The sequence below is a fragment of the Hyunsoonleella ulvae genome, from assembly GCF_016827605.1.
GTDB classification, from domain to species: domain Bacteria; phylum Bacteroidota; class Bacteroidia; order Flavobacteriales; family Flavobacteriaceae; genus Jejuia; species Jejuia ulvae.
In genome coordinates this window covers 230,686-288,356 of the sequence record NZ_JAEPJQ010000004.1, presented here as the reverse complement: position 1 = coordinate 288,356, position 57,671 = coordinate 230,686, and the positions used below count along the sequence as shown (strand labels likewise).

Sequence of the window (57,671 nt, the reverse complement as noted above, 5' to 3'; positions counted from 1 at the left end):
CGCCATAGTTTTAGGGATGCATGCTAAAGAAGACAATCCAGAACTATTAAAGGCTCAAGAATTAGGTGTGAAAATTTACAGCTATCCAGAGTTTTTATACGAACAATCTAAACATAAAACCCGAGTAGTAATTGGTGGAAGCCACGGAAAAACTACTATTACTTCTATGATTTTACATGTAATGCATTATCATGACAGGGATGTAGATTATATGGTAGGAGCCCAGTTGGAAGGGTTTGATGTCATGGTAAAACTTACCGAGGATAACGATTTTATAGTTTTAGAAGGCGATGAATATTTAAGTTCTCCCATTGATAGACGTCCAAAATTTCATTTATACAAACCAAATATTGCGTTGCTAAGTGGTATAGCTTGGGATCATATTAATGTGTTTCCAACTTACGAAAATTACGTAGAGCAGTTTAGCATTTTTGTGGATTCTATAGTGTCTGGAGGTAGTATAAATTATAACGAAGAAGATCCTGAGGTAAAACATGTAGTGGAGGCTAGCGAGAACACCATTAGGAAATTACCATACCAAACCCCCGCATATACCGTTGAAAATGGACAAACACTCCTAGAAACTCCAGAAGGCAATTTGCCCATTGAAGTATTTGGTAAGCACAACCTTAACAATTTGGCTGGAGCCAAATGGATTTGCCAACACATGGGTATAGATGAAGATGATTTCTACGAAGCTATATCAACTTTTAAAGGTGCAAGTAAACGCCTTGAAAAAATAGCAGAAAGCCCAAAGAGTGTGGCTTATAAAGATTTTGCGCATTCTCCAAGTAAAGTAGAAGCTACTACAAAAGCCGTAAAAGAACAATACCAAAACCGAACTTTGGTAGCTTGCCTAGAATTACACACCTACAGCAGTTTAAATGCTGAATTTTTAAAAGAATACAAAGGTGCACTAGATACAGCAGATGTTGCTGTTGTGTTTTATTCCCCACATGCTGTAGAAATAAAGAAATTGGAAGAAGTCACACATGAGCAAATTGCTAAAGCTTTTCAACGAGACGATTTAATTATTTATACCCATCCAGACGATTTTAAAAACTTTTTGTTCTCACAAAACTTTGATGATAAAGCGTTATTGCTAATGAGCTCTGGTAATTATGGAGGTTTGGATTTTGAGGAGGTTAAGGAATTGATAGAATAGCTTTTATCCTGAATCAAGTTCAGTATCTCATAATTTGTGCTTTTGTTGTGGATTCCGCATCAAGTGCGGAAAGACAAGCACCTTGATTTTTTGGGGGTAGTGAATTTATTTTGGTTAATTTCGTTTACCGGCTCTGTATAAATTTTGTTGCGTGTTTTCAAGCTAAAAATAAGCAAATTATTACTGATTAGAAGTCCGCGAGGGTTTTCGCAAGTAATCTAAAAGCTAGCAATAAAATTTATACTTCTTTGTTGTGTGTAGTGTTTTTTAGATATTATTCTCAATTTGTTCAATGAGTTTATCTTTATTAAGTCCGACACTTGTATAAATTATTTTTCCTTTTTTATCAATTAAAAAGAATGTAGGCGCAGCGTAAACCCCATAGTTTTTGGAAATATCTTTCCCGTTATATAATGTAGGTATTTCTACATTTTGTTTCTCCGAATATTCTATTAAAGCTTTAGTTGGTGTATTAGTAAATTCAATACCATAAATTGATAGCCCTTTGTCTTTATATTTTTTTTGAATTTCATTTAAAACAGGAGTTGCTTGAACACAACCTCCACAGTAAGGAAACCAAAATTCAAGTAAAACCAGATTCTTATCTTTGTCTGAAAGCTTGACGGGGCTATCTTTCAAGTCGGATAATTCCCAATCAGGTGCTTTTGTGCCAATCCAGTTTTTATTTTTCTTTTTTAGTCCATCAAAATAATCTTTATATGTAGACCTTAAATACCCTTTTGGAAATCTAGAATAATTCCAAATCGAATCATTTTTAGTATTGGGCGTTTTATAATTTGAAAATGTTGAATAATTATGACCATTATTTTCAGGCTGTATGTTTCCAAAGCGAATAGGTAGATAATCCTCTTTTGATATAAATAAGACATAATTTATAGGCCTAGTTACTTTTTCTTGTATTGTTGTAATCTCTCCTCCAAGACCAATGAATTTTCCTTTCATGTATATATTGAACTTATAACATTCCCTATTTTCAAGTATAGTATCTTTTGTTTGTATTATACTAACTGTAGAATCCGTAACAATTTCCGGAAGTATTTTACGAAGGGTGAAAAACGAATTTTGCATAAAAATCGAGCTGATTACTTGTCTTTTTATGGGCTTCTCATTATACAACAAAACTTCTTCTTTAGGTTGACTGCTAAACTCTAGCTTTCCATTAAAAACTTTTTCTCCATGATTTGATATGAAATGATATTTAGCACCGATTAGAGTGTCTTTACTAGAGAAGTCAAAATAACAAGTGGCACTATCTTTTCTATTTTGATTATATGATTTGTTAACATTTTCACTAATTACATCATATTCTATATTCTTTAAAGAAGTAAGTAGAAAAATCGTTTCATTCAGAATTTCTTTGTCAGTTTTTTTGCAACTAAAGAAAATAAATAGGCTTAATGCTAGAATGACATATTTTTTCATATTGTGGTTTTTAATTAAAATTTTCTTTTAGGTTGTTGTCTTGCCTTAGGTCAGTATTACACACAACGTGTTCACGGATATGTGCCGTTATTAATGGCTTATATCCGCCGGTAAACGAAGGTAGTTGAAAATTTTTACAAAGTCAAGGTTTTATGTACTCCCAAAATCCATCAAAAGCCCCTCATAAATCCACTTAGCCATAGCCTCTCTATTATTATAATTAAGAATACGTTTTTGGTCTTTTTTGTTTTTAATATTGCCTAACTCAATATATACCATAGCGGGTAAGGTGTTTTTTATGACATACAGTTTTCTTGAACTTACAGTCCCAGAATAGATGCGATTAGGTTGGTGTTTAGCGTACTTCTTTTTGAATGTATTATGAATATTTAAGGCCAATGTTTTACCACTTTTACTTTTGTGATGATGGTAAAAGAATACATCAATATTTTTACCCTTGCTTCTGCTATCAACATGTGTAACAATTAATCTTTGGTAGGCACCTTTATGCTTTAGGTATAGTTTATTTACTGCTTTGGTACGTTCATAAAGTCGTAGTTTTTGACTTAACGAAATTTGATTATTGGGATAACACACTTCATCATAATCTACCTCTAAAACGCGTTTGTCTCTAATACCATCGTTTTTATCTTTAATAATAATGTAAACCTTAGCGCCATTAGCGAGAAGCTTTCTAGCAAGTCTTAAGGTAACATCATAAGCATATTCATCTTCAGCAATTAATTTGCCGTTATAAGTTTCAATAGCACCGGGGTCTGGTCCACCATGACCAGAAATTAAATAATATACGGCGCCTTTTAGTGTTTTGCTTTCTCTTGGGAATACCTCGTGCTTTTTGCCAAAAAGGGTATTGGTAACGGTCTTACTTTTAGTAACGGTAATTGTATCTTTAAGCTTTGCTATAGAAGCTAATGGAACACTGTCCTTTGTTGTAATATCTTTAGGAATAACAATAGTGTCCTGTTTAACAATTGGTAATACATAAGTTTTGCCAATTAACAATTCATTATTTTTTAATCTGTCTTTATTAAGCGCTATAAATGCTTTAAAATATGTAGTAGGTTCTAAGCCATTTTTCCTTAATAAAGTATAAATGCCATCTCCCTTTTTAGCAGTAACTTCTTTTCCTGTGGTTTGAGCCACTAGGGTAATATTTGTTAAGAGAAAAAAGACAAGTAACGTTTTGGTCATAATGACATTTTAAGCTAATAATTACTTGAATGCAAACGGCGTAAAGTTATATTTATTATTAAATATCTTAAAGAGATACATCAAACAATAAATTTTTCTAATTGCTTTCGTTTTCGTTCTGGTAAAACATCTAAGTCTACTGCGATTTTTAGGAACTCTTGATTTTTGTCTTTGGAAAACAGCAAGCTATATAGCTCTGCTACGCTTAAGCTTTTTTCAGGACGACTTATAAGCGTTATGGTATCGTTTGTAGCTACTACTCCTTCTTCTAAAATACATACATAAGTACCAGGAAAACCATGTGCTATAAATTGTTTTAAAACCTTTTGCGTACCGAATTTTACCCCAAACTTAAAACAGGGCTCCCTAGGTTGGGTAACTTGTACTAGAGCATTGCCAATTTTATATATGTCGCCTACCATAATTTGCATTTCATTTAAGCCATTAACAGTGAGGTTTTCTCCAAACATACCCCATTTCCATTCAAGATTAGGATATAGTTTTTTCCAATACGGATAATGGTCTGCGGAAAATAAATAACATGCTTTATAATACCCACCATGCACTCTGGTGTCGGCAACATAATCCTCCTTAACACCTTCTTTCCCTAAAAAAATAGGCTTTGATGTAGGGGTTTTAAAAATACCAGTAGTAATGTCTTGATTTTGCCATAAAATAGTACGAGGCTCTGCTATGTTAGTGGATTGTATATGCATGGGTATTTGTTGAAAAGTTAATTAAAAGTACACTTTTTTTACATCAAATTTATGGGGATAGGGATTAACTTTTTCAAAATAAAACATTAAAAATTTTAATGTATAAACGAACTGTAATTTAGTAATAAAAACTTAAAAACATGTTGTTTTTTCTTATTGAAATAAAAGTTAAATTCTTAAAAATACGACAAAACGTTTGAAAAACACGATAAAATACATATATTTACAATATAAATGCCAACCCATGAAAACGAATCAGTTATCTTTAACCGAAGATAATTGGCACACGCGTATTGAAGATATATGCATAAATGCCAATTTATTTCTGCTATTTATATCTCCAGAGTTTAATCAACGAGATAAAGTTTTAAAAGCATTGAGCTTAAAATTTCCTGAAGCCATTATTACTGGATGTTCTACAGCAGGGGAAATAAGTGATGTTACAGTAAAGGACAACACAATTTCTTTAACCGCAATTGAATTAGAAAAAACAACGTTAAAAAAAGTTGCATTTAAAATTGAGGATAAAAACTGTAGCGAAAAAGCAGGAGCAGATATAGCCAAAGATTTATTGGCTAAAGATTTAAGTCATGTTTTAGTTTTAAGTGATGGCTTAAATGTAAATGGTGCCGAATTGGTTACCGGGTTAAAAAGTAAAGCACCAAAAGTAACTATTACCGGTGGTCTTGCAGCCGATGGCGCAAGTTTTAATAAAACTTTTGTAGTTGATGGGGCAAAAGCGGTAGACAAAACTATAATTGGTCTAGGTTTTTACGGAGATAGCTTAAAAGTAGGATGTAGCTCTAAAGGAGGTTGGGATAGTTTTGGAATTGAACGTTTGGTAACAAAGTCTGATAAAAATGTGCTCTACGAACTAGATGGTAAACCAGCTTTAGAAATTTATAAGTCATTCCTAGGTAATGAGGCTAATAATCTTCCAAGTTCAGGTTTGTTGTTTCCCTTAAGTTTAAGGACAACAGAAACGAATGCTCCGGTTGTAAGAACAATTTTGGCCGTATCTGAAGAAGACCAAAGTTTAACCTTTGCAGGAAATATTCCAGAAGGGTCGTATGTTAGACTCATGAAAGCCAATATTGATAGGCTTATTTTGGGAGCAGAAGATTCCGCAATTCTTGCCAATAAAGAACTTAAGGAAGACTCTGAATTAGCAATTTTAATTAGTTGTGTAGGAAGAAGGTTGGTACTAAAACAACTTGTAGAAGAAGAAATAGAGGTAGTAAGGGATGTAGTTGGAGAAAACCCAAACATTACAGGGTTTTATTCCTATGGGGAAATTGCCCCATTTGGCGAATTTTCCCCCTGCGAACTCCATAACCAAACAATGACCATAACAACCCTGGCAGAATGTTAAATAAAGAGCATCATAGATTATTAAGACGCCAGCTTAAACGGGTAGATAAGGAATTATTGGAGAATCCTAAGTTTACCGAGTTTCTTAATGTTGTGAATGATTCCTACAGGAGTTTTGATAAGGATATACTTCATATAGAAAACATATTAGAGTTAAGTTCTAAAGAATTATACACACTTAATCAGAAATTGATTAGAGAAAGGGATCATACCAAGAGTAGACTAAAAAACTTGGTCAATAACATTGGTGGTATCATTTTCGAAACAGATGTAGATGGTAATTTTACATTTTTAAATAACGCTTGGGCTGTATATTCAGGCTATAGTATCGAGGAATCCATAGGTAAAAATTATAAAGATTTCTTGATAAAAGAGCACATAGAGAGTAGTGTTAAAGTTGATAAGCTTTTTTCAAGAGAAAATAAATACATTAAGTTTATTTTTCATCATAAAAATAAAGATGATTTAAGATGGTTTGAATTAAAGTCTAAAGCGTTAAATGACGAGAATAACACCACCATAGGATTCATAGGAACCATAACAGATATTACAAATTTAAAGGAAACCCAAATTGAATTACAAAAGGCAAGTAAATCTAAGGATGAATTCCTATCTACAATGTCTCATGAAATAAGAACACCTTTAAATGCTGTAACAGGTTTAGCTAACATTCTTTTAATGGAAGATTATTTGCCAGAGCAAGCAGATCATCTTAAGGCATTAAAATATTCAGGAGAGCATTTACTGGGTTTAATTAATGATTTGTTGGATTTTAACAAAATAAAGTCTGGAAAGCTAAAACTTGTTGAAAAAGATTTTAGTTTAAGTTACTTGCTTGAGAATTTAAAGTCACATTTTGGTTTACGCACCGAGAAAAAAGGCATAGTATTTAACGTTGTAAAGGCTAACGATATTCCCAACAATATTATAGGTGATAAATTAAAACTAACCCAGGTTATAAAAAACCTTTTAAGCAATTCATTAAAGTTTACAGAAAAAGGAAGTATTATATTAAGTGTTAAAAACCTTGGTATAATTCGCAACAAGGTGCTATTGGAGTTTAAAGTAAAAGATACAGGAATTGGTATCTCAAAAGATAGGCAAGAATCTATATTTGAAAGTTTTATGCAAGCCACTACTGATACGTCAATAAAATACGGAGGTACAGGACTTGGATTATCAATTAGTAAGAAGTTATTAGAGCTGCAAAACAGTGACTTAATTGTTGAAAGTGAAGAAGGTAAAGGCTCTACATTCTCTTTTCAAGTATCATATAGGGTAAGTAATAGGTTAAATACATTTGAACCAGACATGATTAAGATGCAGCCTGTTTACAAACCATTAGATGTTAATGTGTTAGTTGCTGAAGATAATAAGATGAACGTACTAATTTTAAAACGTTTTTTCTTAAAATGGCAAGTAAATTATGTTATAGCAGAACATGGAGAACAAGTACTGGATTATTTTAAAGCCCCCGATTTTAATTTTGATTTGGTACTTATGGATTTACAAATGCCCATTTTAGATGGCTACAAAACAACCCGAATCATTAGAAATATGGAAGATACCGTTAAAGCCAATGTGCCAATAATAGCTTTAACTGCCTTTGCGCAAACTGATATTAAAGAAAAAACACAACGCTACGGTATGAGTGGCTTTATGAGTAAGCCCTTTAATCCAGAGAAGTTATATAAAACGCTACAATCCTACAGTAAAACAAACTTTAAAAAGAATATAGGATAATTTAATTCTACATTTTTAATAGAAATTAAATTAAAAAAAATGTAGCTTTAACCAATGCAAGAAAAACCTACATCTTTTCCAATTAAAGATTGGAATCAGGACGATCAACCTCGAGAAAAATTATCACAAAAAGGAAAGTTAGCTTTAAGTGATGCAGAATTAGTAGCCATTTTAATAGGTTCAGGTAATAAAGACGAAAGTGCCGTTGCGCTATGCAAACGTATTTTGGCAAGTGTTAATAATAATTTAAGTGCATTGGGGAGGCTTACCGTAAAACAACTTATGCAATTTAAAGGCATTGGAGAGGCTAAAGCTGTTACGATTGCAGCTGCCTTAGAGTTGGGAAGACGACGAAGAGGAGAGGAAGCTTTAGAAAAGAAAAAAATCACATCAAGTACATCTGTTTTTGAATTGATGCAGCCCATAATTGGAGAGTTGGAGCATGAAGAGTTTTGGGTTATTTATTTGAACAATTCTAACAAAGTCATTCAAAAAAATCAAATAAGCAAAGGTGGTATAACAGGTACTTTAGTTGATGTGCGCTTGGTAATGAAAAACGCATTAGAAGTAGGAGCTACAGGGTTAATATTATCCCATAATCATCCTTCAGGAACATTAAAACCTAGTGAAGCCGACAAGAAGATTACACAAAAATTAAAGTCTGCAGCCCTAGATTTAGATATACGCGTTTTAGACCATTTGATAATCACTGAAAAAGCATATTTTAGTTTTGCAGATAAAAATATTTTATAAGAACTCTTACTGATGACACTTTAATGTTACTCGTTTATACCCATAAAATATCGCCACGATTAAAATATGTATTTAAGCACATTTGTACACGTGTATTGGGTGTTAAAGTAGACTTTACTACTAGAATAGAAGAGTTTATTGCCCATGATAGTTTAAAAATGTCGTACACGAAACAGCAATTAGGAAGTGAGTTTTTTATAAAAAGTAATGAAATTTTGTTTGAGCAAGGACTATCGGATATAGATATTAACGTTCAAAAATGGGAAAACACAAAATGCTTCTTCTTTAATGGCGATAAAAGTGCATTACCATTTGATATTTTCGCTGCATCCTTTTACATGCTTTCTCGTTATGAGGAGTATTTACCCCACAGAAAAGACCAGTATGGTAGGTTTTTAGCAACAGAAAGTTTAGGATATAAGTATGAGTTTTTGCAGCAACCCGTTGTAGATGTTTGGGCATATAAATTCAAGGCTGCACTACAAGAGCAGTTTCCAAGTTTTAAATTTCCAGAAAGGACATATCGTATAAAACCAATCATAGACGTCCCTAGTCCATATAACTATAAGTTAAAAGGGGTTATGAGAACTTTGGGAGGTACAGTAAAGGATTTTTTTAGATTTAGATTTAAGGATTTATATGTAAGATATGCAGTGCTTTTTGGGCTAAAGCATGATCCGTTTGATACATTTAAATACATCATAAATAAACAAAAACAAACCCAATTTAAATTTTTAGTGTTCTTTTTTATTGGGTCTTACTCAACCTTTGATAAGGGTATCAATATTAACAAACGTAAGTATGTGTCTCTCATAAAACATGTTGCCGATTATTGTAAGGTGGGATTAAAGGCTTCGTATTTTTCGGTAAATAATATTGAAATGTTAAAACAGGAAAAGCGGCAAATGGAAGAGGTTTTAAATATAGATTTAAGGGAATCTCGGTTTTCGTTTTCTAAATTAAACTTACCAGAGTCTTACAGAAACCTAGTGCAGTTAGAAGTAAACCAAGATTACACAATGGGGTACACCGACCAAATAGGGTTTAGGGCAGGTACTTGTACACCATTTTTATTTTATGATTTAGATTATGAAGTGCAAACACCATTAAGAATATGTCCGTTCCATCTCATGGATTTTACGCTGTTGAAAACACTGTCATTATTAGATAAAAAGAAGGAGTTAGGTTTCATTATAAACCAAGTAAAGCAGGTAAATGGAGAGTTTGTACCAGTATTTCACAACTACACATTTTCTAGTACGGAAAGATGGAAGGGATTTAAAGAACTGTTTAATATTATTTTGGCTTCTGTGGATGAAAAAGCGTAACAGTATTACCGATGTTTTTTTTGATTTAGATCATACCCTTTGGAATTTTGAAAAAAATTCTGCACTAACTTTTAAAAAGATTTTTGAGATAAATAATATTGAAGTTGCTTTGAATGACTTTCTAGAGCATTATATCCCCATTAACTTTAAATATTGGAAATTATACAGAGAAGAACGCATACAAAAAGATGAATTACGATTGGCGCGCTTGAATGAAACATTTAAGTTGTTAAATGTCTCAGTGGAAGAAAAGATGATTCATCAATTATCTGAAGACTATATAAAACACCTATCAACGTTTAATTTTTTAATAGAAGATACTATAAACATACTGGAGTATCTAAAACCTAACTACAGGTTGCATATTATTACCAATGGGTTTAGTGAAGTACAGCATAAAAAGATGGATAGGTCAAAAATCATACACTATTTTGAGACGATTACAAACTCAGAAATTGCAGGCGTAAAGAAGCCAAACCCTAAAATATTCAATTTCGCATTGAATTTAGCTAAGACAGAATCTGGACGTAGTATAATGATTGGAGATAATTTAGAAGCTGATGTTGAAGGTGCTTTAAATATGGGAATGGATGCCATTTTTTTTAACCCAAATAAAACCCATGATAGCGAAGGCGTAAAGGATATATCAAAGTTAATAGAACTTAAACGGTTTTTATAAAGCAATACTTAACCAAAATAAAACGTTTTTATATTAATGATGAAAACTAAAATAAAATACTTGTGTTTAATAGTTATGGTGTTTTTAGTCCATAATTGTACAAAGCCAGTTGATTTTGATCAGGCTAGTGATTTGGTTATACAACCTGTTTTAGAATCCAGTCTCATATTTTACAAAGCTTCAGTAGGTGACTTTTTTATTGGAGGAAGTGAACAGGCCTCAGCAGAGGATTTTGTGGAAATAGATCTGTTTAGCGGTAGCTTTGTTCAAGATAATCTTGTTAAAATAGAATTTGTTTTCGAGATCGAAAACTCTATAAACAGGGCATACGAATTACGTATTAACTTTTTTGATGATACGGGGCAAGCCTTGGAAGGATTTACTATAAATACAGAAGCTTCTCCTAATAATGAAAATTTAATGTCGATGCATACAGAGGTTTTTGAAGGAGAAGCACTAGAGCGAATAAAACAATCAAGCATTCTAGCGTTTACACTTGTTATGTTAGACGGAGATGCTATTAATCAAAACTCACCTGGAGAAATTAGTTTAAAATCTAAAGCAGTAATGCATTTTAATATTGATTAATGGGCTCTAAAACGTTTTACATAGTTATATTTTTTGCGATGAATTTTTGTTTTTCGCAGAATAAACAGGTGCTATATGGCTTTTCTGAAATTCCGCAGTCGCTTTTATTAAACCCAGGCGCAAAAGTTAATAATAAGGGATATTTTGGCATACCCTTTTTATCTCATATACATTTAAATACGGGGTCTTCTGGGATTTCTGTTTACGATCTTTTTGCAGAAGATGGACAGGATTTTAATTTGAAATTAAGAAATGCAGTCAATAAGTTAAAATCTACCGATTATTTTACAACAACACAACAATTGGAAATTTTTTCTGGAGGTTTCGCAGCAGGCCCCTCCTACAATAAAAATAAATATTTTAGTTTTGGTTTATACCAAGAATTAGATATTATAAATTATTTTCCGAAGGATTATGCAGTTTTGGGACTGGAGGGTAACCAAACAAACATAGGTAGGCCTTTTCAGCTTGACCATTTAAGTGTTAATGCAGATGTGCTTACGGTACTCCATTTTGGCTATAATAAAAGAGTGGATGAAAAGGTTACATATGGTATACGAGGTAAAATTTATTCCAGTGTTTTTAATGTGAATTCTACTAGAAATAGTGGTAGGTTTATTACGCTGCAAGGAGAAAACAATATCTATCAACATGTTTTCAATTTAAATTTAGAAGCAAGAACATCAGGGTTAGGGAGCTTAGTAAACGATGATAATGATGATTTTGATCAAGATTTAAAGACCATAAGAAAACGCCTGTTATTTGGTCAAAACTTAGGGTTAGGTTTCGATATAGGATTTACCAATCAAATAAATGACCAATGGTATTTTGATGCTAGTTTGCTGGATATTGGTTTTATTAGGCATTCAAACGATACCGAAAATTACGTACTGCAAAACGATTTTGTTTTTGAAGGTATAGATCCATTATTCCCAGAATCAAACAATGGACAAACAGCAGATGAGTATTGGAGTGAAATAGAGGAGGAGTTTGAGGATCTTTTTGAAATAGATACAACACAAACAAAATACACGGTTTGGAGACCATTAAAGCTCAACACGTCTCTAAATTATGCATTTGGAAAGAAAAAAATTGAAGATTGTGATTGTTCAGCTGAAGATAGCGAATATTTAAATAGGGTAGGAGCGCAACTTTATGCTATAAAAAGACCAAGAGGCATACAGGCAGCACTTACCGCATATTACTATAGGCGTATTTTTAATGGTTTGAGAGCTAAAGCAACTTATACTATAGATTCGTACAGTTTTAGTAATTTAGGTTTGGGGATTTCTGCTAATATTTTTGGTTTGAACCTATATGTGATGGCTGATAATATTTTAGCATATCAAAATGTATATGATGCGCAAAGTGTATCTTTACAGCTAGGACTTAATTATATCTTTAGAAATGAAAACTAAATTAATCACTTTACCCATTATTTTTTTTATAGCTTTTAACACGTTTGCGCAAACAAATCTTAATCAATACAAGTATGTAATTGTGCCTAAAAAGTTCGATTTTCTTAAAGAACCAAATAAATATCGATTAAATGAGTTAGGTCAATTTTTATTCGATAAATACGGTTTTAATGCCATTATGGAGGGTAGTGATTATCCTAAAGACCTGATGTTAAATAGATGTTTAGCATTAAGATCTGATGTAACGAAAGCATCAGGAATGTTTACAACAAAGTTGCAGGTAATATTAAAAGACTGCAATGATAAAGTTGTTTATACCTCTAAAATGGGAGAAAGTAGGGAGAAGGAATATAAAACAGCCTATAATAAAGCGTTAAGAGCAGCATTTAGTTCTTTTGAAGGATTAGATTATAAATATATACCTAATGAGAATATCACGTCATCTCAATCCGTTGAAGTTGAAAGCGAAGTAAAAACCCAAACAGAGGAAGAGATCAAAAAATTAAAAGAGGAAATTGCATCTTTAAAAAAAGAGACAGCTAAAACTGAGAACAAAGTAACTGAGATAAAAAACGAGCCTCAAGTTAATACAGATGAGAGAAAGGTTGCCAAACCTAACGTAGAATCGGCAAAAGTAACATCTAATGTTCTTTATGCCCAAGCCATTGATAATGGTTTCCAATTAGTAGATAGCTCTCCAAAAGTAGTTTACAAAATAAAAACTACTGGAATTCCAGATGTATACATAGTTGAAAATAAGCCAGCCATAGTGTATAGAAAAGGAGATGGTTGGGTTTTGGAGCATCACACCCAAAATACAGTCATTATAGAAACACTAAATATCAAGTTTTAGTTTCAAAATTATGTTTCTAATAACCATACTTATCTTTCCAACGGTTTTTTAAAAACTCGCGATGGACATGCTCTCTGGCGTTATTGCCAGGTTCGTAAAGTGTTGTTCCCTTTAAGGCTTCGGGTAGAAATTCTTGATCAGCAAAACTATTATCATAGTTATGCGCATATTTATAGTCTTTGCCATAACCAAGTTCTTTCATAAGTTTTGTGGGGGCGTTTCTAATTTCTAAGGGTACAGGCAAATCACCAGTATCCTTAACTAATTGTTGTGCATTACCAATAGCCTTATAAGCTGCATTACTTTTAGGAGAGCATGCCAAATAGGTTGCACATTGGCTTAATATAATTCTAGATTCAGGATACCCAATAGTAGAAACCGCTTGGAATGTATTGTTAGCAATAACCAGGGCTGTAGGATTCGCATTTCCTATATCCTCACTTGCAGAAATTAAAAGTCTGCGGGCAATGAACTTAACATCTTCTCCGCCTTCAATCATTCGTGCAAGCCAATATACCGCTCCGTTTGGATCGCTACCACGAATAGACTTTATAAATGCCGAAACAATGTCATAATGTTGTTCTCCAGTTTTATCATATCTTACCGTATTATTCTGTACTTTGTCCAAAACATAATTATCAGTAATGGTAACGCTATCAGTATCGCTAGATGTAATAAGAAGCTCAAAAATATTTAATAACTTTCTAGCATCACCGCCAGATAGTCTCAAAAGCGCATTAGTTTCTTCAAGCGTTATGTTTTTTTTAGAAATCACTTCATCCGTTTCAATAGCACGGGTTAAAAGTATTTCTAAATCGTTTTTAGAAAAGGCATTTAAAATATAAACTTGACACCTAGAGAGTAAAGCAGGTATGATCTCAAAACTTGGATTTTCAGTAGTAGCACCTATTAACGTAATCCATCCTTTTTCAACGGCTTGCAGTAACGAATCTTGTTGCGATTTACTAAACCTATGTATTTCGTCAATAAAGAGAATAGGGTTTTTTGTGGTAAACAATCCGCCACTCTGCTTCGCTTTATCAATAACTTCTCTAATATCTTTAACACCAGAATTTATGGCGCTTAATGTGTAAAAAGGTCTTCCAGACTCAGTTGCAATTATATTAGCTAAAGTGGTTTTTCCAGTGCCAGGAGGTCCCCAAAACACCATAGAAGCAATCAGTCCATGTTTTAATTGCTGGGTTAATGCACCATTTTTTCCAACCAAATGTGTCTGACTTACATAATCTGTTAAACGCTTTGGTCGTAATCGTTCAGCTAAAGGAGCATTTGCATTCATATCGTAAAATTAAACCAATTTTATTTAAGTTTTGGGTGTGCCCCCGATAAAAATCGGGGTCAGGCCTGCCTGCCTGATGGCAGGCTTTACACTATATTTTTTTCTCGTGCCTCAAAAAAGGATGCCGCTGCAATCCCTCACGCACGTATCTGCCATTTTAGCACCAAAACCCAAAGTGGTTAACTATTTGCTATATTTATTATAATGAAACAACAACAAAATTTTAAATACAGTACCAGTATTGTAGCTTATCCTATTTTATTTGTACTAATTATTTGGCTTGTTTTTTGGTTCGAGGTGCGTTTTGGGTTTAAGTTTTCAAAATTTGGTATATATCCCCAAACACTATCAGGAGCCAAGGGTATAGTGCTAAGTCCGTTTATTCATGGAGATATTCAGCACTTATATCATAATAGTATTCCTCTTTTTGTATTGTCTATGGCATTGTTTTATTTCTATAAACCCATTGCTTGGAACGTTATCTTTTTAGGAATACTATTATCTGGGTTTTTAACATGGTGTATAGGCAGGCCTTCTTATCACATAGGTGCAAGTGGCTTGATTTATGTATTGGTTAGTTTTACTTTTTTTAAAGGTGTTTTTGCAAAACACTATAGGTTAATAGCGTTATCATTACTTGTAGTTTTTCTTTATGGAAGTATGATTTGGTATACATTACCCATAGAGGAAGGTATTTCATGGGAAGGACATCTTTCAGGATTAATTACAGGATTGGTTTTTGCCTTACTATTTAAAAGACACATTGCTAAACCAAAGAAGTATGCGTGGGAACAAGATAATTTTAATGAAGATGAAGATCCTTTTTTAAAACATTTTGATGAGCACGGTAACTTTATTGAGTTTAAGGAGACAGAAGAAGATTTACAAGAAAACAACGTAACTATAAATTACACTTTCAAGAAAAAAGAAGAATAAAGTTTATTGGCGTTGTCGTACAGCTTCATATAAAAACGCCCCGCAAGCAACTGAAACATTTAAGGATTCAATATCTCCCAAAAGAGGAAGCTTTGCCTTTTCGTCAACAACTTTAAGTGTAGATGGATTTATACCTCTACCTTCAGATCCCATGATGATGGCACAAGGTTCCTTAAAAGAAACACTGTACAGTACATTATCTGTTTTTTCAGTTGCAGCAATAACTTTTATTCCAGATGCTTGCATATAGAATACAGCATCTTTAATATGGTCTACCTTACAAATAGGTATTTTAAACACTGCTCCAGCACTGGTTTTTATGGTGTCTCCATTAACGGGAGCACCACCCTTTTTTTGTACTATAATACCATCAACACCAGTACATTCGGCAGTTCTAATAATAGCTCCAAAATTGCGTACATCATTTAATTGATCTAATAATAAAAATAAAGGTGTTTTTCCAGATTCAATAACATCTAAAACTAATGTTTCCAAATCGTAAAAATCAATAGGGGAAATTTGTGCAACGGCTCCTTGATGATTTTTTTTAGTAAGCCTATTAAGCTTTTCAGGAGGAACATAAGAAGTATTAATAGAATTTTTTCTCAGTGCTTGTTCTAATTCTGTATAGAGTTCTCCTTTAAGCCCTTTTTGTAAAAAAACCTTGTCTATACTTTTTCCTGAATTTATAGCTTCAATTATGGCTCTTATACCGAATATTTGGGTTTGGTTTTGCATTAGGCAAAAGTATAAAAGAAAAAGCCTCATTTTGTTGTAAAATGAGGCTTTTTCTTTATAATTTAACTTTATATGTTAAGGTATTGTAAACTCAAAACTAGTTCCAGCACCGTAACTTCCATCTGAAGCAAATATAACCTCATCATCAAAAGTTAAGCTAAATGGTCCAGCTCCATCCTCGAAGCCATCAAATATAACAAACGTATAAGATCCAGAGGCTAGACAAATATTTCTTGTAATACCTCCTTCTAGACCATCATAAGCTCCAAAACCTGCTGGCGTCAAACTTTCAAAAACAGTATCACCTGCTGCGTTTACTATTCTCCAATAAATTTCCTCTGGCCAATCGTCAAAAGTTATGTCTAATATTAATTCAGGGTTTGGGCATACTTGTTTTAAGTTTATTTGCATGGTTGCACCTATTTGTAAACCTTCTTGTGATACAAAATCTAAAGCTAAAATATCATCACCAGATGGATTAACATTTGGTCCTACAATATCAAGATTAAAAGTTCCTAAATTAGAATTTGCAGGAACTGTAACTGAAGTAGGAACTGAGTATGCCGAGGGATCAGCAGTTGTATCATCAGTATTTACAACAATATTAAAAGTACGGCTAGCACTACTAGTATTTGAGGTAGCCACTTTTATTTCTTCAGTTGCAGTTGCAGTAGGATCTACTCCTATCAAGGGTCTAGACTCAAAGCCTACATAGTTTACATCTAGTATAGCTGGCGTATCTTCGTTTTTCTCACAATTCGTGAACATACAAACGCTCAATGCAATCGTTAATATGGTTAATATTTTTTTCATAATCTTCTTGTTTTATTTTATTATAATCTTTTTAGTGAATTTGGAGTTTCCACTGGTAATATTTAAAAAATAAATACCTTTTGCATACTTAGAGGTATTTATGGAGTAACCGTTAGATATGCTAACGGGCAACACGTCTTTAAAAACCAAGCTACCATTGATGTCGTATAAAGATAGTCTAGATACTTGTGGAAGCGTCTTATAAGAAATATTAATCTTAGTTGATGCGGGAACTGGCCACACACTCAATCCAGAAAATGTATTCTCTTTGGTGCTTAAAGTTAGGTTAGCACCAGAAATAATAACAGAAAAGGCTTGAGACCCACTCGTTAGACTCCCTTTGTGCGTAACCGTTAAGGTATAATTACCAGCAACCGGATTTTCTATATCAATACGTTCAATATTATCAACATTGTTATCGCCTTTTACTGCAGGACCTGACACATTGGTATTATCCAGTTTCCATGGCGTAAATACCGTACTGTTAGAATCCTCTAACCTTAAGTCCAAATCATTCACTAATCTTGGTGTGAGTGAGTTTCCTGGGCTTGATGAAGCATTTCCTGGGGGATCTGTCCAGCATATAGTAGCACTTAATTTACTACCAGAATCGGCAGAGAATTGATAAGTATAAGTACCGCTATCGTTTATAGTTATTTCCCGGATATAGGCATTTCCATCATTATCATCTTTTATCAACATGGCTGCATCTTCAGCATTAAGTAATCCCCAACCAAAAATACCGTCAGGACCTGTTCTTGTGTTATCGTCTATTGCTGTATGACACACAAGGCCCTTTAATGTTGAAGCTCTCATAAAATTAGAGTTCAATTGATTGTAGTACTCTTGTAATAACAGCAAAGAGCCAGCCACATTGGGAGAAGCCATTGATGTTCCAGATATTGTGCTGTAGGATGTATCGCTTCCAGAATATGAGGAAAGAACATTAGTTCCGTCTCCAGCAATGTCTGGCTTTACTCTAAAATCATCAGTAGGTCCTTGACTACTACCAGAGTTTATGGAAAGGATAGACAATTGTCCAGTAGAAGCATTTAGGATTGGATTTGCATTGGCTACAACCAAATTGTTTTTGGCTGTTTTATTGCCTGTTAATTTATCAAATCCAGAAGCCATTCCTCCAGTGTATGTATTGATTCCTTCGTTTCCAGCAGAATTTACTGCTAAATAAAAGGGAGCATTGTATGCTACGTCATCCCAAGTTCTAGCATCAGACGAATAGGAACCTATATTTTCTGCTGATACTTGTTGGGAACCACCTGAAAAAATAGGCACTCCATACGAATGGTTCGACAATAATAAGCCATTAGAGGCCTCGTTCAATGCTTCTGTATCGTCTAATATCCAATCATAAGATCTTAAAATTGCTTTGGGAGCCATACCCATTGCGTCAGGATTTTCCCCTTTAGCTAAGAGTGTTCCAGCAACGTGAGTGGCATGGTCACTAATAGGTCCAAAAAAACCACCAGGAAACTCTGGATAAATAACTCTAGACTGAGGTACAACTTGATCATCTTTAAACTCATCATGCGTTCCACGCACACTCTCTTCATCCCAAACACCTATACTCATATTTAAGCCCTCTAGATTAAGGCCTAATCCTCCTCCGGGATGTAGCCTATCAGTCTTGGTAGCCTTAGCACTATTTGTGTTGTGCGTAGTTCTATAGACAGGCTTGCCGTCCACTATATCCTTGATCGCATAGACTTTATCATTAATTTTTATTCTACGAGTTGTCCCCTGGTTTGCCTTAAGATAGGTCAGAATTCTGTTTTCTTTAAGCCTATTTTTTTCAGCCAAAGTTGATTTAAGATTATCGATTGCTACCATATTATAGGTTGCTGAAATCTTTTTCTTTTCAACTTCAGTTTGTGAAAACAGATTTGCACTCCAAAGAATAACAACTATATAGATAAAATTAAATTTCTTATTCATTGTTAAATCCTGCATAAGCTGGGTTTAAATCTATTTCATCTTCTGGTATTTTTAAGAAGAATCTGTTGTCGTTAGCTGGTATATCTATAGAAATACGATGGATATCATTTCTTTCTATTGGAAGGTTATAACGTTTAGAATCGAACCAGTGTGGACCAAATTCTCCGTAAAACTCTTTTTTACGTTCTAATAAAATCTCATCCAATAAGGCCTGACCTGTATTACCAGACATAACAGCATTTGGATCTCTTGCCGACTGTAAAGCAAAAAGTAGATTCTGCGCTTGAGGTATATTTCCTAAATGGTATTGTGCCTCGGCATCAAATAATACCATTTCCGATTTTCTGAGTAATGGAATATCAGAAGCGAATGTAAAGGCATATTTGGTAGAAATAAATTCTCTCCATGGTTCTGTAGCAGATACACCATAAATGTCAAAAAATAAATTACGAACATCAGTTGGCGAAAACTCACTTACAAACTCAGGATCCCAATATGTGGCTGAATAACTTAGCGTTAAATGATCCATCATCGGAGCTGCGTGCCCCCAGAAGAAATTCGTTTCATCTGATCCGTTTTGGAATAATGCCCAAATCCATTCTTGATCTGTCATGTCACTAAAGCCATTACCCCAGTTGGTAGAAGGTACAGCTGATGCCGCATCGCCACCATAAGCAGCTCTTGCCAATTCAGACATTCTTCCCCAATCGTCTTGCGTAACTGAAAGCACACGTGTTAATACTGCTTGAGCTACTGTCTTATTGATAAAACTTTTACCGATTCTATCCTCTGGAAGGTCTGCAACGGCATCCGTTAGGTCTTGTATTACCTGATTATAAATCTCTCTCATTGCTACTGGAGGATTACCCTGAACAGCATCTAAACTAAGAGGGGTAGTATATAAAGGTATTCTTACTGCATCCCTATCATTGTTATAATTTGGACAAAATTCTAGTAGTAATTCAAAGAAGTGAAGACCTCTAAAGAACTTTCCTTTGGCTATAAATTCCTTTTTATCACTTTCACTTAATGTTACACTACTCTCAACACCGGCTATTAAGGTGTTAGCCATGTTTACATTTTCATAATTAAAGTCCCATGAAAAATTAGTACGTCTAAAGTTAGGCTCTCTGTTTTCATGACCATAATCAAAGGTATACCAGCTAAATGCTTGTATTAAGTCGTTACCCTTAACTGCCCTTGCAAAGTACATCGCATAAATTCCACCTACATCTACTGTTCTATACTGCCCTTTATAGTTGGCTAATATCCCGTTAACAAAGGTCTGTACATTGTTTCTATTGGAGAAAATAATATTATCTGTAACACCAGAATTATCTGTGGGCTCATCAACAAACTCTTCACTACAAGAGTTTAAAACTGTAAGAAACAATGCCATTGCAAAAACCATTAATGGCTGTTTCCAAATTTTTAATTTTTTCATATATTTCATAACGTTTTGTTTTAGAATTTAAGAAGTGCACCAAAAGTTAAGGTTCTTTGTAATGGAGATCTATTATTAGTTAAACCATTAAAAGATTGCTCAGGATCGATGCCTTGATGGGTTTGCCAAGTTATTAGGTTATCTGCTTGGAAATAAAGTCTTAATTGCTTCAAACCAATTTTGTCAAGCGCTTCACCTGGTAAGTTATAGCCTAAAGTTAGTGCTTTTAAACGTAAGTAGTCATTCTTGAATAACCAACGTGTAGATCTGTCGTTAAAGTTGTTATTACTTAAAGTTAAACGTGGAAAATCAGTAATGTCTCCAGGCTGAGACCATGATTGAAAATTATCTGGGTGTGCTGAATTACCAATAGAAGTTAAATTGCTAACCAAGCCAGTATAATCGGTATCAAGTACATAAGCACCTACACTAAAATTAAATAAGACATTAAGATCAAATTGTTTAAATCTGAAGAAACTGTTGATACCACCCTGTATATCTGGTAACGACTCTTTTCCTGTTTCATAACGTGTGGCATCATCGTATTGGTTAGTAACATCTCTACCAATAACCTCACCATCATCATCTAACACATCTATATACCAAAGCGCATCACCAGTTGCTGGATCTACACCTGCCCATTCTCTGATAAAGAATTCAAAAATAGAATTGCCAGGGGCCCAAAGTTTTGAACCTTGTACTAGTCTATCAGTAAATGGAGTAATTTCTACAATCTCATTTTTCAAAACTGAGAAGTTACCTCCTAAGTTCCATGTTACATCGTCTGAGTTGATGATATTACTATTTAAAGTAATTTCCCAACCACTATTGTTTATTGACCCTGCATTTGCTCTTAATGTAGGAATACCTCCAGAAGGTGTAATATCTATATCTTGAATTAAATCAACACTTTCTCTTTTAAAATATTCTACTGTACCAGACAACGCACCGTTAAAAATCGTAAAGTCTAGACCAAAGTTTGTTGTTCTAGCAGTTTCCCATTTTAATGATGGATCAGTAAGTACACCTGGAGAAAGGAAACTTTGGTTACCTTCAACTGGAGAAATAGTTACATTTCCAAAATTTGCTCCTCCAAAAAGGAAGCTTGTTGGGAAGAAACCACCAGGGATACTAATGTTTCCTAACTCACCAACGCTAGCACGGAATTTTAAATTGTTAACCCAATCAACATTATCCATAAACGATTCATTAGTAACCACCCATGAACCACCAATTGAGAAAAAGTCTCCTGTTCTAAACTCTTCTTCAAATTGTGAAGACTTATCTTGACGATAACTTCCTTCTATAAAGTATCTCTTATCAAAATTATACGCTAATCTTCCTAAAAAACTAGTAATACGTCGCTCTGATCTAAAACCTCCGAAAGACTCAGGTGTAGTACCATTGCCTATTTCTTGTTGTCCAGGTAAAAACCCTGTTACAGAGGTTCTGAAGGCATCACCAGTATTGGTATTTGATTCATAGATAGCATCTGCAGATACAGAATGTTGACCGAACGTATTAGAGTAATTTAAAGCCTGGACAGCATTTAGGGCAGTAGTTACATTTCTTCGTTTAGTTACACGTCCGTTTACGTTAGAAGCAGCTCCAATTAAATCATCATCAAACTCATGACTATCAAATAAATAGTTTTCATAGTTTAGTGTAGATCTAAATCTAAAGTTCTCTAAGAATGTGATTTCAGCATATGCAGACCCTAGAAAATTAGTACGGGTTCTTTTTTCCTCGCCCAGTAGTATAGAAGCTAAAATACTCTCACCAGCAACGCCTGGTCTTGTATTATTTACTGGTTGCCCCACAGGTCTGCCGTTACCATTACCTAAATCAAAAATGCGATTACCTTCATCATCTAAAATTAAGTTACCATTAGCATCTCTAACATAAATAGGATACACACTACTATTACTATATATCCAAGAAATGGCTTGTGTTGTACTTCCAGAAGTTTGGTCTGGATTATTTGAGAAAGATCTAGAATACCCTACAGTTAATCCTGTTTTTAACCAATCAGTAACTTGACTGTCCATTGCAGCTCTTGTTGCTACCCTTTCAAAGTCAGATCTAATAACAGGACCGTCTTCATTAAGATAGTCAACCGAGAAAAAGTAATTAGATTTTTCGCCTCCACCAGACACACTCAGCGTATGATTTATTCTTGGAACGTCTCTTCTTAAAACAGTTTCTTCCCAATCTGTATCCCAAAGAAGATTAGCACCAGCAACTAAATTTCCACTAGCATCTATTGGGTTGCTAACGCTGTAAGGGTTATATCCTAAAGTTGGTATTACCGCAGCACTTGCATTCGCTCCTGCTTCAGCTGGACTTTGGCCTAAATTATATAGGTTGTCATTTCTTAAACCTGTCCAAACAAGCTTAAGGTAATCTTCACTACCTACTAAATCATGAATCCCAACTGCAGGGTTGGAGAAACCATATTGGCTTCGTACTGTGATTTCTGCTGCAGTATTTTTTTTACCTCTTTTTGTGGTAATGATTATTACACCATTAGCAGCTCGGGAACCATAAAGAGAAGCAGCTCCTGCGTCCTTTAGCACCGAAATAGATTCAATTTGATCCTGGCTAATCGTGTTTAAGTTACCACTAAAGGGAGCACCATCTACGACGATTAGGGGAGCATTAGAACTGGCAAAGTTACCAGTATCTACATTACGGTTGCCTAATTGGTCATTGAAACTTCCAAATCCTCTAATTCGTATGTTTGGATTTTGTCCAGGTTGTCCTCCAGCTGTTATGATGTTAACACCAGCAACATTACCTTGAAGTGCTCTTAAAGGAGAGGTTACCTGTTGGTTATCAATTATTTCAGAATCGATTACGTCTACAGCACCTACGATAGCCTCTCGCTTTTGCTCACCATAAGCAACTACTACCACTTCCTCAAGAGCTGAAGCATCTTCGGTCATAACCACGTTTATTGTATTTGAATTTCCTACAGTTACTTCCTTATTTGCATAACCAACAAAACTAAAAACTAGGGTAGCCCCTTGATTTACTTTGATGATGTACTTTCCATCGAAATCTGTAGAGGTACCACCAGATGTACCTTTTACTAAGACAGTAGTGCCAGGTAAGGGTAATCCTGTTTCATCGGAAACTGTACCTGAAATTGTCTTTTCTTGTGCAAAAGATAGTTGCACGATAAACGCCAGTAATAGCGTTAGAATTCCACTAAACTTTGTTCTCATTTTATAATTATTTGAATTAGTCGTGTCAAAAATCATAAAATAAAGTTAATTAAACAATAAAATTTGGTTAAAATTTGAGTTTTAGTTCTAAATTGATTGTGTTTTTTTCAATAAAAGATCAAATTGTCACAATTAAATTTATCAAATTTTAAGATTTAGTATAAATTTTTTTATCTGCTTACTATTTAATTATGCACGCATGGTATTTAGTTGTGTGTAGAAGTTAAGTTTTTTAAATACTATTCCTGTGTGTAATGTTGTAAAATAGTGTTTTTTGTCATTCAAAAGCCTTTAACTTCTTAAAATTGAGCAACTAAGCTTATGTGGATTTTAGAATTAGATAGTTTAAATGTTTGATTCTCGTTTTTTCCGTTGGCGTAGTTAAATTTTAAAAGTCCTGAGTTCGTAATAATACCAAAACCAAAGCCAAAACCAAATAGTTTTTCTTTTAAACTAGAAGTTTTATTTTCAAAATAAGCGAAATCTGTAATGGAATGTAGATAGATAGAATTACTTAGGCGATACCTGTATTCTGTATTTAGGACTCCAAACAAAGAGGCAAACAGGCTGTTTTCTTCAAAACCTCTTATAGAATTGATGCCTCCAAATCTCAACAATTCATTTTCAAAATAATTGTTGGAAATAAGGTTGGATGCATCAACGTTTAGGTATATGCTGTTTTTTCTATTGAGTTTAAAGTTGTTAAATGCTTTAAGTGTTATTAATGATTGTTTGGTTTTAGTGTTTGATGATGTTCTGTTGCCAAAATTGGTTTCTAGATAGAAATTAGTTTTAACGGGGAATAAGATGTCGTAAAATTGGGGTCTTAAAAATGTATAAGACATTGTGAAATAGTTAGAGTTGTAGTCCTGTAAAGTGGTAGTTGAGACATTAGAGCGAAGATTGTTAGATTCAATAGTGGTAGCCCCGGCAGATATTTTGTGCAGCGCATTGATTTGATAATGTATTCTGGCTTTTTGATCAACGGTAGTAAAAGAGGAGTCTTTTTTAAAGATTCTTAGGTTTGCATCAACACCAATAGGAGAGTTAAATAGATAAGGGAGTTCTAAACTGGCATCAAAAGTATCTTGATCTATCTCGTCACTTTTATATAGCAAGCTAAATGTTTCCCCATAGTTTAAATTGTTAACCAGCCTTAAATTGAGAAAACCATCAAACTCCAGTTTGTTGGTGTCATCATTAGTGCCAAAACCCAAAAAGCCATCAAAAGTATTGCTTTTAGATTTTTCTACATATATATATATGGATGTGGAATCTTCTTGAAATAATACTTCTGGGGGTTTTAATTGGTTAGCGAATCTCAAATTGCCTAATTGCTCGGTTTTCTTTTCAATGGTAGTTAAATCAAAAACTTGCGAGGCTTTTAACTTTAGATAATGTTTTAGAAATGATTTTGGGAATTTTTCGTAGCCTATTATTTTAATGGCATCAATAGTACGTTTGGTTGTATTGTCACTAACAATTAAATCAGCTTTTAAGCTGATGCTGTCTTTCTTTTTAATGTTTGAAAGTTTAAGTTTTGAAAATGGGACTCCATTATTTGCTATTTCAGAATTCAAAAAAGTTAAACTATTTTCGATAGTCGATATATTAATGTTAAAATAATCATCGGTTACATCTTCTGAAATTAAGTTTAATAGAGCGGCATCTATGTTTTTTTTGGGATAGTATATATATATGGAGTTGAATTTTTGTTTTAAATCAAGTTTAGCTTCAAAAATAGAATCGTTTTCTCTTTTTATTTTAATAAGTTGATTCTCAATATAGCCCATGGTGTTGAGACGTTTCCTTAGTGAATCTATCTCTGTTTTGATGGAGATATAATTTTTATGCTTTTGATGGTACCCAAGCGTGTCAATAACTTTTGTTTCCATTTCGCTTTTTCCTGAAATATTCAAATATAAATTTTGGCTAAACACATTAAACGAACATAGTGTTAGTGTAATAAGAATGGTAAAGTGAAGTTTATTCACGCGAAAAAGTATTTGCAGGATTTTTAATTGTTAGCATTTCTTTCCTGTTGTTGGGCTCTGCTTTTAAGTGTAAATCTAACGGAAAAAGAACACTTTTAATATGCCCGAAAATTTTAATTTTAAATTCTTCTGAAAATTAATGAATTAGGGTTTGAATAATTCATTTTAATTTCTACCTTTGCACGCCTCTAAATAGAGGTTAATAAAATTTATATAGAAATATATGCCAACAATTTCACAATTAGTAAGAAAAGGAAGAGCCAAAATAACCAAGAAGAGTAAATCGGCTGCTTTGGATTCTTGTCCGCAAAGACGTGGTGTATGTACTCGTGTTTACACAACAACTCCTAAAAAACCAAACTCAGCAATGCGTAAGGTGGCAAGGGTGCGTTTAACAAACGGAAACGAGGTAAATGCATATATCGGTGGTGAAGGACATAATTTACAAGAGCACTCGATAGTATTGGTTAGAGGTGGAAGGGTAAAAGATTTGCCAGGTGTTAGATATCACGTTGTTCGTGGGGCTTTAGATACAGCAGGTGTAGCTGGGAGAACCCAACGTAGATCTAAGTACGGTGCTAAACGCCCTAAAAAGTAATTAAAGCTAACAGCTAACAGCTAGGAGCTAAAAACTGAAAAGAAGACATGAGAAAAAGAGCAGCGAAAAAAAGACCACTTTTACCAGACCCAAGATTTAACGATCAGTTGGTAACACGTTTTGTGAACAATATGATGTGGGATGGTAAGAAGTCTGTGGCGTTCAAAGTATTTTATGATGCGATTGATATTGTAGATACTAAAAAGACTGACGATGAAAAGACAGCTTTAGAGATTTGGAAGGATGCTTTATCTAATGTGATGCCTCACGTAGAAGTGCGTAGTCGTCGTGTAGGTGGTGCTACATTCCAAATTCCTATGCAGATTCGTCCAGATAGAAAAATATCAACAGCCATGAAATGGTTAATTGGTTATGCTAGAAAGCGTAACGAAAAATCTATGGCACAACGTTTAGCAGCTGAAATTTTAGCGGCAGCTAAAGAAGAAGGTGCAGCGGTTAAGAAAAGAGTTGATACGCATAAAATGGCAGAAGCAAACAAAGCATTCTCTCACTTTAGATTTTAATTAGAGACATGGCAAGAGATTTAAAATATACAAGAAATATAGGTATTGCTGCTCATATTGATGCAGGAAAAACTACAACTACAGAGCGTATCCTTTATTATACAGGTGTTTCACACAAAATAGGAGAAGTGCATGATGGTGCTGCGACTATGGACTGGATGGAGCAAGAGCAAGAGAGAGGTATTACCATTACTTCTGCAGCTACAACCTGTACATGGCAGTTCCCTACAGAAAATGGAAAGCCAACTTCAGATGCTAAAGGATATCACTTCAATATTATTGATACTCCAGGTCACGTTGATTTTACGGTTGAGGTAAACCGTTCTTTACGTGTATTAGATGGTTTAGTGTTCTTATTTAGTGCCGTTGATGGTGTTGAGCCGCAATCTGAAACTAACTGGAGACTTGCAGATAACTATAAAGTGCCACGTATTGGTTTCGTTAATAAAATGGACCGTCAAGGCTCTAATTTTATGGCGGTTTGTCAGCAGGTAAAAGATATGTTGAAGTCTAACGCAGTTCCAATTGTATTAAATATTGGAGATGAAGCGGATTTCAAGGGAATCGTTGATTTAGTGAAAAACAGAGCAATTGTGTGGCATGATGAAACACAAGGTTCTACGTTTGATGTTATTGATATTCCAGAAGAATTACAAGAAGAAGCAAAAAAATACAGAGCTTTATTAATCGAGGAGGTTGCAACTTACGATGAAAACCTTTTAGAGAAGTTCATGGAAGATGAAGATTCTATTACAGAAGAAGAAGTGCACGCTGCACTAAGAGCTGCTGTAATGGATATGGCTATCATTCCTATGATTTGTGGGTCTTCATTTAAAAATAAAGGTGTACAGTTTTTACTAGATGCTGTTTGTCGTTACTTACCATCTCCATTAGATAGAGATAACATTGTAGGTACAGATCCAAACACTGGTAAAGAAGCTGTACGTAAGCCAGATGCTAAAGAACCATTTTCGGCTCTAGCATTTAAAATTGCTACCGACCCTTTTGTAGGACGTTTAGCATTCTTTAGAGCATATTCAGGACGTTTAGATGCTGGTTCTTACATATTGAACAATCGTTCAGGTAAAAAAGAACGTATTTCTCGTATCTACCAAATGCATTCTAACAAACAAAATGCAATTGATTATATAGAAGCTGGAGATATAGGTGCTGCAGTAGGATTTAAAGATATCAAGACTGGAGATACCATGTCTGATGAAAAGAATCCTATAGTGTTGGAATCTATGGATTTTCCAGATCCAGTAATCGGTATTGCTGTTGAGCCTAAAACTAAGGCAGATGTGGATAAATTAGGTATGGCGTTAGCTAAATTATCTGAAGAAGATCCAACATTTACAGCTAGAACTGATGAAGCTTCAGGACAGACGATTATTTCTGGAATGGGTGAGCTTCACTTAGATATTATTGTGGACCGTTTGAAGCGTGAGTTCAAGGTTGAAGTAAACCAAGGACAACCACAGGTAGAGTACAAAGAAGCAATTACGCAACGTGCTGAGCACAGAGAAGTTTACAAGAAGCAATCTGGTGGGCGTGGTAAATTTGCTGATATTGTATTTACATTAGAGCCTGCTGAAGAAGGAAAAGTTGGTTTAGATTTCGTTTCTGAGATTAAAGGCGGAAACGTACCTAAGGAATTTGTGCCTTCTGTTGAAAAAGGATTCAAAATGGCAATGGTTAATGGGCCGTTAGCTGGATACGAAGTTGATGCTATGAAAGTAACATTAACTGATGGATCTTACCACGATGTGGATTCTGATCAATTATCATTCGAGCTTGCTGCAAAACTAGGTTTTAAAGCTGCTGCAAAAGCTGCAAAAGCTGTTATCATGGAGCCAATAATGAAACTTGAGGTAATTACTCCTGAAGAGAATATGGGTGATATTGTAGGTGACTTAAATAGAAGAAGAGGTCAAGTGAGTGATATGGGAGATAGAGCTGGTGCAAAAACTGTAAAAGCTACTGTGCCATTATCTGAAATGTTTGGTTATGTAACTACATTAAGAACATTATCATCAGGTCGTGCAACATCTACAATGGAATTTTCACACTATGCTGAAACTCCTTCTAACATTTCAGAAGAAGTAATTAAAGCAGCCAAAGGCGTTGAAGCTTAAAATTTAAGAAAATGAGTCAAAAAATCAGAATAAAACTTAAGTCTTACGATCACAATTTAGTAGATAAATCTGCTGATAAGATTGTAAAAACAGTAAAAAGTACTGGAGCTGTAGTAACTGGGCCAATTCCATTACCAACGCACAAGAAAATTTTCACTGTATTACGTTCGCCACACGTAAACAAGAAATCAAGAGAGCAGTTTCAATTATCTTCTTATAAGAGATTGTTGGATATCTACTCTTCGTCATCAAAAACAATTGATGCCTTGATGAAGCTTGAATTACCAAGTGGTGTTGAAGTTGAGATAAAAGTTTAGTGAGGACTTGACTTTCTGAATAGAAAGTCTTAGCCGAACAAACACTGAGCGAAGTCGAAGTGTCTAGCTAAACAAAGCGAATAATGAGATCCCCGCTTTCGCGAGGATAAACATGTCCCACCGATGCGGTCGCGGGAAAAACGGATAAATACATTTCAGGGACGAAAGGTATTTTGTCCCTGAAGTTTTTTAAATAAGAATGTTGAATTAGGTTTCAACGAAATAGTAATAATTAATAATAAATAAATATGTCTGGGTTAATTGGAAAGAAAATCGGTATGACCAGCATCTTTGATGAAAACGGGAAAAACATTCCTTGTACTGTAATCGAAGCTGGACCATGTATCGTTACCCAAGTCAGAACTGAAGAAGTGGATGGTTATTCAGCACTTCAACTAGGTTTCGATGACGCGACAGAAAAGAGCGCTACAAAAGCAGACTTAGGTCATGCTAAAAAAGCGGGTACTTCTGTAAAACGCAAGGTCGTTGAGTTCAAAGGTTTTGAGGAGGAGTACAAATTAGGAGATGCTATCACTGTAGAACACTTTGCAGAAGGTGAGTTTGTTGATGTGGCTGGTACCTCAAAAGGAAAAGGATTTCAAGGTGTTGTAAAGCGTCACGGTTTTGGTGGTGTAGGTCAAGCTACTCACGGTCAACATAACCGTTTAAGAGCACCAGGTTCTATTGGAGCTGCATCTTATCCTGCACGTGTATTCAAAGGCATGAAAATGGCCGGAAGAATGGGTGGTGAAAAAGTGAAAGTTCAAAATTTAAGGGTTTTAAAAGTAGTTCCAGAAAAGAACTTACTTGTTGTTAAAGGGTGTGTGCCTGGACACAAAAACGCTTATGTAACAATTCAGAAGTAATGAAAGTAGCAGTTTTAGATATAAACGGAAAAGACACAGGAAGAAAGGCAGACCTTTCTAAAGATGTGTTTGCTATTGAGCCTAATAATCATGCAGTGTATTTGGATGTTAAACAATATTTAGCGAACCAAAGACAAGGTACTCACAAATCTAAAGAAAGAGGAGAGATTGCTGGATCTACACGTAAGATTAAAAAGCAAAAAGGAACTGGTACTGCAAGAGCAGGTAGTATTAAGAGTGGTGTGTTTAAAGGTGGTGGACGTATGTTTGGTCCAAGACCTAGAAACTATGGTTTCAAATTAAACAAAAACGTTAAACGTTTAGCTCGTAAATCTGCTTTAAGTATCAAAGCAAATGAAAAAGCAATTACAGTTTTAGAGGACTTCACTTTTGATGCTCCTAAAACCAAAAACTTCACAGCTGTTTTAAAGGCTTTAGAGCTTGAAAACAAAAAAACTTTGTTTGTGTTGGGTGGGTCAAATAATAACGTATATTTGTCATCGCGCAATTTAAAAAGTTCTGAAGTAATAACTAACTCAGAATTAAGTACTTACAAGATTTTAAATGCAAATCAAGTGGTGCTTTTAGAAGGTGCTTTAGAAGGAATTGAATCAAACTTAAGTAAATAAGAAACAGATGAGTATCTTAATTAAACCTATAATCACAGAAAAAGCGACAGCAGATAGCGAGTTAAAGAATTGCTATTGGTTCGCGGTGAACACAAAGGCGAACAAGGTAGAAATCAAAAAAGCGGTAGAAGCTGCTTATGGTGTTTCTGTTGAAAAAGTTCGTACTATAAATGTCCGTCCAGATCGTAGTACCAAGTACACAAAAACTGGTATACAACATGGTAAAACAAATGCTGTAAAAAAGGCAATTGTACAACTGGCGGAAGGTGAGATGATTGATTTATATGCTAATATGTAGCAAAAAGTTTATTAGTTAATGGTTATTAGTTAATGGTTGGGTTTTAGCTAGAATATAAAGTTTGAGTGAGAAACCAAGAACCAAAAACCAAGAACCAAAAACCAAAAAAATGTCAGTAAGAAAATTAAAACCAATCACACCAGGACAGCGTTTTAGAGTAGTAAATGGGTATGACGCCATAACTACTGATAAGCCGGAGAAAAGTTTATTGGCTCCGAAAAAAAGGTCTGGTGGTAGAAACAGTCAAGGAAAAATGACCATGCGCTACATAGGTGGAGGTCATAAAAAGAAGTATCGTATTATAGACTTTAAAAGAGACAAAGCTGGAATTCCAGCTGAGGTAAAGTCTATAGAGTACGATCCAAACAGAACAGCGTTTATCGCTTTATTGAACTATCAAGATGGAGAGAAGCGTTACATCATTGCTCAAAATGGTTTACAAGTTGGGCAAAATGTAGTGTCTGGAGATTCAGGTGTTGCTCCAGAAATAGGTAATGCAATGCCATTAAGTGAAATTCCATTAGGTACTATTATTTCTTGTTTAGAGTTACGTCCTGGTCAAGGTGCTGTTATGGCGCGTAGTGCAGGTGCATTTGCTCAATTAATGGCAAGAGACGGTAAGTTTGCAACAGTTAAATTGCCATCAGGAGAAACACGTTTGGTATTAACTACTTGTATGGCAACTATAGGTGTTATTTCTAACTCAGACCATCAGTTAATAGTTGGTGGTAAAGCAGGTAGAACAAGATGGTTAGGTAGAAGACCACGTACAAACCCTGTTAGAATGAACCCAGTTGATCACCCAATGGGTGGTGGTGAAGGTCGAGCTTCAGGTGGACACCCACGTTCTAGAAATGGTATACCTGCTAAAGGTTATAGAACCCGTTCTAAAACAAAAGCGAGTAATAAATATATTGTAGAACGTAGAAAGAAATAAGACATGGCAAGATCATTAAAAAAAGGACCTTACGTTCATTATAAATTAGAAAAGAAAGTAGCTGCAAACGTTGAAGCTAACAAGAAAACCGTAATCAAAACTTGGTCAAGAGCTAGTATGATTACTCCGGATTTTGTTGGGCAAACTATAGCAGTACACAATGGCCGTCAATTTGTACCAGTTTATGTAACTGAGAATATGGTAGGTCATAAATTAGGAGAATTTTCACCAACACGTTCATTCCGTGGGCATGCAGGTGCTAAAAACAAAGGTAAAAAGTAGTATAAGCTATGGGAAGTCGTAAAAAACAAATGGCAGACGCTATTAAGGAAGCAAAAAAGCATGTTGCTTTTGCTAAGCTTAATAACTGTCCTACGTCACCAAGAAAAATGCGTTTAGTAGCTGATTTAGTAAGAGGCGAAAAAGTAGACAAAGCACTTAATATCTTAAAGTTTAACAATAAGGAAGCATCTGGTCGTTTAGAGAAGTTGTTATTATCAGCTATCGCTAACTGGCAAGCTAAGAATGAAGATGCCGATGTTGAAACTGCGGAATTATTCGTAAAGGAGATTAGAGTTGATGGAGGATCTATGTTAAAAAGATTACGTCCAGCACCTCAAGGTCGCGCACACAGAATTAGAAAACGTTCCAACCACGTAACTTTGGTGGTTGGTGCTAACAATAACACACAAGCTTAAATAGAAGTATGGGACAAAAAACAAATCCAATCGGAAATCGCTTAGGAATTATCAGAGGATGGGAATCTAACTGGTACGGAGGAAACGATTATGGTGATAAACTTGCCGAAGACGATAAGATTAGAAAATACGTTCACGCGCGTTTATCTAAAGCTAGTGTAAGTAGGGTAATTATAGAGCGTACGCTTAAACTTGTAACCGTTACTATCACTACTGCCAGACCTGGTATCATTATCGGTAAAGGTGGTCAAGAGGTAGACAAGTTAAAAGAAGAGCTTAAAAAGATTACTGGAAAAGAAGTTCAGATCAACATCTTTGAAATTAAGAGACCTGAACTAGATGCGTTTTTAGTGGCATCAAGTATAGCAAGACAAATTGAAAACCGTATTTCTTACCGTCGTGCTATCAAAATGGCTATAGCTGCTACAATGCGTATGAATGCAGAAGGAATAAAAATTCAAATTAGTGGACGTTTAAACGGAGCTGAGATGGCACGTAGCGAGCACTATAAAGAAGGACGTATTCCTTTATCAACTTTTAGAGCCGATATTGATTATGCTTTAGTAGAAGCACATACTACTTATGGTAGATTAGGTGTTAAAGTATGGATCATGAAAGGTGAAGTATATGGTAAGAGAGAGCTTTCTCCTCTTGTTGGTTTATCTAAGAAGCAAGGAAAAGGTGGACGTGGTGGAAACAAAGGACCTCGTCGTAGAAAGTAATTTTTTAAAGAAAGCAAAAAATGTTACAGCCTAAAAGAACAAAATTTCGTAAACAGCAAAAAGGACGTATGAAAGGTAATGCCGGAAGAGGGCATCAACTTTCAAGCGGAACTTTTGGTATAAAATCATTAGACTCGAATTTTTTAACATCACGTCAAATAGAAGCAGCACGTATTGCCGCTACACGTTATATGAAGAGGGAAGGTTCGTTATGGATTAAAATATTTCCAGACAAGCCTATTACAAAAAAGCCTCTTGAAGTACGTATGGGTAAAGGTAAAGGTGCTGTAGAATATTGGGCAGCAGTTGTTAAACCAGGTCGTGTTTTATTTGAAATAGGAGGTGTGCCACTAGAAGTAGCTAAAGAAGCATTACGTTTGGCAGCTCAAAAATTACCAGTAAAAACTAAGTTTATAATTGCTAGAGATTACGAAGCGTAATAATTTAAGATGATGAAACAATCAGAAATTAAAGAATTATCAGTAGCTGAGTTACAAGAAAAACTTGGTGAAGTAAAGAAGAGCTATTCAGATCTTAAGTTATCTCATGCAATATCTCCTTTAGAAAATCCAATTCAGTTACGTTCATTAAGAAGGACTGTGGCAAGAATTGCGACTGAATTAACTAAAAGAGAACAATAATTCTGCTGAATATGGAAACAAGAAATTTAAGAAAAGAACGTATAGGAGTTGTTACTAGTAACAAGATGCAGAAGTCTATTGTGGTTTCTGAGGTTAAAAAAGTAAAGCACCCTATGTATGGTAAGTTCGTACTTAAAACAAAAAAGTACGTAGCGCACGACGAAAAAAATGACTGCAACGAAGGAGATACTGTTAGAATCATGGAAACAAGACCTATGAGTAAATCCAAATGTTGGAGATTAGTTGAAATAATTGAAAGAGCTAAGTAATTATGGTACAACAAGAATCAAGATTAAAAGTAGCTGATAACACTGGTGCAAAGGAGGTTTTAACTATCCGTGTATTAGGTGGTACTAAAAGAAGATACGCTTCTGTTGGAGATAAAATTGTTGTCTCTGTAAAAGATGCTACTCCTAATGGAAACATTAAAAAAGGAGCAGTATCCACAGCAGTGGTTGTACGTACTGTAAAAGAAGTAAGACGTCCTGATGGATCTTATATTAGATTTGACGACAATGCATGTGTACTATTAAACCCAACTGGTGAGATGAGAGGAACGCGTGTATTTGGACCTGTTGCTAGAGAGCTTCGTGATAAACAATTCATGAAAATTGTATCATTAGCACCTGAAGTGCTTTAATACAGAAAATTAAGATGGGAAAGCTTAAAATAAAAACTGGAGATACCGTAAAAGTAATAGCTGGAGACCACAAAGGATCAGAAGGTAAAGTACAACAGGTATTTATAGATAAGAACAAAGCGATAGTTGAAGGGGTAAACATGGTTAAGAAACATACAAAACCAAGTGCACAAAACCCACAAGGCGGTATCGTTGAAAAAGAAGCACCAATCCACATATCAAACTTATCATTGTTAACTTCAAAAGGAGAAACAACAAGAGTTGGATATAAAATGGAAGGTGATAAGAAAGTAAGATTTTCAGTAAAATCTAATGAAGTAATATAGTTATGGCATATTTACCTAGACTTAAAGAAGAGTATAAAAGCAGAGTAATTGCAGCTCTTACAGACGAATTTGGATATAAAAACATAATGCAAGTGCCAAAACTTCAAAAGATAGTAATATCAAAAGGAGTTGGTGCAGCAGTAGCAGACAAAAAGTTAATTGACCATGCTGTGGAAGAGTTAACTACAATATCTGGACAAAAAGCTATAGCTACATTATCAAAGAAAGATGTTGCATCATTTAAATTACGTAAAGGTATGCCAATTGGGGCAAAAGTAACTTTACGTGGCGAGAGAATGTATGAGTTTTTAGATCGTTTAGTAACCTCTGCACTTCCACGTGTTAGAGATTTTAACGGTATTAAAGCGACTGGTTTCGATGGAAGAGGTAACTACAATTTAGGAGTAACCGAGCAAATCATCTTTCCAGAGATTAACATTGATAAAGTGAATAAAATCTCAGGTATGGATATTACATTTGTAACTTCTGCTGAAACAGATAAAGAAGCAAAATCATTATTAAGCGAATTAGGATTACCTTTTAAAAAGAATTAAGATATGGCTAAAGAATCAATGAAAGCCCGCGAGGTAAAAAGAGCAAAAACGGTTGCTAAGTATGCTGAAAAACGCAAAGCTTTAAAAGAAGCTGGAGATTACGAAGCATTACAAAAATTACCAAAAAATGCTTCTCCAATTCGCAAGCATAATAGATGTAAGCTTACAGGAAGACCTAAAGGTTACATGAGACAGTTTGGAATTTCCCGTGTTACATTTAGAGAAATGGCTAACCAAGGGTTAATCCCAGGAGTTAAAAAGGCTAGCTGGTAAAAAAAGAATTATAAATTGATAGAAGGTTCAAAACTGAAGGACAGTTTTGAAAACCATTATCGCAAATTAATAAATATGTATTCAGATCCAATAGCGGATTATCTTACGAGAGTTAGAAATGCAATTAGAGCTAATCACAGAGTGGTAGAGATTCCTGCATCTAACTTGAAGAAAGACATCACTAAAATATTATTCGAACAAGGATTTATTTTAAGTTACAAGTTTGACGATTCAACTGTACAAGGTACAATTAAGATTGCGCTTAAGTACAACAAAGAAACCAAAGAACCTGTAATCAAGAAAATTCAACGTATTAGTACACCAGGTTTACGTAAGTATGCTGGTGCTAAAGAACTACCTAGAGTACTTAACGGTCTTGGTATTGCCATTGTTTCTACATCTCACGGTGTAATGACAGGTAAACAAGCACAAAGAGATAATGTAGGTGGTGAAGTTTTATGTTACGTTTACTAATAAAAGGGAGAGAAAGCGATGAGTAGAATAGGAAATAACCCAGTTGCAATTCCGGAAGGAGTTACAGTAGAAGTAAAGGATAACGTAATTACGGTAAAAGGAAAATTAGGAGAATTAACTCAGAATTTTGATACCGTTGATATTAAAATAGAAGATGGTAATGTTTCAGTTGCGCGTTCTGCAGAAACTAAAGAACACAAAGCGAAACATGGTTTGTATAGATCACTTATCAACAATATGATTGAAGGTGTTTCTAAAGGTTGGACCAAAGAACTAGAATTGGTTGGTGTAGGTTACAGAGCATCAAACCAAGGACAGAAATTAGATTTAGCTTTAGGTTTTTCTCATAACATTGTTATGAGCATTGCACCAGAAGTTAAAATTGAAACGATTTCTGAAAAAGGAAAGAACCCAATCGTTAAACTAACGTCTCACGACAAGCAATTAGTTGGGCAAGTAGCAGCTAAGATTCGTGGTTTCCGTAAACCAGAGCCTTATAAAGGAAAAGGAATCAAGTTTGTTGGTGAAGAATTAAGAAGAAAAGCAGGTAAATCAGCTTAATAATTGAGTTATGGCATTGACAAAGAATCAAAGAAGATTAAGAATTAAAAACAGAATCCGTAAGGTAGTTTCTGGAACAGAAGCAAAACCAAGGTTAGCTGTTTATAGAAGTAATAAAGAGATCTATGCTCAAATAGTTGATGACGTTTCTGGTAAAACCTTAAGCGCTGCATCTTCTAGAGATAAGGATATCGCTAAGGCAAAAGGAAACAAAACTGAAGTTGCGGCTTTAGTTGGAAAAGCCATTGCTGAAAAGGCTTTAAAAGCAGGTATTGAAACTATTTCTTTTGATAGAGGTGGTTACTTATACCATGGAAGAGTAAAATCATTAGCTGAAGGCGCTAGAGAAGGCGGACTTAAATTCTAAGAAATTATGTATCAAAAATATAAAAGCGCAGAATTAGTAAAACCAGGTGGATTAGATCTTAAAGATCGTTTAGTTGGTGTGCAAAGAGTTACCAAAGTAACAAAAGGAGGTAGAGCATTTGGTTTTTCAGCAATTGTTGTTGTTGGAGATGAAGCTGGTGTTGTAGGTCAAGGTTTAGGAAAGTCTAAAGACGTAGCTAGTGCAATTGCAAAAGCTGTTGAAGATGCAAAGAAAAACCTTGTACGTATTCCTATTAGAAAAGGAACGTTACCCCATGAGCAAAAAGGTAAGTATGGTGGAGCAAGAGTAAATATTATTCCTGCGGCTCCTGGTACCGGTGTTATTGCTGGTGGTGCTGTTAGAACAGTTCTTGAAGCAGTAGGAGTACACGATGTATTATCAAAGTCTCAAGGATCATCTAACCCTCACAATGTGGTAAAAGCAACTTTTGATGCTTTATTACAATTAAGAGATGCAAATGCTATTGCAAGAGATAGAGGTATTTCACTTGAAAAAGTTTTTAACGCGTAAATAGTTACTGGTTAGTAGTTAATAGTTGATGGTACTGCACCGATTTTCTAATAACGAACAACCAATAACCAATAACTGATAAAAATGGGAAAAATTAAAGTAACGAAAGTTAAAAGCGCTATCAATCGTACGCAAAGACAAAAAAGAACTTTAGAAGCTTTAGGTCTTAAAAGGATTGGACAAGTAAAAGAGCACGAGGCCACACCAAACATTCTTGGTATGGTTGCTAAAGTTTCACATTTAGTTTCTGTTGAAGAAGCTTAAAATATAAACGAAAATGAATTTAAGTAACTTACAGCCGGCAAAAGGATCGGTAAAAACACAAGGCAAGCGAGTAGGTCGCGGACAAGGTTCAGGTAAAGGTGGTACTGCTACGCGTGGGCACAAAGGAGCAAAATCACGTTCAGGATATTCTAAGAAATTAGGATTTGAAGGTGGACAAATGCCATTACAAAGACGTGTGCCTAAGTTTGGTTTTACAAATATTAACCGTGTAGAGTATCAAGCTATAAACTTAGATACATTACAAGCGTTAGTAGATGATAAAAAAGTAAAAGATACAGTAGATTTCGAAACATTATTTTCAAATAGATTAGCTGGTAAAAACGACTTAGTTAAGATATTAGGAAGAGGAGAATTAAAAGCGAAATTAAAAGTATCTGCCCATAAGTTTTCTGCTTCAGCAAAAGCTGCAATAGAAGCAGCAGGAGGAGAAGCGATAACTTTATAAGAATACATTAACGTATGAAATTTATAGAATCAATAAAAAATGTTTGGAAAATTGAGGAACTAAGAAACAGAATCATTGTTACTTTGAGTCTGTTATTGGTTTATCGATTTGGTGCCCAAGTGGTATTACCTGGTATTGACGCTAGTCAATTAAGTGGTTTAGCAGATAAGGCTGATGGAGGTTTATTAGGCTTGCTTAATGCTTTTACTGGTGGAGCATTTGCTAATGCTTCGGTTTTTGCACTTGGTATTATGCCTTACATTTCGGCTTCTATTGTTGTACAGTTAATGGGGATAGCTATTCCTTATTTGCAAAAATTACAAAAGGAAGGTGCTAGTGGACAAAAGAAAATTACTCAGATAACACGTTGGTTGACTATTTTAATTTGTTTAGTACAAGCTCCTGGTTATTTGGCAAGTTTACAACCTGCTTTTGGTATACCAAATTCAGCTTTTCTTATAGGAACAGGGTTTACATTTTATTTTTCATCAGTAATCATTTTAGTAACAGGTTGTATTTTCGCCATGTGGTTAGGAGAGAAGATTACTGATAAAGGTATTGGTAATGGTATTTCACTGTTAATTATGGTAGGTATCATTGCAACTTTACCACAATCGTTTGTTCAAGAATATGCTGCTAGGGTAACAGAATCTAATGGTGGTTTAATTATGATATTGATTGAGCTAGTGGTTTGGTTTGTTATCATACTAGCTTCAGTAATGTTAGTTATGGCAGTAAGAAAAATTGCAGTGCAATATGCAAGACGTACTGCCTCTGGTGGATATGAAAGAGCTGCAGCTGGTGGGTCTAGACAATACATCCCATTAAAGTTAAATGCATCAGGTGTAATGCCTATCATTTTTGCTCAGGCTATCATGTTTGTACCAGGCTTAATTGGAGGATCTTCTTTCATGAAAGATACAGCTGCTGGTTTATGGATGCAAACTAATTTCTCTGATATATTTGGATTTTGGTATAATCTAATTTTCGCACTGTTGATTATCGTATTTACGTATTTCTATACAGCGATCACAGTACCAACTAACAAAATGGCAGACGATTTAAAACGTAGTGGAGGTTTTATTCCAGGAATTCGTCCAGGGTCTGAAACTTCAGAGTACCTTGATAAAATAATGTCTCAGATAACTTTGCCTGGTTCTATATTTTTGGCACTAATAGCAGTGTTCCCTGCAATTATTGTAAAACTAATGAATGTTACCCAAGGTTGGGCATTGTTCTTTGGAGGAACATCACTATTGATTATGGTTGGTGTAGCGATTGACACTATGCAACAAATCAATTCGTATTTGTTGAATAGACATTACGATGGCTTGATGAAAACAGGTAAAAACAGAAAAGCGGTAGCATAAATTTAGACGATAGTAGTTAGTCATTAGATTATTAGAAATAAAACTCAAATAAAATTTTAAAGTAATATAGTTCTAACAATTAAAGACTAAGAACTAAAAACTAGAAGATGGCAAAACAAGCAGCAATAGAACAAGACGGAACGATAATAGAAGCATTATCAAATGCAATGTTTCGTGTAGAATTAGAAAATGGTCACATTGTGACTGCACATATTTCTGGTAAAATGCGTATGCACTATATCAAATTATTACCAGGAGACAAAGTAAAATTAGAAATGAGCCCTTATGATTTAACTAAGGCTCGTATAACTTATAGATATTAAAACATTAAGTTGTAAAGTAATAAAGTAGAAAGTTGTAAAGTATAGTTAATCAACTTTTAAACTTTGAACTTTTGAACTTTTAAACTAAAATTAAGATGAAAGTAAGAGCATCAGTTAAAAAAAGAAGTGCAGATTGTAAAATTGTGCGCAGAAAAGGAAGACTTTACGTAATCAACAAAAAGAATCCTAGATTTAAACAAAGACAAGGTTAAAAATTAAGTCATTAGTGTTTTAGACGTTAGATGAATCTGTTCGAAATCGAAAGGTTTAGGATTCTAACAACTAAAAGCTAACATTTACCCTAGCAAAGCAAGGGGACAAAAACTAAAAACAATATGGCAAGAATTGCAGGTGTAGACATACCAAAACAAAAAAGAGGGGCTATTTCCTTAACTTATATCTACGGAATAGGTAAAAGTAGAGCAAAAGAAATTTTAGCAACAGCTAAAGTTGACGAAAACACCAAAGTACAAGATTGGACAGACGACGAAATTGGAGCTATCCGTGAGGCTGTTGGAACTTATACTATTGAAGGTGAGTTACGTTCTGAAACGCAATTAAACATTAAGCGTTTAATGGATATAGGATGTTACAGAGGTATTCGTCACAGAGCAGGTCTTCCTTTAAGAGGACAACGCACTAAAAATAACTCTAGAACAAGAAAAGGTAGAAGAAAAACTGTTGCTAACAAGAAAAAGGCAACTAAATAATAATATAGACATTAGTCATTAGTACTTAGTAGTTAGATGAATCTGTTCGAAATCGAGAGGTTTAGGATTCTAACAACTAAAAACTAACAACTAGAAACTAGAAAATATGGCAAAGTCAAGTACAAAAAAACGTAAAGTAATAGTAGATGCAGTAGGAGAAGCACACGTAACAGCTTCTTTTAACAATATCATTATTTCATTAACCAACAAGAAAGGAGATGTAATCTCTTGGTCTTCAGCTGGTAAAATGGGATTTAGAGGATCAAAGAAAAACACACCATACGCTGCGCAATTAGCAGCCGAAGATGCTGCTGGTACAGCACTAGAAGCTGGACTAAAGAAAGTGAAGGTGTACGTAAAAGGTCCTGGAAATGGTAGAGAATCTGCTATTCGTTCTATACACAATGCTGGTATAGAAGTTACAGAAATCATTGATGTAACTCCGCTACCACACAACGGATGTCGTCCACCAAAACGTAGAAGAGTTTAATCACTTTAATCAAAGTGTTTTAAATAAGAAAATTAATATTGTCTGTTTGTCAGATGATATTAATTTTTTGCATAAATTTGCACACCGAAAAAACAAACAAGTATCAACGGGAGATTTACGGTTATCGAAGGATAAGATTTAGACCTTAATTCATAACTACTCTCAAAAACAATTAAAAATGGCAAGATATACTGGTCCAAAAACAAAAATCGCTCGTAAATTCGGCGAAGCTATCTTCGGAGAAGATAAATCTTTTGAAAAAAGAAATTACCCTCCAGGACAACACGGTAATAACAGAAGACGTGGTAAAAAATCTGAGTACGCTATCCAATTAGCAGAAAAGCAAAAAGCAAAATACACTTACGGTATTTTAGAGCGTCAATTTAGAGGCCTCTTTAAGAAGGCAAGAGCGGCTCAAGGTATTACAGGTGAAGTATTATTACAATTATGTGAATCTCGTTTAGATAATGTGGTTTACAGAATGGGAATTTCTCCATCTAGAAGCGGTGCACGTCAATTAGTATCACATAGACACATCACAGTAAATGGAGAGATTGTAAACATTCCATCTTACCAATTAAAGGCTGGAGATGTTGTAGCTGTAAGAGAGAAGTCCAAATCTCTTGAGGCTATCGATAGATCGTTGTCAAACTCAAGTCACGTTTACGAATGGATTACTTGGAATAATGATACTAAATCAGGTACTTATGTATCAGTTCCAGCGAGAATCCAAATTCCAGAAAATATCAACGAACAATTCATCGTCGAATTATATTCTAAATAATAAATTAACAACATTGGTATTTGGCCAAAGGGTTTATTTGTACTTCTTCAAACTTATAAACCGCGCAACCAAATAACAATTAAAACGAAGAAACACACACATGGCAGTATTTAGTTTTCAAAAGCCCGACAAAGTTATCATGATCGATTCTACTGATTTCGAAGGTAAATTCGAATTCAGACCTTTAGAGCCTGGTTATGGTTTAACAGTGGGAAATGCATTGAGAAGAGTATTATTATCTTCTTTAGAAGGATTTGCAATTACTTCAGTAAGGATTGAAGGCGTAGATCACGAATTTTCAACCATCGCTGGCGTAGTTGAAGATGTAACTGAAATCATCTTAAACTTAAAGCAAGTTCGTTTTAAAAGACAAATAGAAGACATTGATAACGAGTCTATCTCAATTTCAATTTCAGGGCAAGAGCAAATATTAGCAGGAGACTTCCAGAAGTTTATTTCAGGATTCCAAGTATTAAATTCAGAATTGGTTATCTGTAATTTAGATCCTAAAGTGAGCATCAATATGGAAATCACTATAGAAAAAGGTAGAGGTTATGTACCAGCAGAAGAAAATAAAAAACCATCTGCACCTATGGGAACTATCTTTACAGATTCTATCTACACACCAATAAAAAATGTGAAGTATAGCATTGAGAATTACCGTGTAGAACAAAAAACGGATTATGAGAAGTTAGTTTTTGAAATTATTACTGATGGTTCAATCACACCTCAAGATGCGTTAACTGAAGCCGCTAAAACGTTAATTCACCACTTCATGTTATTCTCTGATGAGCGTATCACTCTTGAAGCGGATGAAATTGCACAAACTGAAACTTATGATGAAGAGTCGCTTCACATGCGTCAGTTGTTAAAAACTAAGCTAATCGATATGGATTTATCCGTTCGTGCGCTTAACTGTTTAAAAGCCGCAGAAGTAGATACTTTAGGAGACTTAGTATCATTCAACAAAAACGATTTAATGAAGTTCCGTAACTTCGGGAAGAAATCTTTAACAGAGCTTGAAGAGCTAGTACATGTTAAAGGGCTCAACTTCGGGATGGACTTAAGTAAATATAAATTAGATAAAGATTAAATTAATCAACTCTTCTATAATTTGCTCCTCAAAAAGAGTGTAGTAGCAAGATAGAAGTTTAAAACAAAGGTCATGAGACACGGAAAAAAATTCAATCACTTAGGTAGACAAACTGCTCACAGAAAAGCAATGTTAGCTAATATGGCATGTTCTTTAATAGAGCACAAGCGTATTAACACAACTGTAGCTAAGGCAAAAGCTTTAAAGAAATTTGTAGAGCCTTTAGTAACTAAATCTAAAGAAGATACAACACATAACAGACGTATTGTTTTTAGTAAGCTAAGACAGAAAGATGCAGTAACAGAGTTATTTAGAGATGTTGCAACAAAGGTAGCAGATAGACCAGGTGGTTATACTAGAATTATTAAGTTAGGTAATCGTTTAGGAGATAATGCTGATATGGCAATGATCGAGTTAGTAGATTACAATGAAATCTATAATGCTGGTAAAAAAGCTAAGAAAACTACTAGAAGAAGTAGAAGAGGAGGTAGTAAAGCTGTAGCTGCTGCTGCACCTGTTGAAACAAAATCAACTAACGAAGAGGAAGAATAAATGTTAATAAGCATTTAATATATAAAGGATAAACAATTTTTAGTTTATCCTTTTTTTTTGAATTTTTGTAAAACTTTGTTCTCGTGAATGCGGGAATCTTATAAAAGATAAGAATGAAATATCAAAAGAAACAAAATGCCATCGTTCTGCTTGCAGATGGTACAATTTTTTATGGAAAAGCAGTAGGAGGAAAGCAAGGAACCGCTTTTGGGGAAGTATGCTTTAATACAGGTATGACAGGGTATCAAGAGATTTTTACAGATCCCTCATATTACGGACAATTAATGGTAGCTACCAATGCACACATTGGTAATTATGGTACTAATGAGGACGAAGTAGAATCAGATTCTATCAAGATTGCTGGTTTAATCGTAAAAAACTTTAGTTACGAGTACTCACGTCCGGCAGCAGATGGATCTTTAGAAAATTTTCTAGATAAAAATAATTTACTGGCTGTTTCAGATGTTGATACAAGAGCTTTAGTAAGCTATATTAGAGAACACGGAGCCATGAATGCAGTGATTTCTACGGAAGTTGACAATATAGAAGGGCTAAAAAAACAATTGGCAGAAGTACCAAGTATGGAAGGGTTGGAATTAGCAAGCAAAGTATCCACAAAAGAGCCTTATTATTTTGGTAATGAAAATGCAACATACAAGGTTGCAGCCTTAGATATTGGAATTAAAAAGAACATCTTAAGAAATATAGCAAGTAGGGATTGCTACATTAAAGTATTTCCATACAATTCAAAATTTCAAGACTTAGAAGCTTTTAATCCAGATGGCTACTTCTTGTCTAACGGACCAGGAGATCCAGAACCTTTAGTTGATGCGCAAGCAGTTGCCAAAGAAATTATAAAAAGAGATTTGCCATTATTTGGCATTTGTTTGGGGCACCAAGTAATCGCTATTGCAAATGGAGTATCTACCTATAAAATGTATAATGGACACAGAGGTATCAATCATCCTGTAAAAAATCTAATTACAGGAAAAGGAGAAATCACTTCGCAAAACCATGGTTTTGCAGTAAATAGAGAGGAAGCAGAAGCAAATGGAGATTTACAAGTAACGCACATCCATCTCAATGACGATACTGTAGCAGGTTTAGCAATGAAAGATAAAAATGTATTTTCAGTACAATATCACCCAGAGGCAAGCCCAGGACCACATGATTCTTCATATTTATTCGATCAATTTGTTGAGAATATAAAGAAAAGTAAATTGTCAACAGTAGAATAATATCATATAAAATAGAGCTATAGTGTACTAAAACGTTATAGCTTTCTTTTTGTCATTTTATGATATAAGCTAGTAAATAAAACAGTTTTAAGCCTTAAATTTGTAAGGCAATAAAAGATTAAAAACAAACCAATTATGAGCGTAATAGTTAGTGTACACGCAAGACAAATTTTAGATTCAAGAGGTAACCCAACTGTAGAGGTAGATGTTATCACTGAAAACGGTGTATTAGGTAGAGCTGCTGTTCCATCAGGAGCATCAACAGGAGAGCATGAAGCAGTTGAGCTTCGCGATGGAGGAGATACTTACATGGGAAAAGGCATTTTAAAAGCAGTAGAAAACGTAAATACCACAATTGCAGAGGAGCTAATAGGGGTTTCTGTTTTTGAACAAAACCTAATAGACCAAATGATGATTGATTTAGATGGTACACCAAACAAATCTAAATTAGGAGCTAACGCTATTTTAGGTGTGTCTTTAGCTGCTGCTAAAGCTGCAGCTAACGAATTGAACATGCCGTTATACCGTTATGTTGGTGGAGTCTCAGCTAACACATTGCCATTGCCAATGATGAATATCATCAATGGAGGTTCGCATAGTGATGCACCAATTGCATTTCAAGAGTTTATGATTATGCCAGTAAAGGCTAAAAATTTCACACATGCAATGCAAATGGGAACTGAAATTTTCCATCATTTGAAAAAGGTGTTACATGATAGAAATTTAAGTACAGCTGTAGGAGATGAAGGTGGGTTTGCACCAACTTTAGACGGAACAGAAGATGCTATTGAAACTATAGGTAAAGCTGTTGAAAATGCTGGATACAAATTTGGAGACGAAGTAAAAATAGCATTAGATTGTGCTTCTGCTGAATTCTACGAAGATGGAAAATATAACTATGCTAAGTTTGAAGGCGATACAGGTGTAGTAAGAACATCAGAAGAACAAGCAACTTATTTAGCAGAGTTATGTGATAAATACCCAATTATTTCTATTGAAGATGGTATGGATGAGAACGATTGGGATGGATGGAAGTCTTTAACAGAAAAAGTTGGAGATAAAGTGCAGCTAGTTGGAGATGATTTATACGTAACCAATGTAGAACGTTTATCTAGAGGTATTGAAAACGGAATTGCAAATTCAATCTTAATCAAAGTAAACCAGATTGGTTCGTTAACAGAAACTATCGCAGCTGTTAATATGGCTCACAATGCTGGATACACCTCTGTAATGTCACACCGTTCAGGAGAAACTGAAGATAATACGATTGCAGATTTGGCAGTGGCACTAAACACAGGTCAAATAAAAACAGGATCGGCATCCCGTTCAGACCGTATGGCAAAATATAATCAATTACTTCGTATAGAGGAGGAATTGGGGTCTGTAGCATATTTTCCTGGAGAAAATGCTTTTAAAGTGAAATAGCAAAAGTTCCAAATACTAAATACAAAAACCTGTTATTATAAAAAGATAACAGGTTTTTTTTCAAATTACCTATGCTATTTGATGGCCACTTTTAAAATTGATGAAAATCATCAAACTTCAACTTAAATTTTATACAGAAATAACATATTATATCTAATAAAAAATTCTAAGTAGTAATACTTATTTTGTTATTTAGAAGCTACGTAGTTAGTCTAATTTATAAAATTTAAAGCAAAACGTGATAAACTTTGAGCTAATCGCTTTTTTTGGCATTGATTTTATCGATTTCTAAATTAACAAAACCTTTGCTTGCAGACTTCTTAAAATCAAGGGATATTTTGTAATTTAGCAATCCGAAAAAATTAAACGTAAAAACATATGTCAGATACCGCTATTCTAGAGATTAATGGAGAAAAACATGAGTTTCCAATTATAAAGGGAACCGAGGATGAGCTAGCTATTAATATATCAAAATTAAGAGCAGCAACTAATGGTGTAATTACAATAGATCCAGGTTATAAAAATACAGGATCTTGCGAAAGTGCCATTACGTTCCTAGATGGAGAAAAAGGAATCTTAAGATATCGTGGTTATGATATTGCAGAGTTAGCGAATAAAGTTGATTTTTTGGAGGTAGCTTATCTTTTAATTTTTGGAGAATTACCTACTAAAGAACAAAATGATAAGTTTCATGACGATATCAAAGCAGAGTCGGCAGTAGATGAGGATATCAAAAAGATTTTAGATGCTTTTCCTAAAGCAGCACATCCAATGGGTGTTATTTCTTCTTTAACAAGTGCACTTACAGCATTTAACCCATCCTCTGTTAATGTAGATTCTGAAGAAGACATGTATAAGTCTGTTGTAAGACTATTAGGTAAAATGCCAGTTTTAGTAGCTTGGACAATGCGAAAAAAACAAGGGCAACCTCTAGATTACGGAGATAATACTCTAGGTTATGTAGAGAACCTTTTAAAGATGATGTTCTCAAAACCTAACAGCTGTTACATCCAAAACCCAGTATTAGTAGATGCTTTAGATAAGCTATTAATTTTGCATGCCGATCATGAGCAGAACTGTTCTACTTCTACTGTAAGAATCGTTGGTTCATCTCATGCTGGTTTATTTGCTTCAATTTCTGCGGGAATTTCTGCATTATGGGGACCACTTCACGGAGGTGCTAACCAAGCAGTTTTAGAAATGTTGGAAGCGATACAAGCCGATGGTGGAGATACTAAAAAGTATATGGCAAAGGCTAAGGACAAAAATGATCCATTTAGATTAATGGGCTTTGGACATCGTGTATACAAGAATTTTGATCCTAGAGCAAAAATTATTAAAAAGGCAGCAGATCAAGTTTTACATGATTTAGGTATTGAAGACCCAATATTAGATATAGCTAAAGGTTTAGAAAAAGAAGCTTTAGAAGATCAATATTTTGTGGATAGAAAGCTATATCCTAACGTAGATTTTTATTCAGGTATTATCTATAGAGCAATGGGTATTCCAACCGAGATGTTTACAGTAATGTTTGCTATAGGTCGTTTACCAGGATGGATTGCACAATGGAGAGAAATGCGTTTACGCAAAGAACCTATTGGTAGACCAAGACAAGTATATATTGGTGCTACAGAAAGAGCGTTTATTGATGTAGATAAGAGATAATAAGCAAAATACTTTTTTAAAATATATTAAAGCTTCATACATAGTTGTTATGAAGCTTTTTTATATTTACCATATGCTAAAACTTAACATACAAAATGAAACTTCAAGATTAAGAAAGGTAGTTCTGGGGACAGCAGAAAGTAACGGGCCTATTCCAAAGATTGAAGATTGTTACGATCCTAAAAGTATAGAACACATAAAAGCAGGGACGTATCCTAAAGAAACTGATATGTTAGATGAAATGGCTGCCGTTCTTAAAGTATTCAGAGCATATGACGTTGAAGTTTACAGGCCAGATATTATAAAGGGCTGTAATCAGATATTTTCTCGAGATATAGCCTTTGTGATTGAAGATATGATGATCGAGGCTAATATTTTACCACATCGTGAAGAAGAAGTACATGCAATTGATTATATATGGAATCAGGTATCCGAGGATAAGCGTATTATTCTTCCTGAGGATTGTCATGTTGAAGGAGGGGATGTAATGCCTTGGAATGATTATATTTTTATGGGTACTTATTCTGGAGAAGATTATCCAGACCTAATTACGGCACGGACAAATGTTCAAGCTGTTAAAGCCATTCAAGATTTGTTTCCAAACAAAAAAGTTAAAGCTTTTGAGCTTAGAAAATCTAATACAAATCCTCGTGAGAATGCATTGCATTTAGATTGTTGTTTTAATCCACTTGGAAAAGGAAAAGCAATTATCCATAAAAATGGATTTTTAGTTGAAAGTGAATACAGGTGGTTGGTAAATTTCTTTGGAAAGGAAAATGTATTTGAAATTACTAAAGACGAAATGTATCACATGTACAGTAATGTATTTTCAATTTCAGAAGATGTAATTATCTCAGAACAAAGTTTTACAAGACTAAACTCTTGGTTACGGGAGCAAGATTTTCAAGTTGAAGAAGTACCATATTCAGAGATTGGGAAACAAGAGGGGCTGTTACGCTGTACTACGTTACCATTATTTAGGGATTAATAGTACTAATATGTCGCAAACTACAAATACAATATTAATGGTACGTCCTGTTAATTTCAGGATGAATGAGCAAACGGTAGTGAACAACTATTACCAGAACGAAATTAAAGATATGCTGCCCAAAGCAGTCAATACTAAAGCTCAACAAGAGTTTGATACTTATGTGGCAAAGCTTCGTAGCATAGGTGTTAATGTAATTGTGGTTGATGATAGAATTGAAACCGATACTCCAGACTCAATTTTTCCAAATAATTGGGTGTCATTTCACGAAAATGGGGATGTTGGTATGTATCCTATGTTTGCTGAAAATCGACGTTTAGAGCGAAGAGAGGACATTTTAACATCCATAGAATCGGAAGGTTTTACAATACATCATATTATTGATTATACTTCAGCTGAGGAAGAAGGTGTTTTTTTAGAAGGAACCGGTAGCGTGATTTTAGATAGGGTAAACAAAAAAGCGTACTGTGCATTGTCTCCTCGGGCAGATGAGGATTTATTTATAGAGTTTTGTGAGGACTTTGAGTATTTTCCAATTGTGTTTACAGCAAACCAAACGGTAGGTGGAATACGTAAACCCATATACCACACAAATGTAATGATGTGTATTGCAGAAACTTTTGCCGTAATTTGTTTGAGTAGTATTGATGATAAAAAAGAACGAAAGAACGTTATCAATCATTTAAAATCCAGTGGAAAGGAAATAATAGATATCACAGAAGCTCAAGTGGTAAGTTTTGCAGGTAATATGCTTCAATTACGTGGACATAATGATGAATTATTTTTAATTATGAGCCAATCAGCATATAATTCACTGACCATAACACAGATTGGTAAAATTGAAAAACACTGTAAAATTATGTCAAGTAGTTTAGATATTATAGAAACGTGTGGAGGCGGAAGTGCCCGTTGTATGATGGCAGAAGTGTTTTTACCTAAAACTTAAGTGTTTAATCGCCATTAGGCTTAGACTTGGGTAATTGCACATAGAATGTACTTCCCACATTAACAGTACTTTCAACCCAAATTTTTCCACCATTAAGTTCTACCAATTCTCTACAGATAGATAAGCCAAGGCCAGTACCCTTTTCATTATTGGTACCCATTGTAGAGTAGGTGTTATTTTTAAAAAGTTTTTCTAAATTATGTTTAGGTATACCTATACCAGTATCTGCGATACTAATGATACAGCTACCATTGCTTATATGGTTAGAAACTGTAATTTTGTCTCCTTTTCTGGAGAACTTTAGGGCATTAGCTAGAAGATTTTGAATTACAATCTCAATCATACTCCTGTCAGCATAGGCAAAGTCCCTAAGCGAGTGATCAATAAGTTCAATACCCTTGCTTTCTAAACGTTGTTCAACAAGTTTTATCTTTTCTTCAAACACCTCTTGAATATCAAACAGGCTAGGACTTGGTTTAAGAGACTGCATTTGAGACTTAGACCAGTTTAATAAATTAAATAAGAGTAACGAAGCATTATTAGCGTTTTCACTCAATTCAGGTATCAAATTATCAAATTCTTCCCTTGATAAAGAACCATCTCTAAGTAAGTCAATAAAGCCATTTATGGAAGATAAAGAATCTTTTAAATCATGAGAAACTATAGAAAATAATTTATCCTTTACATTGTTTACGTTTTCTAAGTGTTGGGTTTGTTCAACAAACGCTTCGTTTTGTAATTGTATTTTTAGGTTTTTTTCTTCAAGCTCATGCACATATCTTAAGCTATGGTTTCGTTTTAAATATATTAAAACCAGAAATATGGATACTATAGCAAGAATGCCCAATAAAATGTAAAAGAAGAGTTTAAATTTGCGAAGTTTGTCTTCCCGTTCAATATCGGTAGGCGTATTTATGACAGTTTCAGTTTTTGCCTCTTCCTTTTGGTCAAAATTTAGACTTAAGTCTTTAATGGCAATGTCGGGAGTTTTAGTAATGGCTTTTACCTTGGAAGTGTTAAGGCTATCTCTTAGATTATAATAGCGGCGTTGCCAAACAAAAGCTCTATCAAATCTTTTAGAGGTAGAATCTAAAGCTTTCATTAAGCCGTAATATTTTAAAAGCTCATTAGGGTTATTTATCTTTTTTGCTAAAGTACCAGCTTCAAACAATTGTTGTCCGGCTGTACGTAATCTTCCTTGTTTTAAGTTTAACTTGCCAAGGTTATTTAGGGTAATAACTAGATTTGCTTTGTTCTTACTTTTTCTATTTAAAGATAAGCCTTCAATCAAGTATTTACCTGCCGATACATAATCGTTAAACTCTAAATATTCTCCACCCAATTTTGGTAAAACATTACTTCTAATAGCATCAGTTTTACCTTTAGTGCTGTTCAAGACCTTTTCATAAAACTCTATAGCTTTTCTATGTTCTTTGGATTTAGAATATAGCTCTGCCAAAAGCAAGCTAGAATTACTAATTCCTATAGAATCATTTAGTTGTTCTTGTATATCTAGCGCTTTTAAATTATAGGCTATAGATTTATCTACAGCATCAAGCTTATAATATGTTTCTCCAAGACTAGTGTAAGCGGAACGTAGTTCATGGCTTAAACCCCTACGTTCTAGTTCGTGTATCGCAGATAAGGAATATTGCAGTCCCCTGCTAAAGTTGCCACGTTCCATTTCAATTAGGCCAATACTGTTGTTAACCTTGGCTATATTTAGCGTATCCTTAAGTTTATTAAATAAGGCTTTAGCTTTGGTATAGCCATCCATGGCATTTATGTAATCATTCTTTTCAGCATAAATCAATGCTTTGTAATAGGTGGTTTTTGCAGTACCCTTATCATAATTAATGCTCGTAGAAAGTTGGTCGCTTAACTTAATATACTTAAGCGCACGTTCATAATCTCCAGAGTTGTAAAGAATCTTTATTATTTTAAGGGATGTATCAACTTTGAGAGAGTCGTTAGTTTCAAATCCTAAAGTTATGGATAGGCTGTCTAGTTCTTTGGTTTGGGTAAAACCAAAAAATACTTGAAAAAGTAAAATGAGAGTAATATTTCTCCTCATACAGCGCTTAATTATAGCTTTTGCAAAAGCTATTATTTAAAGAAGCTTGGTTGAGGGAAATCAAGTTGTCTTTAGGGGTTTTATAAAAGATCAATTCTTTGTGTAATAATAGCTTCGGTAAACAAAAGTTGTAAAAAGCCGTTTTATATTCTAATTTATGGGTTTTTCTACCAAAAAATTAGATGAAAAGCGAGCTGTTTTTTTGGGAAAAATCGACGAATAGATTAAGTGCAAAAAACATAGAAAAACGACACTTTTGTCGATGAAATGCATGCTGGTATTATAAAATGTTAATTTAAAGGGAAAAGTACCTACTTTTTTATGTTAAACTTATCAACCAATAGCCTGTGCAATTCTTAGAGAATAGATTAAAATCTTTCTATCTTTGCCGCCTAATAATTTAGTTTTAATGGGCTTTCAAGATATTTTATCAAATCAAATTAAAAAGGCTGTTTCAGAGCAGTTCGATGTAGCGTTAGAATCCATAGAATTCCAAGCAACAAGAAAGGAGTTTACTGGAGATATTACCGTGGTTATTTTCTCTATGTTACGATTTATAAAAGGAAACCCAGTACAAATAGGACAAGTTATAGGAGATTACCTTGTAAAACATGTAGATGAGGTAAAAGGGTTTAACGTTGTAAAGGGGTTTTTAAATATAGAAATTAGTGATGTTTATTACCTTAATTTCTTTGAAAGCATAAAAGGTAAAGAGAAATATGGTTTAGTGACCCCAAAAGAAGACGAAAGGTCTATTATGGTAGAGTATTCATCACCAAATACCAACAAACCATTACATTTAGGGCATATTCGAAATAACCTCTTAGGGTATAGTGTAGCTGAAATTTTAAAAGCTTCAGGTAAAAAGGTTTATAAAACCCAGATAATCAATGATAGGGGGATTCATATTTGTAAAAGTATGTTGGCTTGGAAGCGATTTGGAAATGGAGAAACTCCAGAAAGTACAGGTTTAAAAGGTGATAAACTAGTTGGGAACTATTATGTGAAGTATAATGAAATTTTGAATTATGAGTTAAAAGAAATATTCAGACAAGCGGTTTATGAGTTTGAAAATATCAAAAAAAAGAAAAATTTATATGCTCACAAATTAGGCAATCTAAATAAATCTGAAAAAGTTCATTTAATAACAAAAGCTTACGAAAAAGCGTTTCAAAATTATTTGGCATACAAACGATTAGATAGTAACTATATTAAGTTGTTATCGTCAGGAAAGAGTTTAAAATTTAAGTTTTTATTAAAAAAATATGATTTCGATTACATTAATAGAATAAAATCAGATTTTATTTCTGAAAGCAAAAACGTTCTGCATTATATAAAGAGTAAAGAGATTAAATTTCCAAATAATAACTCTAGGGTAATATTCAAAATTCTACTAAAAGAACTTGAAAACGTTACCCCGATTCAAAAAGAAGCTCAAGAGATGCTCCGTAAATGGGAGGCGGGAGATAAAGAAACCGTTACGCTTTGGAGAACAATGAATGGTTGGGTGTATGATGGTTTTGAAGAGACATATAAAACTCTAGGTGTAGATTTTGATGCATTATATTACGAAAGTAATACCTATTTATTGGGAAAAGAATTTGTTGCAGAAGGTTTAAAATCTGGAGTATTTCATAGAGAAGAAGATGGATCGGTTTGGTGTGATTTAACTGAAGATGGTCTTGATAAAAAAATAGTATTGAGAGCAGACGGAACTGCAGTTTATATGACTCAAGACATAGGTACAGCTATTCAACGTGTAAAGGATTATCCAGATGTTGGTGGTATGGTTTATACAGTGGGTAATGAGCAAGACTACCACTTTAAGGTACTATTTTTAATTCTGAAAAAGTTAGGATTTGATTGGGCTGAAAACTTATACCATTTAAGCTACGGCATGGTAGATTTACCAAGTGGTAAAATGAAGAGTAGAGAAGGCACAGTAGTTGATGCAGACGATCTTATCGAAGATATGGCTAAAACTGCTGAAGAAATTTCAGAAGAGTTGGGTAAACTTGACGGATATTCAAATGAAGAAAAACAACAACTCTACAAAATCATTGGTCTAGGGGCGTTAAAATATTACATATTAAAAGTAGATCCTAAAAAGCGTATTTTGTTTAATCCAAAAGAGTCTATAGATTTTCAAGGAAATACAGGACCTTTTATACAATATACATATGCTAGGATTCAATCCATATTACGAAAAGCAGAGGTATCAAACTCAGCGTCAATAGATCTTAATTTACCGCTCCACGATAAAGAACGAGAACTCATTAAACAGATACAATTATTTCCAGAAGTAATTCAAAATGCAGCTACACAACATAGCCCTGCGTTAATTGCAAACTATACTTATGATCTGGTTAAAGAGTTTAATTCCTTTTATCAAAACGTTTCCATTTTGGGTGCAAAAAATGAAAACGAAAAACTGTTTAGGGTACAATTATCTAATACTGTAGCCAATACTATTAAAAATGCGTTTAGTGTTTTAGGTATAGATGTTCCTAGTAGAATGTAAGCATTAACATCTAGAGGCATCTAGTGCTTTATGAGATGCAAACTTTTGCATGGAAAATGTGAGCGTCTAAAATAACCATATGTTTTTCCATATGTTAAAGTTAAACTCACGTAGATTAATTAAACGGCCTGCATTTTCAATTATTTGAAAATCATATGATTATCATTTGAAATTTATAAGCTATATTTTTACCTAAATTGTATTTATTTTTCTTTTCAATAGAAACGAAAAATCTTTCATATATAGCATATCGTCGTTATTTGTCTTATTTTTTGTTTAAATAATCTAAATAAAAGTTAAACATAATTATTTTTGTTTAACTTTATATCGAAAAACATAAACAGCAAAAAATGAAGAAAAAATTATCCTTCCAAAACCCCAAGTTAGTATTATTATCTTTTTTTACATTTTTATTGTTTTCATCTCAGCTTTCAGCAGACACCGATTGCGGACACATTACAGGACTCGAGTTCTCTAATGGTCATGAAAAGGTGGCTATTGAAAATAATGGTGTATACAATATTAATAACCTGCCAGAACATTTCTACGTCAACCTAAATGTTGATGGATATTCGGAAAGCGTTAAATACACCGTTGTAAATTTAGAAACACACCAATCGTATAGCATAATTGAGAATACTTTACCCTATACCTTTCCAGCTGGTAATGGATCTTGGCATCTTGGAACAGGAACATTTGAAGTTAAGGCGAACTTATATAAGTTTGATCACGCTTTTGGCTTTAAATGTGACACCATAAAAGTCGTAATTACTATTGGAGAGGATCACGGACCAATTTGTACTGCCGATGCAGGTACATTTAGTGGTATTTCAGCATCTACTGAAGGAGGAACAGGTAGTATTGAAGCTATTCCAAACGACAATGTGGTTGTTCCAGAGGGTTACAGTAAAATTTTTGTACTAACTTCTGGCGATGATCTGGTTATAGAACAAGTTAATATAACACCTAATTTTACAGTACAGGAGGGAGGTAAATACACAGTGCATACATTGATATATGATGGCAGACCAGATAGTGCAAATTTTTTAGATTTAAGTGTTGTAAGCTTCGGGGAGACAACAGGAGGAGATGTTTTAGCTTTAGTGGCAGCTAATAATTTATGTGCAGCTTTAGATGTAACAGGTATATCGGCAACCTTAGGATTTTGTACAGCCGATGCAGGAACCCTAACAGCCAATGCCGATACAGTAACCTTAACAGGGGACAGCGTAACGATAAGTGCCACCCCTGATGGCAACATAGTAGTACCGGATTACTACAGCAAGATCTTTGTACTGACCTCAGGGGATAATTTAGTGATCGAAGCCGTGGGCCCAGAGTCAAGCTTCGATGTAGAGTCAGCGGGGAAATACACCATCCACACATTGGTATACGATGGCAGACCTGACAGTGCGAACTTTTTGGATCTAGGCGTGGTAGCGTTTGGCTCTACCACAGGGGTAGACGTGTTAAACCTAGTAGGAGCAGCAGGTATCTGTGCGTCCTTGGATGCAGCGGGCGCCCCGGTAAAGGTAGAGGCCTGTACGGCCGATGCTGGTACACTGACCGCCGATGCGGACACAGTGACCTTAACAGGGGACAGCGTAACGATAAGTGCCACCCCAGACGGCAACATAGTAGTGCCAGATTACTACAGCAAGATCTTTGTACTGACCTCAGGGGATAATCTAGTGATCGAAGCCGTGGGCCCAGAGCCAAGCTTCGATGTAGAGTCAGCGGGGAAATATACCATCCACACATTGGTATACGATGGCAGACCTGACAGTGCGAACTTTTTGGATCTAGGCGTGGTAGCGTTTGGCGTAACCACGGGCGTAGACGTATTAAACTTGGTAGGAGCAGCAGGTATCTGTGCGTCCTTGGATGCAGCGGGCGCCCCGGTAATGGTAGAGGCCTGTACGGCCGATGCTGGTACACTGACCGCCGATGCGGACACCGTGACCTTAACAGGGGACAGCGTAACGATAAGTGCCACCCCAGACGGCAACATAGTAGTGCCAGATTACTACAGCAAGATCTTTGTACTGACCTCAGGAGATAATTTAGTAATAGAAGCCGTAGGCCCAGAGCCAAGCTTCGATGTAGAGGCACCAGGAAAGTATACCATCCACACATTGGTATACGATGGCAGACCTGACAGTGCGAACTTTTTGGATCTAGGCGTGGTAGCGTTTGGCTCTACCACAGGCGTAGACGTATTAAACCTGGTAGGGTCAGCAGGTATCTGTGCGTCCTTGGATGCAGCGGGCGCCCCGGTAATGGTAGAGGCCTGTACGGCCGATGCTGGGACACTGACCGCCGATGCGGACACCGTGACCTTAACAACAGACAGCGTAACGATAAGTGCCACCCCAGACGGTAACATAGTAGTGCCAGATTACTACAGCAAGATCTTTGTACTGACCTCTGGAGATAATCTAGTGATCGAAGCCGTGGGCCCAGAGCCAAGCTTCGATGTAGAGTCAGCGGGGAAATATACCATCCACACATTGGTATACGATGGCAGACCGGACAGTGCGAACTTTTTGGATCTAGGCGTGGTAGCGTTTGGCTCTACCACAGGCGTAGACGTATTAAACCTGGTAGGATCGGCAGGTATCTGTGCGTCCTTGGATGCAGCGGGCGCCCCGGTAATGGTAGAGGCCTGTACGGCTGATGCGGGAACGTTTAGTGGTATTTCAGCATCTACAGGAGGAGGTACAGGTAGTATTGAAGCTATTCCAAACGACAATGTAGTTGTTCCAGAAGGTTACAGTAAAATCTTTGTATTGACCTCCGGCGATGATTTAGTGATAGAACAAGTTAATGCAACACCTAATTTTACAGTACAAGAAGGAGGAAAATATACGGTACATACATTGGTTTATGATGGCAGACCAGATAGTGCTAACTTTTTAGACTTAAGTGTTGTAACTTTCGGAGAGACAACAGGAGGAGATGTTTTAGCTTTAGTGGCAGCTAACAATTTATGTGCAG

The 57,671-nt window shown here is 34.8% G+C and carries 60 protein-coding genes (2 of these 60 only partly in view); 49 read left to right on the top strand and 11 right to left on the bottom strand.

Going from position 1 to position 57,671, the window contains the following annotated elements; all coding sequences use genetic code 11:
- Nucleotides 1-1,165, top strand: the 3' portion of a protein-coding gene (locus JS605_RS12530; protein WP_203258059.1) for a UDP-N-acetylmuramate--L-alanine ligase. The gene continues 191 nt to the left of window position 1, outside the view; only the last 1,165 of its 1,356 coding nucleotides appear in the window; its start codon lies beyond the left edge, outside the window; it ends in the stop codon at nt 1,163-1,165.
- A gap of 267 nt (nt 1,166-1,432) precedes the next feature.
- Here JS605_RS12530 and JS605_RS12525 read toward each other — a convergent pair whose 3' ends face one another.
- The 3 genes from JS605_RS12525 to JS605_RS12515 form a co-directional block, all read right to left on the bottom strand.
- Entirely contained in the window at nt 1,433-2,608 is a 1,176-nt protein-coding gene (locus JS605_RS12525) for a TlpA family protein disulfide reductase (protein WP_203258058.1), read from the bottom strand.
- Between the two features lie 150 nt (nt 2,609-2,758).
- Nucleotides 2,759-3,820 carry an N-acetylmuramoyl-L-alanine amidase family protein gene (locus tag JS605_RS12520; protein WP_203258057.1) on the bottom strand — a complete coding sequence of 354 codons (1,062 nt, stop codon included), beginning with the start codon at nt 3,818-3,820 and terminating at the stop codon, nt 2,759-2,761.
- 80 nt (nt 3,821-3,900) lie between these two features.
- Nucleotides 3,901-4,536 carry an MOSC domain-containing protein gene (locus JS605_RS12515; protein ID WP_203258056.1) on the bottom strand — a complete coding sequence of 212 codons (636 nt, stop codon included), beginning with the start codon at nt 4,534-4,536 and terminating at the stop codon, nt 3,901-3,903.
- A 244-nt stretch (nt 4,537-4,780) separates the two neighbouring features.
- Here JS605_RS12515 and JS605_RS12510 point away from each other — a divergent pair, with 244 nt between their 5' ends.
- From JS605_RS12510 to JS605_RS12475, 8 genes are read left to right on the top strand one after another with little or no spacing between them, the layout of a single operon-like run.
- Nucleotides 4,781-5,908 carry an FIST signal transduction protein gene (locus tag JS605_RS12510; RefSeq protein WP_203258055.1) on the top strand — a complete coding sequence of 376 codons (1,128 nt, stop codon included), beginning with the start codon at nt 4,781-4,783 and terminating at the stop codon, nt 5,906-5,908.
- On the top strand, nt 5,902-7,650 hold the full coding sequence (locus JS605_RS12505; RefSeq protein ID WP_203258054.1) for a PAS domain-containing hybrid sensor histidine kinase/response regulator: 1,749 nt from the start codon (nt 5,902-5,904) through the stop codon (nt 7,648-7,650). The genes JS605_RS12510 and JS605_RS12505 overlap by 7 nt, the downstream gene beginning before the upstream one ends.
- Nucleotides 7,651-7,704: 54 nt before the next feature.
- Nucleotides 7,705-8,403 carry a RadC family protein gene (gene radC, locus JS605_RS12500; RefSeq protein ID WP_203258053.1) on the top strand — a complete coding sequence of 233 codons (699 nt, stop codon included), beginning with the start codon at nt 7,705-7,707 and terminating at the stop codon, nt 8,401-8,403.
- Nucleotides 8,404-8,426: 23 nt separating this feature from the next.
- Nucleotides 8,427-9,731 (top strand): polysaccharide deacetylase family protein, encoded by a 1,305-nt coding sequence (locus tag JS605_RS12495; RefSeq protein WP_203258052.1) that lies wholly within the window; start codon nt 8,427-8,429, stop codon nt 9,729-9,731.
- Nucleotides 9,718-10,410, top strand: a complete 693-nt coding sequence (locus JS605_RS12490; protein ID WP_203258051.1) for a YjjG family noncanonical pyrimidine nucleotidase — start codon at nt 9,718-9,720, stop codon at nt 10,408-10,410. Before JS605_RS12495 ends, JS605_RS12490 begins: the two co-directional genes overlap by 14 nt.
- Nucleotides 10,411-10,446: 36 nt before the next feature.
- Nucleotides 10,447-10,998 carry a hypothetical protein gene (locus tag JS605_RS12485; protein WP_203258050.1) on the top strand — a complete coding sequence of 184 codons (552 nt, stop codon included), beginning with the start codon at nt 10,447-10,449 and terminating at the stop codon, nt 10,996-10,998.
- Nucleotides 10,999-11,036: 38 nt separating this feature from the next.
- The gene (locus JS605_RS12480; protein WP_239000339.1) at nt 11,037-12,416 is read left to right on the top strand and encodes a DUF5723 family protein; all 1,380 of its coding nucleotides are present in this window, start codon (nt 11,037-11,039) and stop codon (nt 12,414-12,416) included.
- Nucleotides 12,406-13,269 carry a hypothetical protein gene (locus JS605_RS12475; RefSeq protein ID WP_203258048.1) on the top strand — a complete coding sequence of 288 codons (864 nt, stop codon included), beginning with the start codon at nt 12,406-12,408 and terminating at the stop codon, nt 13,267-13,269. Before JS605_RS12480 ends, JS605_RS12475 begins: the two co-directional genes overlap by 11 nt.
- Nucleotides 13,270-13,285: 16 nt before the next feature.
- Here the strand turns inward: JS605_RS12475 and JS605_RS12470 are convergent, their stop codons facing one another.
- Complete coding sequence (locus JS605_RS12470; protein ID WP_203258047.1) at nt 13,286-14,569, bottom strand: replication-associated recombination protein A; 1,284 nt, start codon at nt 14,567-14,569, stop codon at nt 13,286-13,288.
- A 204-nt stretch (nt 14,570-14,773) separates the two neighbouring features.
- On the opposite strand from JS605_RS12470, the gene JS605_RS12465 reads away from it, so the two are divergent.
- Nucleotides 14,774-15,505 (top strand): rhomboid family intramembrane serine protease, encoded by a 732-nt coding sequence (locus JS605_RS12465; RefSeq protein ID WP_203258046.1) that lies wholly within the window; start codon nt 14,774-14,776, stop codon nt 15,503-15,505.
- A gap of 3 nt (nt 15,506-15,508) precedes the next feature.
- Here JS605_RS12465 and rlmB read toward each other — a convergent pair whose 3' ends face one another.
- The 6 genes from rlmB to JS605_RS12435 all read right to left on the bottom strand — a co-directional run bounded on the left by rlmB (nt 15,509) and on the right by JS605_RS12435 (nt 25,674).
- Complete coding sequence (gene rlmB, locus JS605_RS12460; RefSeq protein ID WP_203258045.1) at nt 15,509-16,243, bottom strand: 23S rRNA (guanosine(2251)-2'-O)-methyltransferase RlmB; 735 nt, start codon at nt 16,241-16,243, stop codon at nt 15,509-15,511.
- A 75-nt stretch (nt 16,244-16,318) separates the two neighbouring features.
- Nucleotides 16,319-17,056 (bottom strand): hypothetical protein, encoded by a 738-nt coding sequence (locus JS605_RS12455; protein WP_203258044.1) that lies wholly within the window; start codon nt 17,054-17,056, stop codon nt 16,319-16,321.
- A gap of 12 nt (nt 17,057-17,068) precedes the next feature.
- Nucleotides 17,069-19,024, bottom strand: a complete 1,956-nt coding sequence (locus JS605_RS12450; RefSeq protein ID WP_203258043.1) for a S8 family serine peptidase — start codon at nt 19,022-19,024, stop codon at nt 17,069-17,071.
- Nucleotides 19,002-20,453 carry a RagB/SusD family nutrient uptake outer membrane protein gene (locus JS605_RS12445; protein ID WP_203258042.1) on the bottom strand — a complete coding sequence of 484 codons (1,452 nt, stop codon included), beginning with the start codon at nt 20,451-20,453 and terminating at the stop codon, nt 19,002-19,004. Before JS605_RS12445 ends, JS605_RS12450 begins: the two co-directional genes overlap by 23 nt.
- A 20-nt stretch (nt 20,454-20,473) precedes the next feature.
- Nucleotides 20,474-23,680 carry a SusC/RagA family TonB-linked outer membrane protein gene (locus JS605_RS12440; RefSeq protein WP_203258041.1) on the bottom strand — a complete coding sequence of 1,069 codons (3,207 nt, stop codon included), beginning with the start codon at nt 23,678-23,680 and terminating at the stop codon, nt 20,474-20,476.
- 299 nt (nt 23,681-23,979) lie between these two features.
- Complete coding sequence (locus JS605_RS12435) at nt 23,980-25,674, bottom strand: POTRA domain-containing protein (protein ID WP_317194153.1); 1,695 nt, start codon at nt 25,672-25,674, stop codon at nt 23,980-23,982.
- 223 nt (nt 25,675-25,897) lie between these two features.
- Between JS605_RS12435 and rpsL the strand changes: the two genes are divergently transcribed.
- The 37 genes from rpsL (at nt 25,898) to ctlX (ending at nt 50,079) form a co-directional block, all read left to right on the top strand.
- Nucleotides 25,898-26,272, top strand: a complete 375-nt coding sequence (rpsL, locus tag JS605_RS12430; protein ID WP_042245171.1) for a 30S ribosomal protein S12 — start codon at nt 25,898-25,900, stop codon at nt 26,270-26,272.
- Between the two features lie 47 nt (nt 26,273-26,319).
- Nucleotides 26,320-26,796: a 30S ribosomal protein S7 gene (gene rpsG / locus JS605_RS12425; RefSeq protein ID WP_203258040.1), complete on the top strand. Its 477-nt coding sequence runs from the start codon at nt 26,320-26,322 to the stop codon at nt 26,794-26,796.
- An 8-nt stretch (nt 26,797-26,804) separates the two neighbouring features.
- Nucleotides 26,805-28,931, top strand: a complete 2,127-nt coding sequence (gene fusA / locus JS605_RS12420) for an elongation factor G (protein ID WP_203258039.1) — start codon at nt 26,805-26,807, stop codon at nt 28,929-28,931.
- A gap of 11 nt (nt 28,932-28,942) precedes the next feature.
- Entirely contained in the window at nt 28,943-29,248 is a 306-nt protein-coding gene (rpsJ, locus tag JS605_RS12415) for a 30S ribosomal protein S10 (protein ID WP_007650482.1), read from the top strand.
- A 248-nt stretch (nt 29,249-29,496) separates the two neighbouring features.
- Nucleotides 29,497-30,114, top strand: coding sequence for a 50S ribosomal protein L3 (rplC, locus tag JS605_RS12410; RefSeq protein ID WP_203258038.1), 618 nt, complete (start codon nt 29,497-29,499; stop codon nt 30,112-30,114).
- Nucleotides 30,114-30,743 (top strand): 50S ribosomal protein L4, encoded by a 630-nt coding sequence (rplD, locus tag JS605_RS12405; protein WP_203258037.1) that lies wholly within the window; start codon nt 30,114-30,116, stop codon nt 30,741-30,743. Before rplC ends, rplD begins: the two co-directional genes overlap by 1 nt.
- 7 nt (nt 30,744-30,750) lie before the next feature.
- Complete coding sequence (rplW, locus tag JS605_RS12400; protein WP_092579375.1) at nt 30,751-31,041, top strand: 50S ribosomal protein L23; 291 nt, start codon at nt 30,751-30,753, stop codon at nt 31,039-31,041.
- A gap of 109 nt (nt 31,042-31,150) precedes the next feature.
- A complete protein-coding gene (rplB, locus tag JS605_RS12395) occupies nt 31,151-31,978 on the top strand; it encodes a 50S ribosomal protein L2 (protein WP_203258036.1) in 828 nt (275 codons plus the stop codon).
- A gap of 3 nt (nt 31,979-31,981) precedes the next feature.
- Complete coding sequence (rpsS, locus tag JS605_RS12390; protein WP_027880209.1) at nt 31,982-32,260, top strand: 30S ribosomal protein S19; 279 nt, start codon at nt 31,982-31,984, stop codon at nt 32,258-32,260.
- A gap of 8 nt (nt 32,261-32,268) precedes the next feature.
- A complete protein-coding gene (gene rplV, locus JS605_RS12385) occupies nt 32,269-32,676 on the top strand; it encodes a 50S ribosomal protein L22 (RefSeq protein ID WP_203258035.1) in 408 nt (135 codons plus the stop codon).
- 8 nt (nt 32,677-32,684) lie between these two features.
- On the top strand, nt 32,685-33,398 hold the full coding sequence (rpsC, locus tag JS605_RS12380) for a 30S ribosomal protein S3 (protein ID WP_042245199.1): 714 nt from the start codon (nt 32,685-32,687) through the stop codon (nt 33,396-33,398).
- Between the two features lie 20 nt (nt 33,399-33,418).
- Entirely contained in the window at nt 33,419-33,838 is a 420-nt protein-coding gene (rplP, locus tag JS605_RS12375) for a 50S ribosomal protein L16 (RefSeq protein WP_203258034.1), read from the top strand.
- A gap of 12 nt (nt 33,839-33,850) precedes the next feature.
- A complete protein-coding gene (gene rpmC / locus JS605_RS12370) occupies nt 33,851-34,039 on the top strand; it encodes a 50S ribosomal protein L29 (protein ID WP_203258117.1) in 189 nt (62 codons plus the stop codon).
- An 11-nt stretch (nt 34,040-34,050) separates the two neighbouring features.
- Nucleotides 34,051-34,308, top strand: a complete 258-nt coding sequence (rpsQ, locus tag JS605_RS12365; RefSeq protein WP_042245209.1) for a 30S ribosomal protein S17 — start codon at nt 34,051-34,053, stop codon at nt 34,306-34,308.
- A gap of 2 nt (nt 34,309-34,310) precedes the next feature.
- A complete protein-coding gene (gene rplN / locus JS605_RS12360; RefSeq protein WP_130937892.1) occupies nt 34,311-34,679 on the top strand; it encodes a 50S ribosomal protein L14 in 369 nt (122 codons plus the stop codon).
- 14 nt (nt 34,680-34,693) lie between these two features.
- Nucleotides 34,694-35,005, top strand: coding sequence for a 50S ribosomal protein L24 (gene rplX / locus JS605_RS12355; protein WP_203258033.1), 312 nt, complete (start codon nt 34,694-34,696; stop codon nt 35,003-35,005).
- Between the two features lie 2 nt (nt 35,006-35,007).
- Complete coding sequence (gene rplE, locus JS605_RS12350) at nt 35,008-35,559, top strand: 50S ribosomal protein L5 (RefSeq protein ID WP_203258032.1); 552 nt, start codon at nt 35,008-35,010, stop codon at nt 35,557-35,559.
- 3 nt (nt 35,560-35,562) lie between these two features.
- A complete protein-coding gene (rpsN, locus tag JS605_RS12345; protein ID WP_203258031.1) occupies nt 35,563-35,832 on the top strand; it encodes a 30S ribosomal protein S14 in 270 nt (89 codons plus the stop codon).
- 75 nt (nt 35,833-35,907) lie between these two features.
- Complete coding sequence (rpsH, locus tag JS605_RS12340; protein WP_203258030.1) at nt 35,908-36,306, top strand: 30S ribosomal protein S8; 399 nt, start codon at nt 35,908-35,910, stop codon at nt 36,304-36,306.
- 18 nt (nt 36,307-36,324) lie between these two features.
- Nucleotides 36,325-36,867: a 50S ribosomal protein L6 gene (gene rplF, locus JS605_RS12335; protein WP_203258029.1), complete on the top strand. Its 543-nt coding sequence runs from the start codon at nt 36,325-36,327 to the stop codon at nt 36,865-36,867.
- Nucleotides 36,868-36,877: 10 nt separating this feature from the next.
- Nucleotides 36,878-37,234: a 50S ribosomal protein L18 gene (rplR, locus tag JS605_RS12330; RefSeq protein ID WP_130965054.1), complete on the top strand. Its 357-nt coding sequence runs from the start codon at nt 36,878-36,880 to the stop codon at nt 37,232-37,234.
- A 6-nt stretch (nt 37,235-37,240) separates the two neighbouring features.
- Nucleotides 37,241-37,765: a 30S ribosomal protein S5 gene (gene rpsE, locus JS605_RS12325; RefSeq protein ID WP_042245238.1), complete on the top strand. Its 525-nt coding sequence runs from the start codon at nt 37,241-37,243 to the stop codon at nt 37,763-37,765.
- Between the two features lie 84 nt (nt 37,766-37,849).
- A complete protein-coding gene (rpmD, locus tag JS605_RS12320; RefSeq protein ID WP_130937899.1) occupies nt 37,850-38,029 on the top strand; it encodes a 50S ribosomal protein L30 in 180 nt (59 codons plus the stop codon).
- A gap of 13 nt (nt 38,030-38,042) precedes the next feature.
- Nucleotides 38,043-38,495 carry a 50S ribosomal protein L15 gene (gene rplO, locus JS605_RS12315; protein WP_203258028.1) on the top strand — a complete coding sequence of 151 codons (453 nt, stop codon included), beginning with the start codon at nt 38,043-38,045 and terminating at the stop codon, nt 38,493-38,495.
- 14 nt (nt 38,496-38,509) lie between these two features.
- Nucleotides 38,510-39,865 carry a preprotein translocase subunit SecY gene (gene secY, locus JS605_RS12310; RefSeq protein WP_203258027.1) on the top strand — a complete coding sequence of 452 codons (1,356 nt, stop codon included), beginning with the start codon at nt 38,510-38,512 and terminating at the stop codon, nt 39,863-39,865.
- Between the two features lie 107 nt (nt 39,866-39,972).
- Nucleotides 39,973-40,188, top strand: a complete 216-nt coding sequence (gene infA, locus JS605_RS12305) for a translation initiation factor IF-1 (RefSeq protein WP_007094967.1) — start codon at nt 39,973-39,975, stop codon at nt 40,186-40,188.
- 95 nt (nt 40,189-40,283) lie between these two features.
- Nucleotides 40,284-40,400, top strand: coding sequence for a type B 50S ribosomal protein L36 (gene ykgO, locus JS605_RS12300; RefSeq protein ID WP_013305171.1), 117 nt, complete (start codon nt 40,284-40,286; stop codon nt 40,398-40,400).
- A 123-nt stretch (nt 40,401-40,523) separates the two neighbouring features.
- Complete coding sequence (gene rpsM / locus JS605_RS12295) at nt 40,524-40,898, top strand: 30S ribosomal protein S13 (RefSeq protein ID WP_203258026.1); 375 nt, start codon at nt 40,524-40,526, stop codon at nt 40,896-40,898.
- 106 nt (nt 40,899-41,004) lie between these two features.
- On the top strand, nt 41,005-41,388 hold the full coding sequence (gene rpsK / locus JS605_RS12290; RefSeq protein ID WP_203258025.1) for a 30S ribosomal protein S11: 384 nt from the start codon (nt 41,005-41,007) through the stop codon (nt 41,386-41,388).
- A 178-nt stretch (nt 41,389-41,566) separates the two neighbouring features.
- Nucleotides 41,567-42,172 carry a 30S ribosomal protein S4 gene (gene rpsD, locus JS605_RS12285; RefSeq protein WP_203258024.1) on the top strand — a complete coding sequence of 202 codons (606 nt, stop codon included), beginning with the start codon at nt 41,567-41,569 and terminating at the stop codon, nt 42,170-42,172.
- A 100-nt stretch (nt 42,173-42,272) separates the two neighbouring features.
- Nucleotides 42,273-43,265: a DNA-directed RNA polymerase subunit alpha gene (locus JS605_RS12280; RefSeq protein WP_130965060.1), complete on the top strand. Its 993-nt coding sequence runs from the start codon at nt 42,273-42,275 to the stop codon at nt 43,263-43,265.
- Between the two features lie 72 nt (nt 43,266-43,337).
- On the top strand, nt 43,338-43,817 hold the full coding sequence (rplQ, locus tag JS605_RS12275; RefSeq protein ID WP_203258023.1) for a 50S ribosomal protein L17: 480 nt from the start codon (nt 43,338-43,340) through the stop codon (nt 43,815-43,817).
- Between the two features lie 113 nt (nt 43,818-43,930).
- Nucleotides 43,931-45,055, top strand: coding sequence for a glutamine-hydrolyzing carbamoyl-phosphate synthase small subunit (gene carA, locus JS605_RS12270; RefSeq protein ID WP_203258022.1), 1,125 nt, complete (start codon nt 43,931-43,933; stop codon nt 45,053-45,055).
- Between the two features lie 135 nt (nt 45,056-45,190).
- Nucleotides 45,191-46,480, top strand: a complete 1,290-nt coding sequence (gene eno / locus JS605_RS12265; RefSeq protein WP_203258021.1) for a phosphopyruvate hydratase — start codon at nt 45,191-45,193, stop codon at nt 46,478-46,480.
- A gap of 378 nt (nt 46,481-46,858) precedes the next feature.
- Nucleotides 46,859-48,145, top strand: coding sequence for a citrate synthase (locus JS605_RS12260; RefSeq protein ID WP_203258020.1), 1,287 nt, complete (start codon nt 46,859-46,861; stop codon nt 48,143-48,145).
- A 73-nt stretch (nt 48,146-48,218) separates the two neighbouring features.
- The gene (locus JS605_RS12255) at nt 48,219-49,133 is read left to right on the top strand and encodes a dimethylarginine dimethylaminohydrolase family protein (RefSeq protein ID WP_203258116.1); all 915 of its coding nucleotides are present in this window, start codon (nt 48,219-48,221) and stop codon (nt 49,131-49,133) included.
- A 10-nt stretch (nt 49,134-49,143) separates the two neighbouring features.
- Entirely contained in the window at nt 49,144-50,079 is a 936-nt protein-coding gene (gene ctlX / locus JS605_RS12250; protein WP_203258019.1) for a citrulline utilization hydrolase CtlX, read from the top strand.
- A gap of 4 nt (nt 50,080-50,083) precedes the next feature.
- On the opposite strand, the gene JS605_RS12245 is transcribed toward ctlX, so the two are convergent.
- Nucleotides 50,084-52,153: a tetratricopeptide repeat-containing sensor histidine kinase gene (locus JS605_RS12245; RefSeq protein ID WP_203258018.1), complete on the bottom strand. Its 2,070-nt coding sequence runs from the start codon at nt 52,151-52,153 to the stop codon at nt 50,084-50,086.
- 409 nt (nt 52,154-52,562) lie between these two features.
- Here JS605_RS12245 and argS point away from each other — a divergent pair, with 409 nt between their 5' ends.
- Together argS and JS605_RS12235 are read left to right on the top strand one after the other, a co-directional pair.
- On the top strand, nt 52,563-54,674 hold the full coding sequence (gene argS, locus JS605_RS12240; RefSeq protein ID WP_203258017.1) for an arginine--tRNA ligase: 2,112 nt from the start codon (nt 52,563-52,565) through the stop codon (nt 54,672-54,674).
- A 350-nt stretch (nt 54,675-55,024) separates the two neighbouring features.
- Nucleotides 55,025-57,671, top strand: partial view of a T9SS type A sorting domain-containing protein gene (locus tag JS605_RS12235; protein WP_203258016.1) — the 5' portion only. Its footprint extends 2,288 nt past the window's final position; only the first 2,647 of its 4,935 coding nucleotides appear in the window; its start codon is at nt 55,025-55,027; its stop codon lies beyond the right edge, outside the window.

What these genes read in the sequence shown, in the direction of transcription:
- JS605_RS12510 (WP_203258055.1), top strand. Translation starts at nt 4,781, where the DNA reads ATGAAAACGAATCAGTTATCTTTAACCGAAGATAATTGGCACACGCGT.
- rplR (WP_130965054.1), top strand. Translation starts at nt 36,878, where the DNA reads ATGGCATTGACAAAGAATCAAAGAAGATTAAGAATTAAAAACAGAATC.
- rplF (WP_203258029.1), top strand. Translation starts at nt 36,325, where the DNA reads ATGAGTAGAATAGGAAATAACCCAGTTGCAATTCCGGAAGGAGTTACA.
- fusA (WP_203258039.1), top strand. Translation starts at nt 26,805, where the DNA reads ATGGCAAGAGATTTAAAATATACAAGAAATATAGGTATTGCTGCTCAT.
- radC (WP_203258053.1), top strand. Translation starts at nt 7,705, where the DNA reads ATGCAAGAAAAACCTACATCTTTTCCAATTAAAGATTGGAATCAGGAC.
- rpsC (WP_042245199.1), top strand. Translation starts at nt 32,685, where the DNA reads ATGGGACAAAAAACAAATCCAATCGGAAATCGCTTAGGAATTATCAGA.
- JS605_RS12255 (WP_203258116.1), top strand. Translation starts at nt 48,219, where the DNA reads ATGCTAAAACTTAACATACAAAATGAAACTTCAAGATTAAGAAAGGTA.
- rplD (WP_203258037.1), top strand. Translation starts at nt 30,114, where the DNA reads ATGAAAGTAGCAGTTTTAGATATAAACGGAAAAGACACAGGAAGAAAG.
- rpsQ (WP_042245209.1), top strand. Translation starts at nt 34,051, where the DNA reads ATGGAAACAAGAAATTTAAGAAAAGAACGTATAGGAGTTGTTACTAGT.
- rplB (WP_203258036.1), top strand. Translation starts at nt 31,151, where the DNA reads ATGTCAGTAAGAAAATTAAAACCAATCACACCAGGACAGCGTTTTAGA.
- JS605_RS12445 (WP_203258042.1), bottom strand. Translation starts at nt 20,453, where the DNA reads ATGAAAAAATTAAAAATTTGGAAACAGCCATTAATGGTTTTTGCAATG.
- rpsM (WP_203258026.1), top strand. Translation starts at nt 40,524, where the DNA reads ATGGCAAGAATTGCAGGTGTAGACATACCAAAACAAAAAAGAGGGGCT.
- JS605_RS12475 (WP_203258048.1), top strand. Translation starts at nt 12,406, where the DNA reads ATGAAAACTAAATTAATCACTTTACCCATTATTTTTTTTATAGCTTTT.
- JS605_RS12520 (WP_203258057.1), bottom strand. Translation starts at nt 3,820, where the DNA reads ATGACCAAAACGTTACTTGTCTTTTTTCTCTTAACAAATATTACCCTA.
- rplP (WP_203258034.1), top strand. Translation starts at nt 33,419, where the DNA reads ATGTTACAGCCTAAAAGAACAAAATTTCGTAAACAGCAAAAAGGACGT.
- rpsE (WP_042245238.1), top strand. Translation starts at nt 37,241, where the DNA reads ATGTATCAAAAATATAAAAGCGCAGAATTAGTAAAACCAGGTGGATTA.
- rplQ (WP_203258023.1), top strand. Translation starts at nt 43,338, where the DNA reads ATGAGACACGGAAAAAAATTCAATCACTTAGGTAGACAAACTGCTCAC.
- JS605_RS12525 (WP_203258058.1), bottom strand. Translation starts at nt 2,608, where the DNA reads ATGAAAAAATATGTCATTCTAGCATTAAGCCTATTTATTTTCTTTAGT.
- argS (WP_203258017.1), top strand. Translation starts at nt 52,563, where the DNA reads ATGGGCTTTCAAGATATTTTATCAAATCAAATTAAAAAGGCTGTTTCA.
- ctlX (WP_203258019.1), top strand. Translation starts at nt 49,144, where the DNA reads ATGTCGCAAACTACAAATACAATATTAATGGTACGTCCTGTTAATTTC.
- eno (WP_203258021.1), top strand. Translation starts at nt 45,191, where the DNA reads ATGAGCGTAATAGTTAGTGTACACGCAAGACAAATTTTAGATTCAAGA.
- rplN (WP_130937892.1), top strand. Translation starts at nt 34,311, where the DNA reads ATGGTACAACAAGAATCAAGATTAAAAGTAGCTGATAACACTGGTGCA.
- JS605_RS12455 (WP_203258044.1), bottom strand. Translation starts at nt 17,056, where the DNA reads ATGAAAAAAATATTAACCATATTAACGATTGCATTGAGCGTTTGTATG.
- JS605_RS12440 (WP_203258041.1), bottom strand. Translation starts at nt 23,680, where the DNA reads ATGAGAACAAAGTTTAGTGGAATTCTAACGCTATTACTGGCGTTTATC.
- rplV (WP_203258035.1), top strand. Translation starts at nt 32,269, where the DNA reads ATGGGAAGTCGTAAAAAACAAATGGCAGACGCTATTAAGGAAGCAAAA.
- rpsK (WP_203258025.1), top strand. Translation starts at nt 41,005, where the DNA reads ATGGCAAAGTCAAGTACAAAAAAACGTAAAGTAATAGTAGATGCAGTA.
- rpsN (WP_203258031.1), top strand. Translation starts at nt 35,563, where the DNA reads ATGGCTAAAGAATCAATGAAAGCCCGCGAGGTAAAAAGAGCAAAAACG.
- rpsG (WP_203258040.1), top strand. Translation starts at nt 26,320, where the DNA reads ATGAGAAAAAGAGCAGCGAAAAAAAGACCACTTTTACCAGACCCAAGA.
- JS605_RS12465 (WP_203258046.1), top strand. Translation starts at nt 14,774, where the DNA reads ATGAAACAACAACAAAATTTTAAATACAGTACCAGTATTGTAGCTTAT.
- carA (WP_203258022.1), top strand. Translation starts at nt 43,931, where the DNA reads ATGAAATATCAAAAGAAACAAAATGCCATCGTTCTGCTTGCAGATGGT.
- JS605_RS12485 (WP_203258050.1), top strand. Translation starts at nt 10,447, where the DNA reads ATGATGAAAACTAAAATAAAATACTTGTGTTTAATAGTTATGGTGTTT.
- rpmC (WP_203258117.1), top strand. Translation starts at nt 33,851, where the DNA reads ATGAAACAATCAGAAATTAAAGAATTATCAGTAGCTGAGTTACAAGAA.
- rpsL (WP_042245171.1), top strand. Translation starts at nt 25,898, where the DNA reads ATGCCAACAATTTCACAATTAGTAAGAAAAGGAAGAGCCAAAATAACC.
- JS605_RS12280 (WP_130965060.1), top strand. Translation starts at nt 42,273, where the DNA reads ATGGCAGTATTTAGTTTTCAAAAGCCCGACAAAGTTATCATGATCGAT.
- rplW (WP_092579375.1), top strand. Translation starts at nt 30,751, where the DNA reads ATGAGTATCTTAATTAAACCTATAATCACAGAAAAAGCGACAGCAGAT.
- JS605_RS12470 (WP_203258047.1), bottom strand. Translation starts at nt 14,569, where the DNA reads ATGAATGCAAATGCTCCTTTAGCTGAACGATTACGACCAAAGCGTTTA.
- JS605_RS12450 (WP_203258043.1), bottom strand. Translation starts at nt 19,024, where the DNA reads ATGCAGGATTTAACAATGAATAAGAAATTTAATTTTATCTATATAGTT.
- JS605_RS12515 (WP_203258056.1), bottom strand. Translation starts at nt 4,536, where the DNA reads ATGCATATACAATCCACTAACATAGCAGAGCCTCGTACTATTTTATGG.
- rplX (WP_203258033.1), top strand. Translation starts at nt 34,694, where the DNA reads ATGGGAAAGCTTAAAATAAAAACTGGAGATACCGTAAAAGTAATAGCT.
- JS605_RS12480 (WP_239000339.1), top strand. Translation starts at nt 11,037, where the DNA reads ATGAATTTTTGTTTTTCGCAGAATAAACAGGTGCTATATGGCTTTTCT.
- ykgO (WP_013305171.1), top strand. Translation starts at nt 40,284, where the DNA reads ATGAAAGTAAGAGCATCAGTTAAAAAAAGAAGTGCAGATTGTAAAATT.
- rpsH (WP_203258030.1), top strand. Translation starts at nt 35,908, where the DNA reads ATGTATTCAGATCCAATAGCGGATTATCTTACGAGAGTTAGAAATGCA.
- JS605_RS12490 (WP_203258051.1), top strand. Translation starts at nt 9,718, where the DNA reads ATGAAAAAGCGTAACAGTATTACCGATGTTTTTTTTGATTTAGATCAT.
- rplC (WP_203258038.1), top strand. Translation starts at nt 29,497, where the DNA reads ATGTCTGGGTTAATTGGAAAGAAAATCGGTATGACCAGCATCTTTGAT.
- rpsD (WP_203258024.1), top strand. Translation starts at nt 41,567, where the DNA reads ATGGCAAGATATACTGGTCCAAAAACAAAAATCGCTCGTAAATTCGGC.
- JS605_RS12260 (WP_203258020.1), top strand. Translation starts at nt 46,859, where the DNA reads ATGTCAGATACCGCTATTCTAGAGATTAATGGAGAAAAACATGAGTTT.
- infA (WP_007094967.1), top strand. Translation starts at nt 39,973, where the DNA reads ATGGCAAAACAAGCAGCAATAGAACAAGACGGAACGATAATAGAAGCA.
- JS605_RS12245 (WP_203258018.1), bottom strand. Translation starts at nt 52,153, where the DNA reads ATGAGGAGAAATATTACTCTCATTTTACTTTTTCAAGTATTTTTTGGT.
- rlmB (WP_203258045.1), bottom strand. Translation starts at nt 16,243, where the DNA reads ATGCAAAACCAAACCCAAATATTCGGTATAAGAGCCATAATTGAAGCT.
- JS605_RS12505 (WP_203258054.1), top strand. Translation starts at nt 5,902, where the DNA reads ATGTTAAATAAAGAGCATCATAGATTATTAAGACGCCAGCTTAAACGG.
- secY (WP_203258027.1), top strand. Translation starts at nt 38,510, where the DNA reads ATGAAATTTATAGAATCAATAAAAAATGTTTGGAAAATTGAGGAACTA.
- JS605_RS12495 (WP_203258052.1), top strand. Translation starts at nt 8,427, where the DNA reads ATGTTACTCGTTTATACCCATAAAATATCGCCACGATTAAAATATGTA.
- rplO (WP_203258028.1), top strand. Translation starts at nt 38,043, where the DNA reads ATGAATTTAAGTAACTTACAGCCGGCAAAAGGATCGGTAAAAACACAA.
- rpsJ (WP_007650482.1), top strand. Translation starts at nt 28,943, where the DNA reads ATGAGTCAAAAAATCAGAATAAAACTTAAGTCTTACGATCACAATTTA.
- rpmD (WP_130937899.1), top strand. Translation starts at nt 37,850, where the DNA reads ATGGGAAAAATTAAAGTAACGAAAGTTAAAAGCGCTATCAATCGTACG.
- rpsS (WP_027880209.1), top strand. Translation starts at nt 31,982, where the DNA reads ATGGCAAGATCATTAAAAAAAGGACCTTACGTTCATTATAAATTAGAA.
- rplE (WP_203258032.1), top strand. Translation starts at nt 35,008, where the DNA reads ATGGCATATTTACCTAGACTTAAAGAAGAGTATAAAAGCAGAGTAATT.